This window comes from Streptomyces deccanensis (assembly GCF_022385335.1).
GTDB lineage: Bacteria > Actinomycetota > Actinomycetes > Streptomycetales > Streptomycetaceae > Streptomyces > Streptomyces deccanensis.
Genome location: NZ_CP092431.1, coordinates 911,519 through 969,189, shown reverse-complemented (window position 1 = coordinate 969,189; position 57,671 = coordinate 911,519). Strand labels below are relative to the sequence as shown.

General features: G+C 71.9%; 45 protein-coding genes, 2 pseudogenes and 2 CRISPR repeat arrays (2 of these 49 running past the window's edge). Of the genes and pseudogenes, 26 read left to right on the top strand and 21 right to left on the bottom strand.

The window, feature by feature from the left end; all coding sequences use genetic code 11:
- Together L3078_RS04530 and L3078_RS04525 are read right to left on the bottom strand one after the other, a co-directional pair.
- Positions 1–809 carry the 5' portion of a carbohydrate ABC transporter permease gene (locus tag L3078_RS04530; RefSeq protein WP_093788959.1) on the bottom strand. The gene continues 115 nt to the left of window position 1, outside the view, so only the first 809 of its 924 coding nucleotides appear in the window; it begins with the start codon at positions 807–809; the stop codon falls past the left edge of the window.
- On the bottom strand, positions 806–2,128 hold the full coding sequence (locus L3078_RS04525; RefSeq protein WP_239750927.1) for an extracellular solute-binding protein: 1,323 nt from the start codon (positions 2,126–2,128) through the stop codon (positions 806–808). The genes L3078_RS04530 and L3078_RS04525 overlap by 4 nt, the downstream gene beginning before the upstream one ends.
- Before the next feature lie 210 nt (positions 2,129–2,338).
- Between L3078_RS04525 and L3078_RS04520 the strand changes: the two genes are divergently transcribed.
- Both L3078_RS04520 and L3078_RS04515 read left to right on the top strand, forming a co-directional pair.
- A complete protein-coding gene (locus L3078_RS04520) occupies positions 2,339–4,360 on the top strand; it encodes a beta-galactosidase (protein WP_239750926.1) in 2,022 nt (673 codons plus the stop codon).
- 216 nt (positions 4,361–4,576) lie between these two features.
- On the top strand, positions 4,577–6,145 hold the full coding sequence (locus tag L3078_RS04515) for a glycoside hydrolase family 53 protein (protein ID WP_239750924.1): 1,569 nt from the start codon (positions 4,577–4,579) through the stop codon (positions 6,143–6,145).
- Between the two features lie 121 nt (positions 6,146–6,266).
- Here the strand turns inward: L3078_RS04515 and L3078_RS04510 are convergent, their stop codons facing one another.
- Positions 6,267–7,091 carry an ATP-grasp domain-containing protein gene (locus L3078_RS04510; RefSeq protein ID WP_239750920.1) on the bottom strand — a complete coding sequence of 275 codons (825 nt, stop codon included), beginning with the start codon at positions 7,089–7,091 and terminating at the stop codon, positions 6,267–6,269.
- A 125-nt stretch (positions 7,092–7,216) separates the two neighbouring features.
- Here L3078_RS04510 and L3078_RS44520 point away from each other — a divergent pair.
- The 11 genes and pseudogenes from L3078_RS44520 to L3078_RS04450 form a co-directional block, all read left to right on the top strand.
- Positions 7,217–8,164 (top strand): annotated as a pseudogene (locus tag L3078_RS44520) (SMP-30/gluconolactonase/LRE family protein); the annotation flags it as partial.
- A 238-nt stretch (positions 8,165–8,402) separates the two neighbouring features.
- A complete protein-coding gene (gene crcB, locus L3078_RS04495) occupies positions 8,403–8,897 on the top strand; it encodes a fluoride efflux transporter CrcB (protein ID WP_239750918.1) in 495 nt (164 codons plus the stop codon).
- The gene (crcB, locus tag L3078_RS04490) at positions 8,894–9,268 is read left to right on the top strand and encodes a fluoride efflux transporter CrcB (RefSeq protein ID WP_239750915.1); all 375 of its coding nucleotides are present in this window, start codon (positions 8,894–8,896) and stop codon (positions 9,266–9,268) included. The genes crcB (L3078_RS04495) and crcB (L3078_RS04490) overlap by 4 nt, the downstream gene beginning before the upstream one ends.
- A 73-nt stretch (positions 9,269–9,341) precedes the next feature.
- Positions 9,342–10,175, top strand: a complete 834-nt coding sequence (locus tag L3078_RS04485) for an undecaprenyl-diphosphate phosphatase (RefSeq protein WP_239750913.1) — start codon at positions 9,342–9,344, stop codon at positions 10,173–10,175.
- Between the two features lie 65 nt (positions 10,176–10,240).
- Positions 10,241–10,972: a FadR/GntR family transcriptional regulator gene (locus L3078_RS04480; protein ID WP_239750910.1), complete on the top strand. Its 732-nt coding sequence runs from the start codon at positions 10,241–10,243 to the stop codon at positions 10,970–10,972.
- A complete protein-coding gene (locus L3078_RS04475) occupies positions 10,969–12,414 on the top strand; it encodes an amino acid permease (RefSeq protein WP_239750908.1) in 1,446 nt (481 codons plus the stop codon). Before L3078_RS04480 ends, L3078_RS04475 begins: the two co-directional genes overlap by 4 nt.
- An 11-nt stretch (positions 12,415–12,425) precedes the next feature.
- Positions 12,426–13,469, top strand: coding sequence for an asparaginase (locus L3078_RS04470; protein ID WP_239760207.1), 1,044 nt, complete (start codon positions 12,426–12,428; stop codon positions 13,467–13,469).
- A 262-nt stretch (positions 13,470–13,731) separates the two neighbouring features.
- The gene (gene aspA / locus L3078_RS04465) at positions 13,732–15,144 is read left to right on the top strand and encodes an aspartate ammonia-lyase (RefSeq protein ID WP_239750905.1); all 1,413 of its coding nucleotides are present in this window, start codon (positions 13,732–13,734) and stop codon (positions 15,142–15,144) included.
- Positions 15,144–16,064, top strand: coding sequence for a glutaminase (locus L3078_RS04460; RefSeq protein ID WP_239750903.1), 921 nt, complete (start codon positions 15,144–15,146; stop codon positions 16,062–16,064). Before aspA ends, L3078_RS04460 begins: the two co-directional genes overlap by 1 nt.
- Positions 16,065–16,226: 162 nt before the next feature.
- Positions 16,227–17,615 (top strand): polyprenol phosphomannose-dependent alpha 1,6 mannosyltransferase MptB, encoded by a 1,389-nt coding sequence (mptB, locus tag L3078_RS04455; protein ID WP_239760206.1) that lies wholly within the window; start codon positions 16,227–16,229, stop codon positions 17,613–17,615.
- Positions 17,612–18,469 (top strand): annotated as a pseudogene (locus tag L3078_RS04450) (glycosyltransferase 87 family protein); the annotation flags it as partial. The gene mptB and the pseudogene L3078_RS04450, both read left to right, overlap by 4 nt.
- Positions 18,470–18,744: 275 nt before the next feature.
- Here L3078_RS04450 and L3078_RS04445 read toward each other — a convergent pair.
- Both L3078_RS04445 and rho read right to left on the bottom strand, forming a co-directional pair.
- Entirely contained in the window at positions 18,745–19,845 is a 1,101-nt protein-coding gene (locus L3078_RS04445; RefSeq protein ID WP_420864039.1) for a D-alanyl-D-alanine carboxypeptidase family protein, read from the bottom strand.
- Positions 19,846–20,069: 224 nt separating this feature from the next.
- A complete protein-coding gene (gene rho / locus L3078_RS04440) occupies positions 20,070–21,221 on the bottom strand; it encodes a transcription termination factor Rho (RefSeq protein ID WP_239750899.1) in 1,152 nt (383 codons plus the stop codon).
- Positions 21,222–21,567: 346 nt separating this feature from the next.
- Between rho and L3078_RS04435 the strand changes: the two genes are divergently transcribed.
- Complete coding sequence (locus L3078_RS04435) at positions 21,568–23,454, top strand: sulfatase-like hydrolase/transferase (RefSeq protein WP_239750895.1); 1,887 nt, start codon at positions 21,568–21,570, stop codon at positions 23,452–23,454.
- A 132-nt stretch (positions 23,455–23,586) separates the two neighbouring features.
- Here L3078_RS04435 and L3078_RS04430 read toward each other — a convergent pair whose 3' ends face one another.
- Entirely contained in the window at positions 23,587–25,173 is a 1,587-nt protein-coding gene (locus L3078_RS04430) for an alpha-amylase family glycosyl hydrolase (RefSeq protein ID WP_239750893.1), read from the bottom strand.
- 64 nt (positions 25,174–25,237) lie between these two features.
- Here L3078_RS04430 and L3078_RS04425 point away from each other — a divergent pair, with 64 nt between their 5' ends.
- Complete coding sequence (locus L3078_RS04425; protein WP_239750891.1) at positions 25,238–25,981, top strand: class I SAM-dependent methyltransferase; 744 nt, start codon at positions 25,238–25,240, stop codon at positions 25,979–25,981.
- Between the two features lie 21 nt (positions 25,982–26,002).
- Here L3078_RS04425 and L3078_RS04420 read toward each other — a convergent pair whose 3' ends face one another.
- The 9 genes from L3078_RS04420 to L3078_RS04380 form a co-directional block, all read right to left on the bottom strand.
- On the bottom strand, positions 26,003–26,809 hold the full coding sequence (locus L3078_RS04420) for an alpha/beta fold hydrolase (protein WP_239750888.1): 807 nt from the start codon (positions 26,807–26,809) through the stop codon (positions 26,003–26,005).
- 218 nt (positions 26,810–27,027) lie between these two features.
- Positions 27,028–28,188, bottom strand: coding sequence for a serine hydrolase domain-containing protein (locus L3078_RS04415; protein ID WP_239750886.1), 1,161 nt, complete (start codon positions 28,186–28,188; stop codon positions 27,028–27,030).
- Positions 28,077–28,730: a nuclear transport factor 2 family protein gene (locus L3078_RS44900; protein ID WP_420864038.1), complete on the bottom strand. Its 654-nt coding sequence runs from the start codon at positions 28,728–28,730 to the stop codon at positions 28,077–28,079. Before L3078_RS44900 ends, L3078_RS04415 begins: the two co-directional genes overlap by 112 nt.
- Positions 28,731–28,746: 16 nt before the next feature.
- Complete coding sequence (locus L3078_RS04405) at positions 28,747–29,715, bottom strand: acetylxylan esterase (protein WP_239750883.1); 969 nt, start codon at positions 29,713–29,715, stop codon at positions 28,747–28,749.
- 125 nt (positions 29,716–29,840) lie between these two features.
- The gene (locus L3078_RS04400; RefSeq protein WP_239750881.1) at positions 29,841–31,439 is read right to left on the bottom strand and encodes a solute symporter family protein; all 1,599 of its coding nucleotides are present in this window, start codon (positions 31,437–31,439) and stop codon (positions 29,841–29,843) included.
- Positions 31,433–31,834 (bottom strand): DUF485 domain-containing protein, encoded by a 402-nt coding sequence (locus L3078_RS04395; RefSeq protein WP_239750879.1) that lies wholly within the window; start codon positions 31,832–31,834, stop codon positions 31,433–31,435. The genes L3078_RS04400 and L3078_RS04395 overlap by 7 nt, the downstream gene beginning before the upstream one ends.
- Positions 31,835–31,999: 165 nt before the next feature.
- A complete protein-coding gene (locus L3078_RS04390) occupies positions 32,000–32,584 on the bottom strand; it encodes an Rv1733c family protein (RefSeq protein ID WP_239750877.1) in 585 nt (194 codons plus the stop codon).
- Positions 32,585–32,707: 123 nt separating this feature from the next.
- Positions 32,708–33,505 (bottom strand): ferredoxin reductase, encoded by a 798-nt coding sequence (locus L3078_RS04385; protein ID WP_420864160.1) that lies wholly within the window; start codon positions 33,503–33,505, stop codon positions 32,708–32,710.
- Positions 33,506–33,527: 22 nt separating this feature from the next.
- Positions 33,528–34,133 (bottom strand): sulfite oxidase-like oxidoreductase, encoded by a 606-nt coding sequence (locus L3078_RS04380; RefSeq protein WP_239750874.1) that lies wholly within the window; start codon positions 34,131–34,133, stop codon positions 33,528–33,530.
- Between the two features lie 222 nt (positions 34,134–34,355).
- Here L3078_RS04380 and L3078_RS04375 point away from each other — a divergent pair, with 222 nt between their 5' ends.
- From L3078_RS04375 to L3078_RS04360, 4 genes are all read left to right on the top strand, one after another.
- A complete protein-coding gene (locus L3078_RS04375) occupies positions 34,356–35,105 on the top strand; it encodes a GNAT family N-acetyltransferase (protein ID WP_239750872.1) in 750 nt (249 codons plus the stop codon).
- 304 nt (positions 35,106–35,409) lie between these two features.
- Positions 35,410–36,186: a putative protein N(5)-glutamine methyltransferase gene (locus tag L3078_RS04370; protein WP_239750870.1), complete on the top strand. Its 777-nt coding sequence runs from the start codon at positions 35,410–35,412 to the stop codon at positions 36,184–36,186.
- 119 nt (positions 36,187–36,305) lie between these two features.
- Entirely contained in the window at positions 36,306–38,327 is a 2,022-nt protein-coding gene (locus L3078_RS04365; RefSeq protein ID WP_239750868.1) for an NADPH-dependent 2,4-dienoyl-CoA reductase, read from the top strand.
- Between the two features lie 73 nt (positions 38,328–38,400).
- On the top strand, positions 38,401–38,994 hold the full coding sequence (locus L3078_RS04360; protein WP_239750866.1) for a PadR family transcriptional regulator: 594 nt from the start codon (positions 38,401–38,403) through the stop codon (positions 38,992–38,994).
- 61 nt (positions 38,995–39,055) lie between these two features.
- On the opposite strand, the gene L3078_RS04355 is transcribed toward L3078_RS04360, so the two are convergent.
- Both L3078_RS04355 and L3078_RS04350 read right to left on the bottom strand, forming a co-directional pair.
- The gene (locus L3078_RS04355; protein ID WP_239750864.1) at positions 39,056–39,592 is read right to left on the bottom strand and encodes a hypothetical protein; all 537 of its coding nucleotides are present in this window, start codon (positions 39,590–39,592) and stop codon (positions 39,056–39,058) included.
- A 162-nt stretch (positions 39,593–39,754) separates the two neighbouring features.
- The gene (locus L3078_RS04350; protein ID WP_239760204.1) at positions 39,755–40,702 is read right to left on the bottom strand and encodes a fibronectin type III domain-containing protein; all 948 of its coding nucleotides are present in this window, start codon (positions 40,700–40,702) and stop codon (positions 39,755–39,757) included.
- A gap of 441 nt (positions 40,703–41,143) precedes the next feature.
- Here L3078_RS04350 and L3078_RS04345 point away from each other — a divergent pair, with 441 nt between their 5' ends.
- Complete coding sequence (locus L3078_RS04345) at positions 41,144–41,872, top strand: glycoside hydrolase family 75 protein (RefSeq protein WP_239750861.1); 729 nt, start codon at positions 41,144–41,146, stop codon at positions 41,870–41,872.
- Positions 41,873–42,113: 241 nt separating this feature from the next.
- Here the strand turns inward: L3078_RS04345 and dhaM are convergent, their stop codons facing one another.
- The 4 genes from dhaM to L3078_RS04325 all read right to left on the bottom strand — a co-directional run bounded on the left by dhaM (position 42,114) and on the right by L3078_RS04325 (position 45,011).
- On the bottom strand, positions 42,114–42,524 hold the full coding sequence (gene dhaM / locus L3078_RS04340) for a dihydroxyacetone kinase phosphoryl donor subunit DhaM (protein ID WP_239750858.1): 411 nt from the start codon (positions 42,522–42,524) through the stop codon (positions 42,114–42,116).
- The gene (gene dhaL / locus L3078_RS04335; RefSeq protein WP_239750854.1) at positions 42,517–43,131 is read right to left on the bottom strand and encodes a dihydroxyacetone kinase subunit DhaL; all 615 of its coding nucleotides are present in this window, start codon (positions 43,129–43,131) and stop codon (positions 42,517–42,519) included. Before dhaL ends, dhaM begins: the two co-directional genes overlap by 8 nt.
- A gap of 89 nt (positions 43,132–43,220) precedes the next feature.
- Positions 43,221–44,213 (bottom strand): dihydroxyacetone kinase subunit DhaK, encoded by a 993-nt coding sequence (gene dhaK / locus L3078_RS04330; RefSeq protein WP_239750851.1) that lies wholly within the window; start codon positions 44,211–44,213, stop codon positions 43,221–43,223.
- A 438-nt stretch (positions 44,214–44,651) separates the two neighbouring features.
- Positions 44,652–45,011, bottom strand: coding sequence for a glycosyltransferase (locus L3078_RS04325; protein WP_338059561.1), 360 nt, complete (start codon positions 45,009–45,011; stop codon positions 44,652–44,654).
- A 260-nt stretch (positions 45,012–45,271) separates the two neighbouring features.
- A CRISPR array of direct repeats spans positions 45,272–47,493; the repeat unit is 29 nt; unit sequence CGAACCACCCCCGCGTCGGCGGGGACCAC.
- A gap of 72 nt (positions 47,494–47,565) precedes the next feature.
- Positions 47,566–49,792: direct repeats of the CRISPR family, unit length 29 nt; unit sequence CGAACCACCCCCGCGTCGGCGGGGACCAC.
- Positions 49,793–49,960: 168 nt separating this feature from the next.
- Here L3078_RS04325 and cas3 point away from each other — a divergent pair.
- The 6 genes from cas3 to cas6e form a co-directional block, all read left to right on the top strand.
- On the top strand, positions 49,961–52,816 hold the full coding sequence (gene cas3, locus L3078_RS04320) for a CRISPR-associated helicase Cas3' (RefSeq protein ID WP_239750849.1): 2,856 nt from the start codon (positions 49,961–49,963) through the stop codon (positions 52,814–52,816).
- Positions 52,817–53,055: 239 nt separating this feature from the next.
- Positions 53,056–54,639, top strand: coding sequence for a type I-E CRISPR-associated protein Cse1/CasA (gene casA, locus L3078_RS04315; protein WP_239750847.1), 1,584 nt, complete (start codon positions 53,056–53,058; stop codon positions 54,637–54,639).
- A gap of 38 nt (positions 54,640–54,677) precedes the next feature.
- Entirely contained in the window at positions 54,678–55,346 is a 669-nt protein-coding gene (casB, locus tag L3078_RS04310; RefSeq protein ID WP_239750845.1) for a type I-E CRISPR-associated protein Cse2/CasB, read from the top strand.
- A complete protein-coding gene (cas7e, locus tag L3078_RS04305) occupies positions 55,343–56,494 on the top strand; it encodes a type I-E CRISPR-associated protein Cas7/Cse4/CasC (protein WP_239750843.1) in 1,152 nt (383 codons plus the stop codon). Before casB ends, cas7e begins: the two co-directional genes overlap by 4 nt.
- Positions 56,491–57,264, top strand: coding sequence for a type I-E CRISPR-associated protein Cas5/CasD (gene cas5e / locus L3078_RS04300; RefSeq protein WP_239750841.1), 774 nt, complete (start codon positions 56,491–56,493; stop codon positions 57,262–57,264). Before cas7e ends, cas5e begins: the two co-directional genes overlap by 4 nt.
- On the top strand, positions 57,261–57,671 hold the 5' portion of the coding sequence (gene cas6e / locus L3078_RS04295; RefSeq protein WP_239750839.1) for a type I-E CRISPR-associated protein Cas6/Cse3/CasE. The gene runs 231 nt beyond the window's last position; only the first 411 of its 642 coding nucleotides appear in the window; its start codon is at positions 57,261–57,263; its stop codon lies beyond the right edge, outside the window. Before cas5e ends, cas6e begins: the two co-directional genes overlap by 4 nt.

The following is a 57,671-nucleotide window of genomic DNA, read 5'->3' as shown; positions in this document are numbered from 1 at the left end:
CCCTCGCCGAACGCGTCCCGGTGCACCTTCATCAGCGGACTCCACGTAGTGGAGACCGAGTTGGTGAGGGGCTTGAGGGTGGTGGGCTCGCTGAACACCTGGAGCGTGGCGATGATCGAGAAGAAGAAGGTCAGCACCAGCGACGGCGCCACCATCGGGATCTTGATCCGCAGCGCGATCTGGAGCGGCGTCGCGCCGTCCAGCTTGGCCGCCTCGTACACCTCGGCGGGGATCGACTGGAGCGAGGTGTAGATGACGATCATGTTGAAGCCGGTGCCACCCCACACCGCGATGTTCGACAGCGCCGCGTACAGACCGCCGCCGTCCAGCAGGTCCGGCTGCGGCAGCCCCAGCTTCTCCAGCACGAAGTAGAAGGGGCTGACGTCCGGGAGGTAGAGGAAGCCCCAGAGCAGGGCCGCCACGACGCCCGGGACGGCGTACGGCAGGAAGATCGCCAGCCGCGTGAACGGGGCCAGGCGCACCTTGTCGCTGTCCAGCATCAGGGCGAAGACCAGGGCCAGACCGAGCATGACCGGGACCACGATCGCGCCGTAGCCGAGGACGCGCAGGGCGCCGTCGATCAGCTCGGGGTCGGTCAGCGCGCCGGTGTAGTTCTCCAGGCCCGCCCACACCTCGCTGCGCGCGCCCGAGCCGAGGCCGAGGCCCTTGACCTGCACCTTGTGCAGGCTGAGCCAGACGGCGTAGCCGATCGGGAGCGCGAAGAAGAGAGCGAACAGGATCGTCGCGGGGAGGAGGAAGGCGTACGGGGCCCCCTTGACCCCGTACGACCTCCGGCGTGCGCTGGTCACTCCGCGACCTCGAAGCCCTGCTTCTTCATGTCGGCGACCGTGTCGTCCTGCATCGTCTTCAGGGCGGCGCCGAAGTCCGACTTGTTCTTCGCGGCGGCGCCGAACGCGTCCTTGAAGGTGGTGTACGCGACGTTCACGTTCGGGCCCCACGCGGAGGGCGCGGTCGTCTTCGCGACCTCGGAGGCCACGGTGTAGAAGTCGGCCTGGTTGGAGAAGAAGGCCGGCGGCTCGGCGAACGCGTCACTGGTCTGCGCGGTGGTGGCGGCGGGGTAGATGCCGCCCTCCTTCGCCAGCGCGGTCAGCGCCTCGGGGTCCGTGTTCAGCCAGGTGGCGAACTTCGCGGCGGCACCCTTGTTCTTGGAGTCCGTGGTGACGGCCGTCGAGGAGCCGCCCCAGCTGCCGGTGGTGTTCTCGGAGGCCGACCACTGCGGCAGCGGCGCCACCTTCCACTTGCCCTGGGTGTCGGGCGCGGCCGTGGTCAGCGTGCCCGGCGCCCACACGGCGCTGACCCAGGCGATCTGCTTGCCGGTGTTGAGCGCCTTGTTCCAGGCCGGCGTGTACATCGGCTGGTTGTCGATGGCGCCCTCCTTGACCAGGCCGCCCCAGAAGTCGGCGACCCGCTGCGTCGCGGTGTCGTCGATGCCGACCTTCCACTTCTGGCCCTCGGTGGTCCACCACCGGGCGCCCGCCTGCTGGGCGAGACCGGCGAAGAGACCGGAGTCGTTGGCGGAGAAGGTGGTGAGGTCGACGTCCGCGTCCGCCTTCTTCAGCTTGCGCGCGGTCTCGGCGAACTCGTCCCAGGTCTTGGGGACTTCGAGGTCGTACTTCTTGAAGAGGTCCTCGCGGTAGTAGAACATCATCGGCCCGATGTCCTGCGGTATCGCGTACACGGCGTCCGAGCCCAGCGTGGTCTGCTGCCAGACACCGTCCGCGAACTTGTCCTTCGCGTCGCCCGCCTCGCCCGCGATGTCGGCGACCGCGTCATTGCTGACCAGGGTCGGCAGCGCCTGGTACTCGGCCTGCACCAGGTCCGGGCCCTTGCCCGCCTTGTGCGCGGTGAGGATCTTGGTGACCAGGGTGTCGCCGGAGGCCTGCTTCTTCACCGTGACGGTGATCTGCTGCTCCTTGCCGGGACCCTTGTTCCACAGGTCCACGACCTTGTCCATGCCCGGCGTCCAGGTCCAGTACGTGAGCTTCGCCGGCCCCGACTGGGTCTCGCTCTCGTCGTCGGACCCGCCGCAGGCGGCGAGCGTGGTGGCGCCGAGCGTGACGGCGACGGCGGTGGCCACAAAGCGCCGGTGCTTCGTGATGTTGGGCATGGATCGTTCTCCCCTGACCTGGGTCCTCGCCTGCTGCGAAGACCATGCCATGCTGCTGTGAGCGTTCACAGCCAGTGCGTCTGTGAGCGTTCACAGTAGAGAAACATCCCGGACACTTGTCAATGGTTGTTGCTGTGCGGTTATGTTGGGCTCGCACCGCCGCCGCAGTGTGTGAACGTTCCCAAATGATCGACCAAACGGGAGAGATCCATGCCGGAGACCACCCCCACGGGCCTGACCAGGCTCGCCTTCGGTGGGGACTACAACCCCGAGCAGTGGCCGGAAACCGTCTGGCACGAGGACGTCCGGCTGATGCGCGAGGCCGGCGTCACGATGGTGAGTGTCGGCATCTTCTCCTGGGCCCTGCTGGAGACCTCACGAGGTGTCTACGACTTCGGATGGCTCGACCGCCTGCTCGACCTGCTCCACGAGAACGGCATCCGCGTCGACCTCGGCACCCCCACGGTCGTCCCGCCGGTCTGGTTCTACCGCGAGCACCCCGAGGCCCTGCCCGTCGCCGCCGACGGCACCCGCTACGAGTTCGGCTCGCGCGGCGCCATCTGCCACAGCAACACCGACTACCGGGCCGCCGCCGCGAACATCACCACGAAGCTCGCCGAGCGCTACGCCGACCACCCGGCGCTCGCCCTGTGGCACGTCCACAACGAGTACGGCGTCCCCGTCTCCGCCTGCTACTGCGACTCCTGCGCCGCGCACTTCCGCCGCTGGCTGGAGCGGACCTACGGCGACGTCGCGGCGCTCAACGAGGCCTGGGGCACCGCCTTCTGGGGCCAGCACTACACCGACTTCGCGCAGATCAACCCACCCCGCGTGACCCCCACGGTCGGCAACCCGGGCCAGGCACTCGACTACAAGCGGTTCGCCGACGAGACCATCCGCGAGAACTTCGTCGCCGAGCGGGACATCCTGCACCGCCTCGCCCCCGGCATCCCGGTCACCACCAACTTCATGACCGCGCTCAGCCAGTGCGACTCCATGGACTACTGGGCCTGGGGCCGCGAGGTCGACCTCGTCACCAACGACCACTACCTGATCACCGACGGCCGCCGCACCCACGTCAACCTCGCCATGGCCGCCGACCTCACCCGCTCGGTCGGCGCCGGCGCCCCCTGGCTGCTCCTGGAGCACTCCACCTCGGGCATCAACTGGCAGGCCCGCAACCCCGCCAAGGCCCCCGGCCAGATGGCCCGCAACTCCCTCGCCCACGTGGCGCGCGGCTCGGAGGGCGCCATGTTCTTCCAGTGGCGGCAGTCCCGGCGCGGCGCCGAGAAGTTCCACTCCGCGATGCTGCCGCAGGCCGGCACCGAGTCACGCGTGTGGCGCGAGGTCGTCGAACTGGGCGCGTCCCTGGACTCCCTCAGCCAGATCCGCGGCTCCCGGACCGTCGCCGACGTGGCCGTCCTCTGGGACTGGCACTCCTGGTGGGCGCAGAACCTCGCCTGGCGCCCCAGCGAGGACCACGAGGCCCGCGAACGCGCCGACGCCTTCTACGAGGCCCTCTACGACCGCCACCTCACCGTCGACTTCGCCCACCCGGAAGCCGACTTGTCGGCCTATCCCCTTGTCGTCGTCCCCGCGCTGTACCTGATGACCGAAGCCGCCGGGGACAACCTCAAGGCGTACGTCGAGAACGGCGGCACCCTCGTCGTCTCCTACTTCTCCGGCATCGTCGACGAGCACGACGCCGTCCACGAAGGCCCCTACCCCGGAGCCCTGCGGGACGTACTGGGCCTGACCGTCGAGGAGTTCTCACCGCTGCTTGGCGGGGAGAGCGTCCGCATCACCGGCCCCGACGGCTCCGAACTCACCGGTGACGTGTGGACCGAGTTCGTGGTGACGCGCGGCGCCGAGCCCGTGTGGACCTACGCCGACGGACTCGCCGCCGACCGGCCCGCCGTCACCCGGCACCGGCTCGGCGAGGGCTCCGCCTGGTACGTGTCGACCCGCCTCGACGCGCACGGCCTCGACGCCCTCCTCGGCTGGGCCGCCGACGACGCGGGCATCGCCCCCCGCGCCGACCTGCCGCGCGACGTCGAAGTGGTGCGCCGAGCGGGCGAGTCGGGCGACTTCCTCTTCGCGATCAACCACACCGCGGTCGACACGAAGGTGCCGCTGGACACGGCCGGCACGGAGTTGTTGACCGGCGAACGAGCGGCGGGCCACCTGGGCGTGCCCGCCGGTGCCGTCAGGGTCGTACGACTCGACACCTGACCAGCAACTGTGGGCGGCGACCGGTCACCGAGCCGTACGGGGTGACCGCCGCCGCTCCCCGCCCGGGGCTCTTCCTCGGCCCCGGGCCATCCCCGACCCCGACCGGATCTCTGGGGACATCCGGTCGGTCCGGCGGCGCCCCGCCCACGGCCTTCGGGCGGGGCGCCGCCACAGCACCGCACCACCCGGCTCCCCACCTTCGTCGAAGGGACGACGATGTTCCACGCGAGACGTGCCCTCAGGGCCCTGCTCATACCCCTGTTCGCGGGACTGGCGCTCACCACCGTGCCCGCCACCTCGGCCTCCGCCGCTTCCACGCTCACCAACGGCGGCTTCGAGTCCGACGGCACCGGGACCGCGACACCGGCCGGCTGGTCGACGTACTCGGCGGCCGGCCAGAACGCCGCCTCGTTCACCGAGTCCGGCGGCCACGGCGGCAGTCACCGCCTCACCCACTGGTCGTCCTCCGCGTACAAGGTGGAGACGTACCAGTACCTCTCCGGCCTCACCAACGGGAACTACAAGCTCACCGCGTGGGTGCGCTCCGGCGGCGGCCAGAACTCCGCCTACCTCGCGCTGAAGAACTGCGGCAGCGCCGAGCAGCGCACCGACATCCCGGTCTCCGCGAGCGGCTGGATCCGGATCGTCACGTCGATCGCGGTGACGAACAACCAGTGCACCATCAGCATCAACTCCGATGCCAATGCCGGTAATTGGATCAACGTCGACGACCTGACCTTCGCGTCCGGGACGACGGGTGTGCCCATCAAGGGCTCCGACGTGTCGTCGCTCGTCAAGAGCGAGGCCAAGGGCGGCGTCTACCGGAACAGCTCCGGCACCACGGGCGACGCCCTCGCCATCCTCAAGGGCGCCGGGCAGAACTACGCCCGCCTCAAGGTCTGGGTGAACCCGGCCGACGGCTACAACAACAAGACGCGGGTGCTCGCCGCCGCCAAGCGCGTCAAGGCGCAGGGCATGAAGCTGCTGGTCGACTTCCACTACTCGGACACCTGGGCCGACCCCGGCGCCCAGACCGTGCCGTCCGCGTGGACCGGCCACTCCTACAGCCAGCTGCGGACGGACGTCTACAACCACACCTACGACGTCCTCAACGCCCTCAAGTCCCAGGGCACCACCGCCGACATGGTCCAGGTCGGCAACGAGATCAACGGCGGCATGCTGTGGTCGGCGGGCTCCACCTCCAACTGGTCGCAGCTCGCCGGGCTGCTCAACTCCGGCTACGACGCGGTCAAGGCGGTCAACTCCTCCACCCAGGTGGCGCTGCACCTCGCCAAGGGCGGTGACCTGTCCGGCACCCGCTGGTGGTTCGACAACGCGGTCGCCAACAACGTGAAGTTCGACGTCATCGGCCTGTCGTACTACGGCTACTGGCACGGCACCCTCGCCGACTTCCAGACCACCCTGGACGACGCGGCCTCCCGCTACGCCAAGCCGGTGTTCGTCGCCGAGACGGCGTACCCGTTCCGGCTGGACAGCGAGGACGCGCACGAGAACATCATCGATCTGAGCAGCGAACTCGTCTCCGGTTACCCGGCCACCACCGCCGGTCAGACCCGGTGGATGAAGGACATCGCGAGCATCGTCGAAGCCGTCCCGAACGGCCGCGGTCTCGGGATCTTCTACTGGGAGTCGACGTGGACCGCGGTCTCGGGCAACGGCTGGGACCCGACGGACGCGGCGTCCGGCAACGGCTGGGAGAACCAGGCGCTGTTCGGCTACGACGACCGGCTGCTTCCGGCGGCGGCGTGGTTCCGCCACCGGTGAGCGCGGCGGACGGGTCCGTGGTGACAGCGCCGGCCGGTGAGGGCTGGTCGCGCAGTTCCCCGCGCCCCTGAAGGGCGCGTCGGAGGGGCCGTACGTTTCGACGTGCGGCCCCTTCGGCCGTTCACTCGCCGAGGAACGCGTGCAGTGAGGCGGCCATGGCCGCGACAAAGGTGTCCCGGACCGGGTCGGGGATCCGGTCCAGGGAGAGGTACGGGTTCAGGTCCTCCAGCTCGACCAGGAGGAGGTCGCCGTCCTGGGTGCGGCAGGCGTCGACGCGCTGGATGCCGTGGTCGAGGGTGTTCCAGTCGATGAAACGGCGGGCGAAGGCGAGGTCGGCCTCGGATGCCTCGTAGGGCTCCAGGACCCAGCGGCGCTCGGGATCGGGCGCGTACAGGGCGTACTGGAGGGTGTCGTCGACGTAGTAGAAGGACACCTCGTAGCGGAAGTCGACGCGCGGCTGGACGAGGATGTCGCCCCAGGTCAGACCCGCCAGCTCGGGGCCGGTCAGGAAGCGCAGGCCGACGGAGTCCGCGCCGGCCTTCGGCTTCACCGCGTACGAGGCGGACTCCGGCAGCCGCTCCAAGTCCTCCGGCCGGTCGGCGGTGGGGATGACCGGGTACCCGGCACCGGTGAGGTCCGGCAGGTACTGCTTGCCGACCATGTCGCCCCGGCCGGTCAGCGGGTTGTAGACCCGGGTACCGAGGGCGCGGGCCCGCTCGCGGAAGGCGTCGTACGCCTCCTGGTAGTGCAGGACGGCCCCGCTGTTGCGGACCACGACCGCGTCGAAGCCCTCCATCAGAGCCGCCGCGTCCAGCGGGTGGCACAGGGCGAGGTCGAACTCCGCGCGCAGCCGGGAGGTGAGGAAGATGTCCTCGTCGCAGTAACGCCGCCCCCGGGCCGGATAGGCCAGGTCGGTGACGTACAGCAGGCGGGGGCGGGTGGGCACGGCGGTCTCCCTGGTCGGCGGCGGTGGTCCGGGGCGGCCAACTTAACCCGAGGCCGTGTGGGGCGACCCGGCCCCCTGCCAGGATGGTCCGGCGCGGGCATCGGGCGGACCACCGGGAGGCGGACATGGCGGGCAGGGCGGTTTCACGGGGCGCGGGACTCCTGCCGGAGGCGTATGTCGGGATCGGCGGGCGCGGGCCCGAGGACGTCGTCGCCGACGAGCGCGGGCGGGTGCTGACCGGTGTCGAGGACGGCCGGGTCCTGCGGGTGGACGGGCTCGCGGAGCCGGGGCGGGCCCGGGTCGAGACGCTCGCCGACACCGGCGGAAGGCCCCTCGGTCTCGAACTCCTCCCGGACGGCGACCTGTTGGTGTGCGACGCCGAGCGGGGGCTGCTGCGGGTCGGCACCGGCGACGGCGCGGTGCGGGTGCTCGTGGACGAGGTGAACGGTGAGCGACTGCGGTTCTGCAGCAATGCCGTGGCGCTGTCCGACGGCACGGTGTACTTCACGGTCTCCAGCCGCCGGTACCCCCTCGATCAGTGGATCGGCGACATCGTCGAACACACCGGGACCGGGCGGCTGCTGCGCCTCGCGCCGGGGGAGGGGGCGCCCGAAGTCGTCCTGGAGGGGCTGCAGTTCGCCAACGGTCTCGCGCCCTCCGCCGACGAGTCGTTCCTCGTGGTCGCGGAGACCGGGCCCCGCCGGCTGACCCGCGTCCACCTCACGGGGGCGCGGGCCGGCACGAGCGAGCCCTTCGTCGGGGGCCTGCCGGGCACCTCCGACAACATGTGGCGCGACCCCGACAGCGGTCTGATGTGGGTGGCGCTGGCCGGCCCCCGCATCGGCGCCCTCGACCGGCTGCACCGCGCGGGTCCGGCCGTGCGGAGCGCCGCGAGCCGGGTTGCGGTGCGGGCCCCCTTCCGTCCGCTCGGCTTCGCCGGTGTGGTCGCGGTCGACGACCAGGGGAACGTCGTCCACACCCTTGTCGACCGCCACTCCCGATTCCGCATGGTCACCAGCGCCTGCGTGGCTGAGGGCCGGCTGATCCTGGGCAGCCTGTGGGATCGCGGTGTGCGAGCTGCCGGGGGAGGGGAAGCCGGGCTGACGCCGGCCCCCGGCCGGGCACACGAGGCCCGTGCGGTGCCCTCGGGGCTCGCGTTACGCTGTGGACCGGCCGCAGGACCCCTGGTCCCGCGGCGCGGCGGTGGGGCCCGCCGTACCCGAACCGCGGCATCGCTGCCGACAACGGTCCCTGCTTGCGACGGAGCGTGCCCGGCGGACACCGGGCCCCGGCGAGTAGGAGACATACAGCGTGCAAGCCCCCCAGATCGACGGGCCCGACGCCCCCGTACCCGATCCACCCCGCCCCGCCCCCTGGCACGGCCAGGCGCCGGTCGTCGCGGTCGTCGCCCTGGGGGGCGCGATCGGGGCCGTAACCCGCTACGCGGCCGCAGTCCTCTGGCCCACCGGCACGACCGGCTTCCCGTGGACCACGTTCTGCGTCAATGTCGTCGGCTGCTTCGTGATCGGTCTCCTCATGGTCGCGATCACGGAGAAGTGGACGGTCCACCGCCTCGTCCGCCCCTTCTTCGGCACCGGCGTCCTCGGCGGCTTCACCACCTTCTCGACGTACACCGTCGACATCCAGCGCCTGATCGAGGAGGGCCGGCCCGCCACCGCCCTGGCCTACCTCGCCGCGACCCTCCTCGCCGCCCTCACGGCGGTCCGGCTCGCGGCGACGACGGCCCGGCGCGTGCTCCCCGACGGGCCCACCGCAAGGCGTGAGAAAGGTAAGAGGTCGTCGTGAACTGGGTGCTCGTCATCCTCGGCGGAATGGTCGGCGCGCCCCTGCGCTATCTCACCGATCGCGCGGTGCAGTCCCGCCACGACACGGGCTTCCCGTGGGGCACCTTCGCCGTCAACGTCTCCGGCTCCCTCGTCCTCGGCCTGCTCACCGGTGCGGTGACGGCCGGCGCCGCCGGCTCCCACCTGCAACTCCTCCTCGGCACCGGCCTGTGCGGGGCGCTCACGACGTACTCGACGTTCTCGTACGAGACCCTGCGGCTGGCCGAGGGCGGCTCCCGCTTCCACGCCGCCGCCAACGTCGTCGCGAGCGTGACGGCGGGGCTGGGCGCGGTCTACGTGGGGCTCGCGGTGGCGCGCGCTCTCTGGTCCTGAGAGCGGCCCTTACCCGGCTGCGGTACCACTGCGTCCACCGCCCACGCAGACCTCGCAGACAGAACTGGACCCCATGAGCACCATCAGCGTCGGTCAGGCAGTCGTCCTCGGAGCGGTGGAGGGGGTGACGGAGTTCCTGCCGGTGTCCTCCACCGGCCATCTGAAGATCACCGAAGGGCTGATGGGGATCCAGGTGGACGACAGGGCCGTCGTCGGGTTCTCGGCGGTCATCCAGGTGGGCGCCATCGCCGCGGTGCTCGTGTACTTCCGGCACGACATCGCCCGCATCGGGTCCGCCTGGTTCCGGGGGCTGTTCGACGCGGGGGAGCGGCAGGAGCGCGACTACCGGTTCGCGTGGTGGGTGATCGCCGCGACAATCCCCATCGTCGTCGTGGGGCTGGCCGCGCGGTCGCTGATCGAGGGGCCCCTCGCCTCCCTGTGGGTGGTGGCCGGCTCGCTGGTCGTCGGCAGCGGTGTGATGTGGGTCGCCGAACAGGTGGGCCGGCGCAGGCGTGCCGAGGAGGACACCCGGTTCCGGGACGCGATGCTGGTCGGCGGTTCGCAGATCCTCGCTTTGCTGTTCCCCGGCTTCTCCCGCTCCGGCGCCACCATGTCCACCGCGCTGCTGCTCGACCTCGACCGGGTCGCCGCCACCCGGCTCTCCTTCTTCCTCGGCATTCCGGCCCTCACCGGCGCCGGGCTCTACGAGCTGAAGGACGCCCTCGGCGCGGGGGTCGGCGCGGCCCCGCTGATCGCCGGCACCGCCGTGTCGTTCGCGGTCGCGTACGCCTCCGTCGCCTGGCTGCTGAAGTTCGTGACCAGGCACTCGTTCAACGTGTTCATCTCCTATCGGATCGTGGTCGGGGTCCTGCTGTTCGGGCTGCTCGGCGCGGGTGGACTGAGCTGACCAGCTCAAAGATCAAATCGCGGACCCCTTGACAGCCCCCTCCCGTCACCCCCAGGATCACCCCCGTGAACCTGTCAGACAGCCAGACAGGTGGCTCGGCACCGCGGCGCGTCAGCGCCATGGAAGCGGTGCTCACCCACCTCCGCGACGCGATCGAGCGCGGCAAGTACGCCATCGGGGACAAACTCCCCTCGGAGGCGGAGCTCTGCCGACAGCTCGAAGTGAGCCGTCCGGTCCTGCGCGAGGCCCTGCGCGCCCTTCAGGTCATGGGGCTGACCCAGTCCCGTACCGGCAAGGGCACCTTCGTGATCGCGAACGCCGTCGAGGACCCCACCTTCGGCGACTACGTGGCGAGCGACCTGCTGGAAGTGCGCCGGCATGTGGAGATCCCGGTCGCCGGGTACGCGGCCGTCCGCCGCACCCCGGAGAACCTGGACCATCTGGCCCACCTGCTGGACCGGATGGAGCGGGAGACCGACACCACCGCCTGGGTCGCGATGGACACCCTCTTCCACCTGGCCGTGGCCGAGGCCGCCCAGAACCCGGTGTTCCGCCGGGTGATCGAGGAGATCCGGGACGCGCTGGCCCGCCAGTCGGCCTTCCTCAACGAGCTGGGCGGTCGGCGCGAGCAGTCCAACCGCGAGCACCGGGCCATCGTCGAGGCGCTGATCGACGGTTCCGCCAACGACGCGGTGGAGGCCATGTCCCACCACCTCGACCGCGTCGAGACCACCCTCACCGACATCGTGCGTTCCCCGCGCACGGACAGCTCCACGGAAGGCGGACCCGAGGCGTGAGCGAGCAGTCCCTCGAAAAAGACGTCGTGACCGGCGGGAACACCGCCCACGTCGACGCCGGTGACGCCGGCTACAGCAAGTCCCTGAAGTCCCGCCACGTCAACATGATCGCCATCGGCGGCGCGATCGGCACCGGGCTCTTCCTCGGCGCCGGCGGCCGTCTCGTCGACGCCGGCCCGTCCCTGTTCATCGCGTACGCGGTCTGCGGAGTCTTCGCCTTCCTCGTCGTCCGCGCCCTCGGCGAACTGGTCCTCTACCGGCCCTCGTCCGGCGCCTTCGTGTCCTACGCCCGCGAGTTCATGGGCGAGAAGGGCGCGTACACGGCCGGCTGGATGTACTTCCTGAACTGGGCCACCACCGGAATCGCCGACATCACCGCCGTCGCCGTCTACACCCACTACTGGGGCATGTTCTCCGACGTGCCGCAGTGGGTGATCGCCCTGGTCGCCCTCGCGGTCGTCCTGTCCGTGAACCTGATCTCCGTGAAGATGTTCGGTGAACTGGAGTTCTGGTTCGCGATCATCAAGGTCGGCGCGCTCGTCGTCTTCATGTGCATCGGCATCTGGCTGCTCGTCACCCAGCAGCCCGTGGACGGCCACACCCCCGGCCCGGCCCTGATCACCGACAACGGCGGCCTCTTCCCCAACGGCGTCCTGCCGATGCTGCTGATCATCCAGGGTGTCGTCTTCGCCTACGCCTCCGTCGAACTGGTCGGCGTCGCCGCCGGAGAGACCGAGAACCCCGAGAAGATCATGCCGAAGGCGATCAACTCGATCATGTGGCGGGTCGGCCTCTTCTACGTCGGCTCCGTGATCCTGCTGTCGATGCTGCTGCCCTGGTCCTCGTACAAGGCGGGCGAGAGCCCCTTCGTCACGGTGCTCTCCAACATCGGTGTCCCGGCCGCCGGCGGCATCATGAACCTGGTCGTGCTGACCGCGGCCATGTCCTCGCTCAACTCGGGCCTGTACTCCACCGGCCGCATCCTGCGCTCGATGGCCGTCGCCGGCTCCGCCCCGAAGTTCACCGGCGTGATGAGCCGCAGCCAGGTCCCCTACGGCGGCATCCTGCTCACCAGCGGCATCTGTGTGCTGGGTGTCGGCCTGAACTTCGTGGTCCCCGCCGAGGCGTTCGAGATCGTCCTCAACTTCGCCGCCATCGGCATCATCGCCACCTGGGGCATGATCATGATCTGCCACCTGCTGTTCTGGCAGAAGACCGAGCGCGGCGAGCTGACCCGCCCGAGCTACCAGCTTCCGGGCTCCCCCTGGACCGAACTGGTCACCCTGTTCTTCCTGGCCTCGGTGCTGGTCCTGATGTACCTGGACGGCGGGGTCGGCCGCACGACCGTGCTGTGCCTCCCCCTCATCGTGTTGGCGCTGGTCGCGGGCTGGTTCGGCGTACGACGCCGGGTCGGCCGGCAGCCGGCCGGAGTGAAGAAGTGAAGCAGGCAGTGATGTACGACCCCACGACCACCGGCGCCTCGGCGACCCCTGCGGCTCCGGTGGCCGCGGCCCCCGCGATCCGGGAACCGCTGCACGCCCCCGTCGCCCACCTCGTACGCGGAGGTGTCATCGAGGGCATCCACCACGGCTCCGTCGTGGTGCTGGGTGCCGACGGGGAGGTGGAACTCCAACTCGGCGACATCGAGGCGGCGTTCTACCCCCGGTCGGCGCTCAAGCCGGTCCAGGCCGTGGCCATGCTGCGCGCCGGACTCCCCCTGGACGGCGAACTGCTGTCCCTGGCCGCCGCCAGCCACTCCGGCGAGGAACGCCACCTCGCCGGAGCCCGGCGCATCCTGGAGCTGGCCGGCGCCACCGAGGCCGACCTGCGCAACGTCACCGACATGCCGTACGACCCGGCCGTCCGCGACGCGTGGATACGCGAGGGGAGGCAGCCCTCCCGTCTCGCGCAGAACTGCTCGGGCAAACACGCGGCCATGCTCTACACCTGCAAGCTCAACGGCTGGTCCCTGGACGACTACCTCGACCCGGCCCACCCCCTCCAGCAGGCCATCGCCGAGATCGTCGAGGACCTCACCGGGCAGGCCATCGCCCGCGTCACCGTCGACGGCTGCGGCGCACCCCTGTTCTCCGTCTCCCTGCACGGGCTCGCCCGCGCCCTCGCCCGGATCACCACCGCCGCCGAGGGCACCCCCGAGCGCACCGTCGCCGACGCCATGCGCGAACACGCCGAGATGGCCTCCGGCGCGGGGCGCGACGTCGCCGAGCTGATGCGGGCCGTGCCGGGGCTGCTCACCAAGGACGGTTTCGAGGGCGTCCAGGTCGCAGCCCTCCCCGACGGCCGCGCGGTCGCCGTGAAGATCGCCGACGGTGCGAACCGGGCGCGGGTGCCGGTGTGTGCGGCGGCGCTCGTGCGGGCCGGTGTCGAGCCTGCGGCTCTCGCCGGGTTCGCGGGGGAGGCGTTGCTCGGGGGCGGGCGGGAGGTCGGGCGGGTCCGTGCGGTGCGGGCGCTCGATCCGTTGCCGCGGTTGCCCTGACGGGGGGGCGGGGTGCGATGTCGGGTGCGGGCCCGGTGGGGGCTGGTCGCGCAGTTCCCCGCGCCCCTGAAAAGCCAGGGGCTGCGCCCCTGGCTTTTCACCCCCGCCCCGGGACGCCTTTCAAAGCCACGGGGCCCGGTCTTTCAGGGGCGCGGGGAACTGCGCGAGAAGCCCCACCGGACCCGCACCTGACGACGTACCCACCCACCCACCCACCGACCACCAACCCACCCGCACCACACCAAGAAGGGCCCGCCCCACCATGACCGCCGCAGCCACCCGCAGCGAACACGATCTGCTCGGAGACCGTGACGTCCCCGTCGACGCGTACTGGGGCGTTCACACCCTGCGCGCCACGGAGAACTTCCCGATCACGGGCACCCCGATCTCCGCCTACCCCCATCTGGTCGACGCCCTGGCCGCGGTCAAGGAGGCCGCCGCCCGCGCCAACGAGGAACTCGGCCTGCTCGCCCCGGAGAAGGCCGCCGCGATCATCGAGGCCTGCCGGGAGATCCGCGACGGCAAGCTGCACGACCAGTTCGTCGTCGACGTGATCCAGGGCGGCGCCGGCACCTCCACCAACATGAACGCCAACGAGGTCATCGCCAACCGGGCGCTGGAGCTGCTGGGTCACGCCAAGGGGCAGTACGCGCACCTGCACCCCAACGAGGACGTCAACCTCGGCCAGTCCACCAACGACGTCTACCCGACCGCCGTCAAGATCGCGACCGTGTTCGCGGTGCACGGACTGCTCACGGCGATGACCGTCCTCCAGGACTCCTTCGCCCGCAAGGCCGTCGAGTTCCGCCAGGTGCTCAAGATGGGCCGCACCCAGCTCCAGGACGCGGTCCCCATGACGCTCGGCCAGGAGTTCTCCGCGTTCGCGGTCATGGTCGACGAGGACCGCAGCCGGCTCGCCGAGGCCGTCGAGCTGATCCATGAGATCAACCTCGGCGCCACCGCCATCGGCACCGGCCTCAACGCGCCCGCCGGCTACGCCGAGTCGGCGCGCCGCCACCTCGCCGAGATCACCGGACTGCCGCTGGTCACCGCCGCCAACCTGGTCGAGGCCACCCAGGACTGCGGCGCGTTCGTGCAGATGTCGGGCGTCCTCAAGCGCATCGCCGTCAAGCTCTCCAAGAGCTGCAACGACCTGCGGCTGCTCTCCTCCGGGCCGCGCGCGGGCCTCAACGAGATCAACCTGCCGCCGGTGCAGGCCGGTTCGTCCATCATGCCGGGCAAGGTCAACCCGGTGATCCCCGAGGTCGTCAACCAGGTCGCCTTCGAGGTCATCGGCAACGACGTCACCATCACCATGGCGGCCGAGGCCGGACAGCTCCAGCTCAACGCCTTCGAACCGATCATCCTGCACTCCCTCTCGGAGTCCCTCACCCACCTCCGCGCGGCCTGCCTCACCCTCGCCGAGCGCTGCGTCGACGGCATCACCGCCAACGAGGACGAACTGCGCGCCGCCGTGGAGAACTCCATCGGCCTGGTCACCGCCCTCAACCCGCACATCGGCTACACCGCCGCCACCGACATCGCCAAGGAGGCCCTCGCCACCGGCCGGGGCGTGGCCGAACTCGTCCAGGAGAAGGGCCTGTTGCCCGCTGAACGGCTCCGGGAACTGCTGCGGCCCGAGGTCCTCGCTGGCAACGGCGCCCCGCCGGCCTGATGGAATCCACCGCCCTCCGGCCGATCCTGGAACGCATCGCCGAGGAGATCGAACGGACCCCGGGGAGGGGCCGGCCCGCCGACTACATCCCGGCACTCGCGGCCCGCGACCCGCGCAGCTTCGGCATGGCCGTCGCGGAGCCGGACGGCACGGTGTACGGCGTGGGGGACTGGCGCGAGCCGTTCTCCACGCAGTCCATCACCAAGGTCTTCACCCTCGCGCTCGACCTGGCGCGCGAGGGTGACGCCCTCTGGGAACACGTGGGCCGCGAGCCCTCCGGCAACCCCTTCAACTCCCTGGTGCAGCTGGAGTACGAGAACGGCATCCCGCGCAACCCGTTCATCAACGCGGGCGCCCTCGTCGTCACCGACCGCCTGCACACCCGGACCGGCGACGCGGCGGGCACGCTGCTGTCCTTCCTGCGGGAGGAGAGCGGCAACCCCGACCTCGACTTCGACGCGCAGATCGCCGCCTCCGAGTCCGCCCACGGCGACCGGAACGCGGCACTCGCCCACTTCATGGCGTCGTACGGCAACATCGACAACCCCGTACCGGCCCTCCTCGACCAGTACTTCCGCCAGTGCTCCCTCACCGCCTCCTGCGCCGACCTCGCCCTCGCCGCCACCTTCCTGGCCAGGCACGGTGTCCGCGCCGACGGCACCCGGCTGCTGACCCGCAGCCAGGCGAAGCAGATCAACGCGGTGATGCTCACCTGCGGCACGTACGACGCGGCCGGTGACTTCGCGTACCGCGTGGGCCTGCCCGGCAAGAGCGGGGTGGGCGGCGGCATCATCGCGGTGGTGCCCGGCCGCCTCGCGCTCTGCGTGTGGAGCCCGGGGCTGGACGAGCGGGGCAACTCGGTGGCCGGGGTGGCGGCCCTGGACCGGTTCACCACCCTGACGGGGCTGTCGATCTTCTGACCTCACGCGCACAGGACCCACCCCGCACAGGACCCACCGCCCCGGTACCGCGTCCGTCGGCCGGGGCGGCGGTCGGCTCATGGTCACGTCCCGGTACCCGCCCCGAAGGCGCGACGTCGCTTCCGCGCCACCCGGCGTTGACAGCCTGACCGAGTGTTGGCCATCGCTTTTCCCGTCGACCTGCGCCGCTGCCAGGCACTCGGCCTGGCCGGATCCGCCTTTCTCGCCCTGGGAGGTGAAACCGCCGGAGCCCTGCCCGTGCGGGAACTGCTCTCGCCGACCTCGGGACGCGGCGCGCTGGGCCTCGTCGGCGTGTACTTCGGTGTCGTCCTGCTGATAGCCGCCTGGGCGCTGCTGGGCAAGGTCATACGGGGCCCGGAACCACCGACTCCCCGCGCCCTGCTGGTCGTTCTCGCCGTCTGGGCGGCACCCCTGCTGCTCGCGCCCCCGCTGTTCAGCCGGGACGTCTACAGCTACCTCGCCCAGGGCGCCATGGTCGACGCGCACATGGACGTCTATCTGCACGGGCCCGCCCGGCTCGGCGGACCGCTCGCCGACGAGGTCGCCCCGATGTGGCGCCACACCGCGACCCCCTACGGCCCGGTCTTCCTCTCCCTGGCCTCCGGGCTGTCCGGCCTCACCGAGGGCCGGATACCGGCCGGACTCATCGGGATGCGACTGATCGCCCTGCTCGGCGTGGCGCTGATGGCCGTGGCGCTGCCCCGCCTCGCCCGGCACAGCGGAACCGACCCGGCCGTCGCCCTCTGGCTCGGCGCGCTCAACCCGCTCGTCCTCCTGCACCTGGTGGCCGGCGCCCACAACGACGCGATGATGCTGGGCCTGTTGGGCGTCGGGCTGGTACTCGCCCGGGGCCGCTGGTACCTCGTGGGCGTCGTCCTGGTGACCCTCGCCGCGCTGGTGAAGGCACCCGCCGCGCTCGGGCTGGTGGCCGTGGTCGTGATGCGCGGCCGTACGGCGTGGATCCGGACCGCGGCGGGCACCCTGGCCGTCGCCGCCACCACCACGGCCGCCGCCACCGCCCTGGCCGGCACGGGATACGGCTGGATCGCCGCGCTGCGCACCCCCGTGTCCCCGCAGAACTGGTCGCCCACCAGCGTCCTGGGCCGCGCCACCGGCACCCTGCTGCACGGTCTCGGCAGCGACCTGGCGCCCCTCGCGCTCCCGGCCTGGCGCGCCGCCGGACTGCTGCTGACCCTCGCCGTCGTCCTGCACATATGGTTCCGGCTGCGACCCGGCCCGGTGTACGCGCTCGGCCTCAGCCTGGCCGTCGTGGCCGCGCTGGGCCCGGCGATCCGCCCCTGGTACGCCCTGTGGGGCCTGTTCCTCATCGCCGCCGCCGCGCGGACCCTCTCCGTGCAGCGCCGGGTCGCGGCCGCCAGCGGGGTGCTCGCGCTCGCCGTCCTGCCGAGCGGGAACCCGGCGGACACCGAGCAGATCGTCCTCGCGGTGTGCGGGGGAGTGCTCGCGGTGGTCGTGCTGTGGCAGGCAGAACAGGCCTCCCGGGCGCCGGCGCTGGAGCGCACGGCATGAGCGAACCACGCCGCACTCTGCTCCGGCCACGCACCGACCGGGCCCGCGTCCTCCTCGTCCTCGGGGCGGCCGTCGCCGTCACCGTCTTCACCGCCACCGTCCCGCTGCTGCGTGACTTCTTCGACCTGCGCGTCTACCACGGCACGATCGACACCTGGGTCAACGGCGACGGCCGCGTCTACGACTACCTGGTGCCGGGCACGACCTACGGCTTCACCTATCCGCCGTTCGCGGCCGTCGTGATGTCACCGATGGCGCTGGTCGGCCTGGGCACCGCGATCGTGCTGTGCCTGGGGCTGAACCTGGCGGCGCTCGCGGCCGTCCTGTCCCTACTGGCCGGGCCGCGGTTGCGCCGCCACGGCTGGTTCGGTGTCTCCCTCGCCCTCTGCGCGCTCGCGTTGTTCGAACCGTTGCGGGACACGTTCAGCTTCGGACAGGTGAACCTCCTGCTGCTGGCCCTGGTCCTCGCCGACGCCTGGCTGCTGGCCACGGGCCGGGGCCGCTGGGCGGGGGTGGGCATCGGTCTGGCGGCCGCGGTCAAACTGACGCCCGCGATCTTCATCGGGCTGCTGCTGCTCGCCCGGCGGTGGCGGCCCGCCGGGCTCGCGACAGCCGTCGCCGTAGCCGCCACCGCGGCGGCGGCCTGGATCGCCCCGGCCGCCTCGCGCTTCTACTGGACCGAGGCACTGTGGGACACCAGCCGCGTCGGCCGCCTCGACTACGTCTCCAACCAGTCGGTGCAGGGCGTCCTGGCCCGGCTCGTGGCCCCGCACGAACCGAGCCGCGCCCTCTGGGCGGCGCTGGTGCTCGTGGTGCTGTGCGTGTGGGCGTGGCGGACCCGGGCGGCGGTGCGCGCCGACGACTGGATCGCCGCCTTCGCCCTCACCGGGCTGACCGGCTGTCTGGTCAGCCCCATCACCTGGGTGCACCATCTGGTCTGGCTGCTGCCGTCCTTCGCCGTCCTGCTGAGACACCGTCGGCTGTGGCCGCTCACGGCGACGCTGTACGTGGTGCTGTGCAGCAGCGTCGTCTGGCTGTGGTTCGACGACGCGTCCGGCATCGGCGGCTTCGTCGGCTCCAACACCTATGTGTGGATCACGCTCGGACTGCTGCTGGGGCTGCCGGTCGGTCAGTCCCGCGCGGACCGGCCGAACCTGAGCCGCAGGGCGAGGGCCATGGCCGCCGCGCCCAGGCCGGCCGCGCCCGCGATCGCGCCCACCACCGGCCACTCGGGAACGGTCACCTCGGCCGCCTCCGCGCGAACCGCCGGCAGGGACCCGGGGCCGGCCTGAGGCGCGGCCGCCGGGCGCGGTGGGACGAGCGAGCCCACGGCGTCGACCCGTCCGGCGGCCTCGAACCCCCAGTCGAGCAGGGAGCGCGCCTCCTCGTAGACGGCGAGGCCGCCGCCCGACTCGGGGCGCATCACCGTCACGACGAGGGTGCGCCCGCCCCGTTTCGCGGCGGCGATCAGCGTGTTGCCCGCGTTGGTGGTGTAGCCGTTCTTGACGCCGATCAGCCCCGGGTAGCGCGCGACGCCGGCGCCGGTGAGCAATCGGTTGGTGTTCTGGATGCCGTACGACCAGCCGCCCGCCGGGAACTTCGCGGAGGCGGTGGCGCAGTACCCGGCGAACTCCGCGTTGCGCAGCCCGGCCCGCCCGAACACCGCCAGGTCGTAGGCGGACGACACCTGTCCGGGCGCGTCGTAGCCGTCGGGGGAGACGACGTGCGTGTCGCGGGCGCCCAGGGCGCGGGCCTTGGCCCTCATCTGCTGGGCGGTGGCCTTCCAGCCGCCGTTGAGGTGCGCCAGGACGCGTACGGCGTCGTTGCCCGAGCTGAGGAAGACCCCCCGCCACAGGTCGGCGACGGTGTACGTGCGGTTCTCCTTGACGCCGACCAGGCTGCTCCCGGCGCCGATGCCGGCCAACTCCTCACCCTTCACGGTGTGTCTCAGGCCCGCCGGGAGGCCTGGCAGCACGGTGAGCGCGAACAGGGTCTTCAGCGTGCTCGCGGGCGGCAGCTTGCGGTGCGCGTCGTGCGCGGCGAGCACCGCTCCGCTGTCGGCGTCGGCCACCAGCCAGGACACCGCGGACACGTCCTGCGGCACCTCGGGCGCCCCGGCCCGGCGCCGCACCTGTGTCCCGTGCCCGTACAGGGACGGTGCCCCCTGCGCGGCCTTGGCGTCCCGCGTGCCCGTCGCGGACCGGGGGCCGGCGGTGTCCGGGTCGGTCACGACGGCCAGGGTCCCGAGCGCGCAGACGGCGGTGCAGCAGACGGCGAGACGGGCCGCACGGGTGGCCCGCCTCGCACCGGGACCGCGAGCAGCACGGGGAGCGCGAGCAGCACGGGCAGCGCGGGAGGAGAATCCGATGGTCATACCGCAAACGTAGGAAGGGGCGTGCCCCAGTCCGGGATGCCCGGGCCGAGCGCACGGATCGAGCACCCGGATGCCGCATGTCATGCCGCCGGCAGCGTGGGCCGCACCTGCCGCAGGAAGGCCGCGTTGTCCGGCGTGGCGCGCAGCCGCTCCAGCAGCGTCTCCAGGTTCGCCTGCCCCTCGTGCGACCGCAGGGCCCGCCGCAGACCGCGCAGGGCCGTCAACTCGTCGGCTGTCAGGAGCAGTTCCTCGCGGCGGGTGCCGGACGGGGTGATGTCCACGGCCGGGAAGACCCGCCGGTCGGCGAGGGCGCGGTCCAGGCGGAGTTCCATGTTGCCGGTGCCCTTGAGCTCCTCGAAGAAGAGGCCGTCGGCGCGGGAGCCGGTGTCCACCAGGGCGGTGGCCAGGATGGTGAGGGAACCGGCCTCCTCGGTCAGCCGGGCGGCCCCGAAGAGCCGCTTGGGGCCGTGCAGGGCGGCGGCGTCGACCCCGCCGCTGAGGGTGCGGCCACCGGACGCGGCCGCGTTGTTGTGGGCCCGGCACAGCCGGGTCAGGGAGTCCAGGAGGATCACCACGTCCTCACCCTGCTCGACGAGCCGCTTGGCGCGCTCCACGACGAGTTCGGCGAGCGCGATGTGTTCCTTGGGGGACCGGTCGAACGTCGAGGCGTACACCTCGCCCCGCACGGAGCGCCGCATGTCGGTCACCTCCTCGGGCCGTTCGTCGAGAAGGACCACCATCAGGCGGGCCTCGGGGTGGTTGGCGGCGATCGCGGCGGCCACCTGCTGGAGCAGGACGGTCTTGCCGGTCTTGGGCGGCGCCACGATCAGTCCGCGCTGCCCCTTGCCGACGGGGGCGACGAGGTCGACCAGACGGCCCGTCAGGCCGCTCGCCGGGTGTTCGAGCCGCAGCCGCTCGCGGGGGTGCAGCGGGGTGAGTTCGCGGAAGTGCGGGCGTCCGCGCAGCTCTTGGGGTGTACGGCCGTTGATCCGCTCGACCTCGGTGAGGGAGCGCCGGCCGTCGTGCACGCCCTCGACGGTGTCGCCCTTGCGCAGGCCGTACCGGCGGATGAGCGCGGCGGGGACCTGGGGGTCGGCGGGGGTGGGCAGGCAGCCCTCGACGCGCAGCCGGCCCTGTCCGCCCTGTCCGCCCTGCGCGGTCTCCAGGACGCCGGTGACCCGGGCCGGGGGCTGTCGATCTGTGGTGGTGCGTTCGAGTGTGGTGGTGGTCATGAGTGGGGGTCCTTTCGAGGACGTCGGAGAAACGCGAGAAGGGGGAGGGGAGGGCACACGTCCATGGGGCGGCCCGGTGGGACGCGGACGGTGCGGGAAAGCTGACGGCCGGTCGGTACCCGACGGGCGGTTCAGCGGAAGAGACCTCGGAGATCGAGGATGAGAGAGCGGCACCGGCGCCCGAGAAGGGGCGATACACACGTGCCACAACCAATGTACCACCATCGGTGGGCGGTCGTTGGGGGGTTCCTTACCGATGGCTTACCCGTGGTCGTTGAACTGATCTCGCGAGCCCCCCGTACAGATGGGCGCACCGCCAGCGGTCTTCGCACGGAAGGAACGTCGCGTGTCGCTCTTCACGCGCTCCAGCACATCACCCGACGCGGACACATCATCCGATGCGGAAACATCACCCGACGCCGACACGACGTCCGACGCGGACCCAGCGTCCGGCGCGGACGAGACGGCCGGGAAGGACGAAGCGAGCGAGCCGTCGACGGAGGCCGCACCGGCTGGGCCCGCCGCCCCCGTCCGTCGATGGCGGCGGTACCGGACGGCCTTCCAGGCGAAGTACCCGGTCGCCGCGCGGAGCCTGTCGTGGGGCGTCACGGCGCTCGCCGCCGCCCTGGTCTACTTCGCCCTGCTCATGCCGGGCCAGCCCGAGTACTTCGTGGTCCGGCAGTTCCTGCGGCTGCCCGTGGAGCCGATCCTCGCCGCCGCCCTGATGCTGGTGCTGCCCCGACGGCCGAGGCTGGTCGCCGCGGTCGTCATCGGCGTCGGTCTGGCCGCGCTGGTGGTCGTGAAGGCCCTCGACATCGGCTTCAACCAGTTTTTGGGCCGCGGCTTCAACGTCGTCCTCGACTGGGGTCTGCTGGACGACGCCGAGTCGTACGTCCAGGACACGCTCGGCCCGACGGGCGCGACGGCCGCCGTGGTTGGGCTCGTGGTCCTGGTGCTGCTGCTGTTCGTCGTCATGGCACTGGCGGTCGTACGGCTCGTCGGCCTCCTGGTCCGCCACCGGGACCGGGCGGCCCGGGGCACCATCGTCGCCGGCACCGTGTGGATCACCTGTGCCGCGCTCGGCCTGACGCCCCTGGAGAACACCGCGTTCGCCTCCCGGAACACCATCGGTTTCGTGCAGGACCGCTGGGGCCGTGTCCAGGAGACGCTGCGGGACGAGGCCGCGTTCGCCAAGGAGGCCAAGAAGGACAAGTTCGCCGACGTGCCCGCCGATCAGCTGCTGACCGGGCTGCGCGGCAAGGACGTCATGATCGCCTTCATCGAGAGCTACGGCCGCGCCGCCCTGGAGGACCCGGCCATCGAGCCCGGCGTGGACGCCGCGCTCGACCAGGAGGGCGAGGCGCTGACCAAGGCCGGGTTCGCGGCGAAGAGCGGCTGGCTGACCTCGGCGACGTACGGCGGCAGCAGCTGGCTCGGCCACTCCACGTTCCTGACCGGCCTGTGGATCGACAACCAGAGCCGTTACCGCACGGTCACCGCCGGCGAACGCCTCACCCTGCCCGGTGCCTTCGCCAAGACGGACGCCTGGCGCACGGTCGGGGTCGTGCCCGGCGTCCAGTACAACTGGCCGGAGGGCGACTTCTACGGCTTCGACAAGGTCTACGACTCCCGCGATGTCGGCTACCAGGGGCCGAAGTTCAGCTGGTCGACGATGCCCGACCAGTACGCTCTCAGCGCGTTCGAGCGTCTGGAGGCCGCCAGGAAGGGCGACAAGCCGCTGATGTCGGAGATCATCCTGACCTCCAGCCACCAGCCGTGGGCGCCACTGCCGGAGATGGTCGACTGGGACGAGGTCGGCGACGGTTCGGTCTACAAGGACATCGAGAAGGCGGGCAAGGACCCGGCGGACGTGTTCACCGACCCCGTCAAGGTCAAGGAGGAGTACGGCAGGTCCGTCCAGTACTCGGTGCACAGCCTGCTGCAGTACGTGGAGAAGTACGGCGACGAGAACACCGTGCTGGTCTTCCTCGGCGACCACCAGCCCATGGCGAGCGTCAGCGGCAACGGCGCCAGTCACGACGTCCCCGTCACGATCGTCGCCCACGACCCGAAGGTCCTCGACCGGATCGACGACTGGGGCTGGTCCGACGGACTGCGGCCCGGTGACGACGCCCCGGTCTGGCGCATGGACTCCTTCCGCGACCGGTTCCTCACCGCGTACGGCGAGGAACCGAAGGCGGCCGGCTGGTCGCGCAGTTCCCCGCGCCCCTGAAAGGGCCGTGGGCCCTGACGGGCCACGGCCCTTTCAGGGCGAAAAGCAGGGGCGCAGCCCCGCTTTTTCAGCGGCGCGGGGAACTGCGCGAGAAGCCCCACCGGACCCGCACCCAGGCTCCACCCCCGACGACTACCCGTCCAGCCGGAAGATCCCGTATCCGAAGCCCCGCGCGGTGACCGTGCCGTCCAGGATCTCCACGCCCTGCCCCTCCACTTGGTACCCGACGGCACGTTCGTATGGCCAACTCGCCTCGCTCCGCTGGGGGTTGACCACCACCAGATACCGTCCGCCCCGGACGTACACGAACGGATATCCCGCGTGCAGCACCTCCACCGAGCCGGCGGAGCCCAGTTCGGGTGTCCGGCGGCGCAGGGCGATCAGGCGGTGGACGAGGTGGAGGAGCGAGGTGTCGTCGGCGCGCTGGGCGGCGACGGTCGGGCGGTCGGGGGAGGGGTCCACGGGCAGGTAGAGGCGGTCGGCGGGGGCGGTGGAGAACCCCGCGTTCGGGGTGTCGTCCCACTGCATGGGGGTGCGGGAGCCCGCGCGGTTGTAGTCGGGGCCGAGGACGCTGCCCTCCTTGTCGGGCAGGCCCGGGAGGTAGCGCATGCCGATCTCGTCGCCGTAGTAGATCGCCGGCAGCGTCGGCCAGGTCAGCTGGAAGGTGAAGGCGGCGGGGAGCTGATCGGGCGTGCGGGGGCCGCAGTTGAGGCGGGAGAAGTCGTGGTTGGCGGTGGGCAGGGAGACGAAGCCCGTACCGTCGACGGCCGCGGTCGCCCGTTGCCAGGCCTCGACGAACGGGTGTGGTGAGCCCGCGCCGCTCGCGTCGAAGAAGCAGTCGAGGGGGTCCCAGTCCGCGTGGACGGTGCCCCCGCCGTTGTTCCACAGCGAGCGCAGGGCGAGGCCGTCGGTGGGGCCGCCGAAGTGGAGGAAGAAGTCGGCGTGGAATCCGGCCGGGATCGACACCTCCGGCTCGCCCCACTCGGCGAGCAGCACGGCGTCCGGGTGCGCGGTGTCCAGCCAGTGCCGCAGCTCCGTCCAGACCCGGGCGGTCTCGGTCCGGTCCGGGTCGTCCTTGACGAGCGACGCGGCCATGTCGACGCGGAAGCCGGACAGGCCGAGGCTCAGCCAGTGGTCCATGATCGTGCGGAGCGCGAGGCGGTTGGCGCGTGGCCCGTCGGCGTCGACCGGCAGCCGCCACGGCTCGGCCGGATGGTCGCGTGCGTAACCGAAGTTGAGGGCGGGCTGGGAGTCGAAGAAGTTCGGCAGGTACGCGCCCGGCCGGGTGCCGGGGGAGGCGACGAAGCCGTCGGGCCGGCCCTCGGCCGTCCAGATGTAGCGGTGGTCGTCCGGGTCGTTCGCGGACGCCCGGAACCACGGGTGGTCGACCGAGGTGTGGCCGGCGACGAGATCCAGCAGGATCCGGATGCCCCGGCGGCCCGCCTGGTCGACCAGCCGCGCCAGGTCGTCGTTGGAGCCGTAGCGCGGGGCGACGTGCAGATAGTCCGCGACGTCGTACCCGGCGTCGCGGAACGGTGAGACGAAGCAGGGGTTCAGCCAGACGGTGTCGACACCCAGCCACGACAGATGGTCGAGACGGTCGGTGATCCCGGGGAGATCCCCGATGCCGTCCCCGTCGGAGTCGGCGAAGGACTGCGGATAGATCTGGTAGAAGACGGCGTCGGCCAGCCAGGACGGGGCAGGACGGAACGAAGTCATGTCCCGGACCATAGGGGAGAGTCCGTGCCGGGCGCTGCCCCGAGTCAGGCCCTAAGCTGAGGTGATGTTCACCCCGCAAGGCCCCAGCCTCCGCGAACTCGCCGTTCAGGCGCTCTCCTCCGTCGAACACGGCTACGACCTGCTCGCGCCCAAGTTCGACCAGACCCCGTTCCGTACACCGGACTCCGTCCTGGAGGCGGTCGAGGCGGCCCTGTCGTCGATGGGTCCGTTCGAGGACGGCCTCGACCTGTGCTGCGGCACCGGGGCCGGGATGGAGGTGCTGCGCGAGGTCTGCCGGAAGAGCGTCACCGGGGTGGACATCAGCGCCGGGATGCTGGCGGTGGGCAGGGAGCAGGTGGGTGCCGGGCGCGCTTCCGCCGGCGAAGGCCCCCTCCTGTCCTGGGTGCGCGGCGACGCCCTCGCCCTGCCCTTCACCTCGGCCTTCGACCTGGTCGTCAGCCTCGGCGCGTTCGGGCACTTCCTGCCGGAGGAGCTGCCGCGTCTGTTCTCCGAGGTCCACTCCGTCCTGAGGCCGGGCGGACGCTTCGCGTTCCCGCTGCCGGCGCCCGCCCCGGCCCGCTCCCCCTGGTACTGGGCGGCCCTGGGCTTCGACGCGGCGATGCGGGTGCGCAACGCGGTCTGGCGGCCGCCGTTCGTCATGTACTACCGGCCGTTCCAACTCGGTGTCGTACGGCCCGAGTTGGAACGCGCCGGATTCGCGGTGCAGCTGTTCGCGCTGCCCGAGTTCGGCTGGCGGCCCGACGGCAGCCCCCGCTGTCGCCTGGTGGTGGCCACCCGCGAGGGCTGACCGGGATCGGCCGGCCGAGCCTCAACGAGTGGACTTGGCCGCCGACTTGATCAGCGCGGCCACCTTGTCCGGGTGGGACATCATCACCACGTGCGAGGAGTTGACCTCGACGGTGTGCGAGCCCGCCCGCTTCGCCTGGAAGCGCTCCAGCGCGGGGGAGATCGTCTTGTCCCCGGTGGCGACCATGAACCACGAGGGGATCGTGCGCCACGCCGCGACCTGCGCCGTGGACTCGAACGCCGAGAGGCTGACCGGGCGTTGGGACACCGCCAGCACCGACGTCTGCGAACGCGGCAGGTCGCCGGCGAACACGTCGTGGAACTTGTCGGGCTTGATCGCCACGTCGGTGTGTCCGGCCCCGTCCGGCAGGCCCTCCAGTGCCGGAAGCAGTTCGGAACCGGGGAAGCGGTTCGAGAGTTCGCCGAGCACCTCACCCTTGTCGGGCATGAAGGCCGCCACGTACACCAGCGCCTTCACCTCGGGTACGGACGCGGCCGCCTCGGTGACGACGGCACCGCCGTAGGAGTGCCCGACGACGATCTTCGGGCCGTCGATCGTGCCGAGCAGGGAGGAGAGGTACGCGGCGTCCGACTGCAGGCCCCGGAGCGGGTTGGCCGGGGCGACGACCGGATAGCCGGCCTTCTTCAGCCGTGAGACGACGCCGGACCAGCCGGAGGCGTCCGCGAAGGCGCCGTGCACCAGGACGACGGTGGGTTTCGGTGTCGTCCGGTCGGCCGCGGGGGCGGCGGCCGACGGGACGACCGTGGTGGTGAGCACGCCGATCGTGACGGCGATGCCCAGCACCAGAGGACGGTGACGTCTGCGCATGTGTGTGTCAGCTCCTGACGAAGTCGAGAATTCGGCGTCGAAGGACCGCTGTTCGCTTCAGGGAGACAGCGACGGGAGACAGCGAGGGACCACAGTTCGCTCGGGGTCGATGCTGGCACCGGACGAGGTGCGGGAATCGACTGAGCGTGCACTGACGCGGGACTCTCCGTGCAGGGGGAGCCCACCCCCGACACACGTGGGGCGGGCCGCCCCATGGGTCACAGCGCGCTGTAGAGCGCGTCGACGAGCGCCATCTTGCGCGGGTCGTCGGCGATGTGCGGACCCATACGGTTCATGACGTAGCCGAGGGAGACACCGGCCTCCGGGTCGGCGAGACCGCAGGAGCCGCCGTAGCCGTCGTGGCCGAAGGCCCTCGGGTTCGGCCCGTACGACCCGTGCGGGCCGCTCAGCCACAGCCCGAGCCCGATCTCCGTGTCCCGGCCGAATCCGGCGCCGAGCACCAGGTCACGGCAGGCTCCCTGTCCCTCACGGACCCGCTCGGCCGCCGCCGCGGACAGCACCTCGCGGCCGCCCCAGCTGCCGTGCAGCGCGAGGATCCCGTACAGCGCGGCCACCGCCCGCGCGGTGCCGTGGCCGTTCGCGGCCGGTACCTCGGCGGCCCGCCACTCGGGGGTGTTGGCCTCCGCGGCGCCGACCACCGGGTTGGCGAGGGCGGCCAGCGCGGCGGGCGTCAACTGGGCGAAGACCGCCGCCTGTTCACTGGTCGTCGCGGCCGGCGGATGCACCAGCTCGGCCACCCGTGACGTCTGCGCCTCGGGCAGCCCGATGGTGAAGTCGACGCCGAGCGGGCCCGTCACCTCCCGCGCCAGGAACGCGCCCGGCAGCAGACCCGACACCCGCCGGACCACCTCGCCGACGAGGAAGCCGAACGTCATGGCGTGGTACCCCGACCGGGTGCCCGGCTCCCACCACGGCTCCTGCGCGGCGAGCCGTTCGACGGTCTTCTCCCAGTCCAGGAGCTCCTCGAACGAGAGCGGCTCACGCGGACCCGCGAGCCCCGCCCGGTGCGAGAGCAGATGCCGGACGAGGACGCCCTCCTTGCCGGCCGCCGCGAACTCCGGCCAGTACGTGGCCACCGGGGCGTCCAGGTCGAGCAGGCCCCGGTCGGCCAGGAGGTGCGCGCACAGCGCGGTCGGGCCCTTGGTCGTCGACCAGACGTTGACCACGGTGTCCCGCTCCCAGGGGCGGGTCCGCGCCGCGTCGGCCCAGCCGCCCCACAGGTCCACCACGGTCTCCCCGCGCAGCGTCACCGTGACCGCGGCTCCGAGTTCTTCGCGCTCGGCGAAGTTCTCCTCGAACGCGGCGCGCACGGCCTCGAACCGTGCCTCGCAGTGACCCCGCACCTGAGACTGAGACATGAGCCCTCCGTCGTCCACGGCCGTGCGCCGGGACGAGGGTCGCCCGGCCACGCCGAACATACCGACTGGTCGGACAAGAGGGAAGGAGTCCGCCGGAACCGCGCCCACCGCTCCGGCTGCTCCTGCCGACGCGGGTCCGGGAGGAGGAACGTCGGCCGGGCCGGGTGTGCGTGCTCCGGGACCAGATGCCAGTAGTCCCGGGTCTCCACCGCCAGACCGGCCGCGTCGAACCGTACGAAGACACAGCCCGCGAGGGTCTGCGGGTCCCCGTCGACCTCGGACATCACACGGAACTCGGCGACGGCCAGACCGGCCTGACCGATCATCGGCTCCGAGAAGAGCACCTCGGTCACCCGCTCACCGGTGAAGGACCAGCGCAGATACTCGGCGAGCTGGTCCAGGCCCCGGTGCGGCTCGCGGAACGGGGCCGAGCGGTGCACACAGTCCGGCGCGTACAACTCCAGGATCGCGTCGACGTCATGGGCGGGCCATGCCCGCTGCCACACCCGCACGAAGCGGCGCGCCGCCTCGGTCGTGTCCATCCGCTCGGCCCCTCCCTCAAAGCTGGGCCGCCAGCCAGCGCAGCTTGACCGCCTCCTGGAACGGGCCGCCGCCCTCGTGGTCGTTGAAGTCGTAGACCTCGATCCGCTTGTTGGCCTCGGCCCAGGCGTTGAAGGCCGCGAAGACCGTGGACGGCGGGCAGGTCTGGTCCTCCAGGGCCGCCGAGAACAGCGCGGCGGCCCGGCCGCGCGCGGCGAAGTGCACGGCGTCGAAGTACGCGAGGGTGCGCCCGACCTGCTCGGTGCGCCCGCGGTGGGTCTTGAGGTACTTGCCGATCTCGCGGTACGGATCCCGGTCCGTGATCGTCGTGGAGCGCGGGAAGTCGCACAGGAAGGGCACGTCGGGCGCGACCGCGACCAGGTCGGGGACGAGTCCGCCGACCGCGATCGAGATTCCGCCGCCCTGGCTGGAACCGACGACGGCGGTGCGGGCGGCGTCGGTCCGCGGATGTGCGCGGGCGGCCTCCACCGCGCGCACGGCGTCGGTGTAGACGCGGCGGTAGTAGTAGTTCTCGGGGGCGTCGATGCCCCGGGTCATGAAGCCGGGGAATGCGGGGGCGCCGGCCACCGGGTCGGGGGTGTCGCCGCCTCCGCCCCAGGCGCTGCCCTGGCCCCGGGTGTCCATGACGAAGTGGGCGTAGCCGGCCGAGGCCCACAGGAGGTGGGTGTGGGCCAGACCGCGACCGCCGCCGTAGCCGATGAACTCCACGACGGTGGGCAGCGGTTCGGTCGCGCCGGCCGGGAGGACCAGCCAGCCCTTGACCGGGTGGCCGCCGAAGCCGGAGTAGGTGACGTCGTACACCTCGACCGTGCTCAGCTGGGTCTCGACCGGCTCGAAACGGGCGTCCAGGTCGTGCTCGCGTGCCTCCTGGAGCGTCTTCGCCCAGAAGGCGTCGAAGTCCTCGGGCTCCGTTGAAGCGCTTCGATAACCACGGAGCTCGTCCAACGGCAGGTCGAACAGGGCCATTTGAAGGACCACCTTGTGAGTTCAGAGGTGCGGATGATCACACCGTACGTGGGGCGTCGCGGCCCGCCAAGGGGCTTTTCCCGGTCCGCGACGCCCCGCGGATCAGCCGCGGCCGGTGCCGGGCCTCACTCCTTACCGGCCCCGACGAGGGCCCGGACCTCGAAGTCCTCGTACGCGCCCGCGTCCTCCCGGGGGCCGAGACGGGAGCCGAGCCAACCCAGCAGGAAGCCCGCGGGGATCGACACGATGCCCGGGTTCTGCAGCGGGAACCACGCGAAGTCGGCGTGCGGGTAGACCGAGCCCGGGGTGGAGGAGACCACCGGCGAGAACAGCACGAGCACCACGGAGGTGGCCAGACCGCCGTACAGGCTGAGCAGGGCGCCGCGCGCGGTGAACCCCCGCCAGAACAGGCTGTAGACGATGGTCGGCAGGATGGCGGACGCGGCGATCGCGAACGCCAGGAACGCGAGGGTGGCGGTGTTGGTGCCCCAGGCGAGGAGGGCGAACATCATGCTCAGCACACCCAGGATCACCGCGGCGACCCGGGCCACGCCCAGCTCCTGGGTCTCCTTGGCCCTGCCCTTGCGGATCACCTCGCCGTACAGGTCGTGGGCGACGGAGGAGGCGGCGGCGAGCATGAGGCCGGCGGCGACCGCGAGCAGGGTGACGAAGGCCAGGGCCGAGACGATCGCGGTGAGCACCTCGCCGCCCAGTTCGTGGGCGAGGAGCAGGACGGCGGCGTCGCCCTTGTGGTCGATGCCGGCGATGGTCTCCCGGCCGACGACGGCCGTGGCGCCGAGACCCAGCACGCCCGCCATCAGGCACACGAACCCGACCAGGCCCACCGCCCACACCACCGAGGCGCGCAGCACCCTGGTCCGGCGCGGCGCGAAGAGCCGCATCATGACGTGGGGGAGCGCGGCGAGCCCGAGCACGATCGCCAGTTGCAGACTGAAGAAGTCGATCTTGCTGATGGGGCCCGCCCCGTAGCGCAGACCGGGCTGCAGGTACGCGTCGCCCAGCCCGCTGCCCGCCGTGGCGGAGGCCAGCAGTCCGTCGATGTTCCAGTCGAATCGGTTCAACACGAGGACCGCGACCACCGTGACCCCGGCGACGAGCATCACGGCCTTGACCACCTGGATGAACGTCGCGCCGGGCATGCCGCCGATGGCCGCGTAGATCGTGACGATGGTGCCGATGATGATCACGATCATGGTGCGGGTGGTGGGGCCGGGTTCGCCGACGAACTGGGTCATCAGCGCGATGCTGCCGACCAGTTGGGCGACCAGGTACAGGGTGCACACGGAGAGCGTGCAGATGGCGAGCGCCAGCCGGACCTGCCGCTGGCGCAGCGGGAGCCGTCGGGCCAGGGCGTCCCCGAGGGTGAACTTCCCGGAGTTGCGCAGGGGTTCGGCGATCAGCAGCAGCACCATCATCCAGGCGACGACGGTGCCGCCCAGGTAGAGCAGACCGTCGTACCCGGTGAGGGCGACCAGACCGGTGCTGCCGAGCAGCGTCGCGGCCGAGAGGTAGTCACCGCACATGGCGAGGCCGTTGCGCAGCGGCGACATGTCCCGGTTGCCGAGGTAGAACTCGCCGATCTCGTCCCGCTGGGGTGCCGTCAGCAGGGCGGTGAACAGGGTGATCACGACGACGGACAGGAACAGCACGAACGTCAGCCGCAGGCTGAACGCGTCGGCCACACTCGCGGAGAAGGTCACCATGCGCCGAACCGCCGTCCGGCCGGAACCCGACGCTGCTCGGCCTCGTGCTCCTCCAGCTCGGCACGGAGCCGCCGGGCCACCGGGTCGATCTTCTCGCGCATGTGCCGGACATAGAGGAACGCGGTCACACCCATGACGGCGAACTGCGCCAGACCGAGGGTCAGCCCGAGCGTGAGATGTCCGATCAACCGCTGATTCATTACCCCTGGCGCGAAACTCGACAGGAGGACGTACGACAGGAATCCTCCGACGGACAACGCGGTCGCCGTTATGCCGAATCGGCGATATGCCGCGCTTATTGAACGAAATTCAGGATGGGCGTGGAGCGGATGTCGGCCTGTCCGTGCGGGGGGAGACGGGACGGAACTGGCGTACCGCGCCGCATGGTTGGACACAATGCACCTTCTTCGCTGCCTTATGCCTGTGGGGGAGGAAGCGGAGTATGGCAGCAACGCAATTGAAGTATCAACTGCGTCGAGGAAGTGGATATTGTGGATGTTTCGCGGGTGGCCGGAATGCGCTGCGCGTGGCTATGAGCTGAGAATTGTTCGCGTTTCCCGTCAGGCCCAACGGTGTCCCCAATCGGGCCCCGTCCGCGCCCACTCCCGCTCCCATTCGGCGAGCCGGTGCCGAATGGCGATCCGGCGGACGACCACGTGTCCCAGCAGCACGAAGGCGACGACGCCGCCCGTGGCGCAGGTCCCCATGGCCAGCGCGTGCTGCCAGACGGCGGTGTCGGTCGGCGGTGGCTGGACACTGCGCCCGGCCCCGTCCAGCCATACATCGGCGCGATCGCCGCGCTCGGTGCCCGCCGGCACCCGGGCCTCACCGGTACGGGAGCCGCCGTCGGGTTCGGTCCAGCGCGCCCCCACCCAGTACATGGGCTGCCTGTCGCCGTGCGCGGAGGGCACGGAGGCCGGCGCCTTCTCCAGGACCACGGCGCTGACCCGGTCCAGCGCGGCGCGCTCGGCCACGGCGTGCGCCCGCGCGTCCCCGTGGGCCCACCGGCCCACCGCGACCCCGGCGGCCGGCGCGCCCAGCACGAGCAGCAGCACGACGCACAGCACCGTCCACGCCTCGACGACGTCCGAGCGTCGCCGCAGCGGATTGGCGCGCCAGCGCCATCCGAAGACCTGGCCTCGCATCACGCCCTCCCTCACCGGCACGGCCCTCGGTACGAGAACCCCGGTTAGGACTGGTCCGCACTTCCGGTCTACCCGAAAGAGGCCGTGATGGCATGGTTTGCGCCAGAAATCGTGGAGCGAAGGTCAGCCGAACCGCTCGATGCGGACGCGGTCCACCGGCTGTCCCGCCGCCACCAGCAGCCGCGAGGCGTGCTCGGCGAACGCGTTGGAACCGCACACGTACGCCTCCCACCCGCCCGGCGGCCGCTCGGCCAGCACCGGCGCCACGTGCGCCGCCGACAGCCGCCCCACCGGCGCGCCCTCGGGCGCCCGCCGGGTGAACACGGCCGTGGTCTCCGCGCCGTACTCCGCCGCGTAGATCAGCTCCTCCGGCCCGCGCGCGGACACCAGCAGCCGCAGGGGGACGTCGAGCGCCCGCAGGCGGTGGTGGCGGAGCATCGACATCAGGGGTACGACGCCGGAACCGGCGCCGATCAGCAGCGCGGGACGGTCCCCGGGCCAGGCGAAGAAACCGCTGAGCGGCCCGCGCACCTCCACCTCGTCGCCCGGCCGGGCCTCGGTGTGGAACCAGCCGGACACCTCGCCGCCCTCGACGTGGTCCAGGGTCAGCTCGATGTGCCCCGCGTCGTCCGCCGGGGACGCCAGCGAGTAGTGCCGCTGCGCGGTGTAGCCGTCCCCGGCGGTCAGCCGCAGCATCAGATGCTGTCCGGGCAGATGTCCCGCCCACCCGGGCACCGCGAACCGGAACGTCGACACGCGGGGTGTCTCCCGCCGGATCTCGGTCAGCGTGGCCGTCCGCCACCGCGCCGCCGCCCGGTTGCTCACGGCGATACGGCCGGGCACGGCGAACCGGGTGGGCGGCGTGAAGGGCGTGTGCGACGCGTCAGCTGCCTGTGGAGCGTCGGCCGTCTGTGGCGCGATGGCCGCGTGCGGGGCTGTCGTCTCAGTCACCGGAGTACCGCTGCTCCTCCCACGGGTTGCCCCGCGCGTGGTAGCCGTTCTGTTCCCAGAAGCCGGGCTCGTCGTGGTCGAGCAGGCGCAGGCCCGCGATCCACTTGGCGCTCTTCCAGAAGTACAGGTGCGGCACCAGCAGCCGCGCCGGACCGCCGTGCTCGGCGGGCAGCGGCCGGCCGTCGTACTCCCAGGCGATCCAGGCCCGCCCACCGGTGAGGTCGGCGAGCGGAAGGTTCGTGGTGTAGCCGCTGTGCGAGTACGCGACCACGTGCGTGGCCGACGCGTCGGGCCGGACCACGTCCCAGAACGCGTCCAGCGAGACGCCCCCGAAGCGCACCCCGAACTTCGACCAGCTCGTCACACAGTGGATGTCGCCCTCGTACACCGACGCGGGCAGCGCGTGCGCCTCGTCCCAGTCCCAGGAGCGGGGCTCCGCCACCAGTCCGTCGATCCGGAACGTCCAGTCGGCGGGCGTCAGGTCGGGCGTGACCTCCGCCGACAGGACGGGCCAGTCGTCGCCGGCGTCGTACTGGCCGGGCGGCAGTCCTGGGTGGTGGACGCGGGGGCGTCCGGTGAAGCCTCGGGTGACGTTCATGGGGGTCCAACGTGACGGCGGTGATCGGTCGGTCGTACCACCGTACGTGCCGGTGGAGGGTGCCTCGGCCCCGGGGGCGGATGGCGATCATTGCGGCCGCGTGAACTCTCCGGAGCCCCGGGAATAGGGCCGCGGCGATCTTCCTTGCCGCCAGTGGACGAGCCGGACGGGCAGAACGGGCCGGACGACGGCTGAGGGGAGCGGAGCGGAGTGGGAGAGCGCATGACCGAGTACGCGACGGGCGGCGGCAAGGGCACGGACACCGTGCCGCACGTCCTCGACAACCCCGCGCTGGCCTCCCTCACCGGGCCGCACGCCCACCTCGCCGAGCGGCGCGGCCGGGTGCTGCGCTATCCGCTGGACGTCTCGCCGTGGCTGGGCCTGCCCGACGAGCCGGACGCCGACGACTGGGCCGATCTCGCGGCGCTGGCGGGCCCCGGCGCCGAGGTCCCGGTCCCGGCCTACAGCGGGGGTTTCCCGGCCGGCTGGGAGGTGACGTTCGACCTGGCGGGCGTCCAGCTCGTCGACGACGGGATCGCCGCCGCGCCGGACGACGAGGCGGTACGGCTGGGCCCGGCCGACGTGCCCGAGATGCTCGACCTCGTGGCACGCACCCAGCCCGGCCCCTTCCTGCCCCGCACCATCGAACTCGGCACCTACCTCGGCATCCGCCGGGACGGCGCGCTGGTCGCCATGGCCGGTGAGCGGCTGCGTCCACCGGGCTGGACCGAGATCAGCGCGGTCTGCACCGCCCCGGCCTTCCGGGGCGAGGGCCTCGCCACCCGCCTCGTCCTCGCCGTCGCCCACGGCATCCGGGAGCGCGGCGAGACCCCCTTCCTCCACACCGCCGCCACCAACACGACCGCCATCCGCCTCTACGAGTCCCTCGGCTTCCGCCTCCGCCGCACCACCCGCTTCATGGCGGCCCGCGTACCGGCGACCGCGACGGGGGAGGAGCGGGTGGGCGTGTGAGGGGGCCCGGAGCCCCTGAAGGGGCGCGGGGAACCGCGCGAGAAGCCCCACCGGCCCGCGGGCGATGTGCTCGCGAGCAGGGCCGAAGGCGCGGCCCCGAAGGGTCGCCGTGGAGCCGTTCGGAGTCTTGAGAACCGGTCGTGACCATGGGGTAGGGTTGCCGGGCCAGTCAGCACGTGGACCGAGGAGGTGAGACCCATTACCGCTGTGTCAGGTCGGGTGCTCTCACCTCAACGCGGCGCGACGCGCCGCCGATAGGTCACCGCGGAGCGCCCTTCGGCCCACCGAAAGGCTCCTCGGCGTCATGCCAGTTCTCTCCCTCACCTCCGTCGTCACGGCACTGCGCGCCGCCGGTTGCGTCTTCGCCGAGGACGAGGCGGAGTTGATCCTCTCGACCGCCCGCACCCCCGACGAGGCCGCCGCCATGGTCGACCGGCGTGTCGCGGGCCTCCCCCTCGAACTCGTCCTCGGCTGGGCGGAGTTCGCCGGCCTGCGCATCACCGTGGAACCCGGCGTGTTCGTCCCCCGCCGCCGCACCGAGTACCTCGTCGAACAGGCCCTCGCCGCCGCCCCCGGCGCCCGCGTCGTGGTCGACCTCTGCTGCGGCTCCGGCGCGGTGGGCGCCGCCCTGGCCGCGTCGCTCGACGGCGTCGAACTGCACGCCGCCGACATCGACCCCGCGGCGGTCCGCTGCGCCCGCGGCAACCTCGCGCCCCACGGCGGCCACGCCCACCGGGGGGACCTCTTCGCCGCCCTCCCGGAGGGCTTGCGAGGCCGGGTCGACATCCTCGCGGCGAACGTCCCGTACGTCCCCACCGGCGAGGTCCCGCTCCTGCCGAGCGAGGCCCGCGACCACGAACCCCTGGTCGCCCTGGACGGCGGTGCGGACGGCCTCGACGTCCTGCGCAGGGTCGCCGCCGAGGCCCCCGCCTGGCTCGCCCCCGGCGGCTGCCTCCTCGTCGAGACGAGTCGACGCCAGGCACCGCGCGCCCTCGCCACCTTCCGCCGCTCCGGCCTCACCGCCCGCACGGCCGTCTCGGAGGAGAGACACGCCCACGTGGTGATAGGCACCCTGCCCTGAGCCGTGACAGGGCCCCGTCCCCTTGATGTGGCCTTGCCCTCACCCATTGTGCAACTAGTTGCACAATCGCAGTGGCGTCGTCTACAACCATGGGGACGACGCCACGCACGGAGGGCCCCATGAGCCGTTACCCGCACCTGCTGAGCCCGCTCGACCTGGGCTTCACCACACTCCCGAACCGCGTCCTCATGGGCTCCATGCACGTGGGCCTGGAGGAGGCCGAGCGCGGTTTCGAGCGCATGGCGGAGTTCTACGCGGCCCGGGCACGCGGGGGAGTGGGCCTCATCGTCACCGGCGGCATCGCACCCAACGAGGCGGGACGGCCGTACGAGGGCGGCGCCAAGCTGACCACCGACGCCGAGGCCGACAAGCACCGCGAGATCACCGACGCCGTGCACCGCGAGGGCGGCCGGATCGCGATGCAGATCCTGCACTTCGGCCGGTACGCCTACCACCGCGACCTCGTCGCGCCGAGCGCTCTCCAGGCCCCCATCAGCCCGTTCGTCCCGCACGCGCTCACCGACGCCGAGGTCGAGCAGACCGTCGACGACTACGCGAACGCGGCCCGCCTCGCCCGCCGGGCCGGATACGACGGCGTCGAGATCATGGGCTCCGAGGGCTACCTGATCAACGAGTTCATCGCCGCCGGGACCAACCACCGCGACGACCGCTGGGGCGGCTCGTACGAGAACCGCACGCGCTTCCCCGTCGAGATCGTGCGCCGGGTGCGCGAGGCGGTCGGCGAGGACTTCATCGTCGTCTACCGGCTCTCCATGCTCGACCTCGTGCCCGGCGGCTCCACCCTCGACGAGGTGGTCACGCTGGCGAAGGCCGTCGAGGCGGCCGGGGCGACCATCATCAACACCGGCATCGGCTGGCACGAGGCCCGGATCCCCACCATCGCGACCTCCGTGCCGCGCGGCGCGTACACCTGGGTGACGAAGAAGCTGATGGGCGCGGTCTCCGTCCCGCTCGTCACCACCAACCGCATCAACACCCCGGAGCTGGCCGAGGAGTTGCTCGCCGACGGCCACGCCGACATGGTGTCGATGGCCCGCCCGATGCTCGCCGACCCGGACTTCGTCAACAAGGCGCGCGAGGGCCGCTCCGACGCCATCAACACCTGCATCGGCTGCAACCAGGCCTGCCTGGACCACACCTTCAGCGGCAAGATCACCTCCTGCCTGGTCAATCCGCGCGCCTGCCACGAGACGGAACTCGTGCTCTCCCCGACCCGGCGGCGCAAGCGCGTCGCGGTCGTCGGCGCGGGCCCTGCCGGGCTCGCCTGTGCCGTGAGCGCGGCCGAACGCGGCCACGAGGTCACGCTGTTCGACGCGGCGAGCGAGATCGGCGGCCAGCTGAACGTCGCCCGCAAGGTCCCCGGCAAGCAGGAGTTCGACGAGACGCTGCGCTACTTCCGCACGCAACTCGACGCGCACGGCGTCGACGTGCGCCTGAACACCCGGGTCACGGCCGACGACCTCACGGCGACGGCGTACGACGAGATCGTGGTCGCCACCGGTGTCACCCCCCGCACTCCCGAACTCCCCGGCGTCGACCACCCCAAGGTCCTCGGCTACCTGGACGTGCTGCGGGACGGCGCCCCCGTCGGCGACCGCGTCGCGATCCTCGGCGCCGGCGGCATCGGCTTCGACGTCGCCGAGTTCCTGACCGACGGCGGCGAGAAGACGAGCGAGGACCCGGCCGCGTACTTCCGGCAGTGGGGCGTCGACATGGACTACCGCGCCCCCGGCGGCCTCGCCGCCCCCGAGCGGCCCGTCCCGCCGCGCTCGGTCCACCTCCTGCAGCGCAAGACCACCAAGGTCGGCGCCGGACTGGGCAAGACCACCGGCTGGATCCACCGCACCGAACTCAAGCACCGGGGCGTCACCATGGTCCCCGGCGTCCAGTACGACCTGATCGACGACGCCGGGCTGCATGTCACCGTCGACGGCGTCCGCCAGCTGCTGGAGGTCGACACCGTCGTCCTCTGCACCGGTCAGGACCCGCGCCGTGACCTCTACGACGACCTCGTCGCCGCCGGGCGCTCCGCGCACCTCGTCGGGGGCGCCGACGTGGCGGCCGAACTGGACGCCAAGCGGGCGATCAAGCAGGGCACGGAGGTCGCGGCGGCGCTGTAGGAGGCGTCGCGGGAATCCGTCCGAGGGGGTGCGTGCGGCCGTCGCGCACCCCCGGCCTTCCTAGGATGAGCCCATGTCACTCCCGCACGCGATCCTCACCGCCCTGCTCGAGAAGCCCTCGTCGGGCCTGGAGCTGACCCGGCGGTTCGACAGGTCGATCGGCTACTTCTGGTCGGCGACGCACCAGCAGATCTATCGCGAGCTCGGGAAACTGGAGGGCGAGGGCTACATCCGGGCCCTGCCCTCCGAACGGCCCGCCCGGGGCCAGAAGAAGAGCTACGAGGTACTGCCGGCCGGCCGCGAGGAACTGGCCCGCTGGACCTCCGCACCCCAGGACCCCAAGCCGTGGCGCGACGCGCTCTTCGTCCGGCTGCGAGCCGCAGCCGTGGTCGGCACGGCGGGTCTCGAGGACGAACTGCGGCGCCATCTCGCGCTGCACCGGCGGAAGTTGGCGGAGTACCAGAAGATCGAGCAGCGGGACTTCGGGCCGGGCCGCGACACCGCCCAGGACCGGCTCCAGCATCTGATCCTGCGGGCGGGGATCGACCTGCAGACCTTCTGGACCCAGTGGCTGACGGGCGCCCTGGAGGAGTTCGAGACGCTGCCGGGGGACACCGGCGGCGGCGCGGACGGGAGCGCCGAGCAGGAGAGCGCCGGCGCGGAGTAGGCGGCCGTACGCGTCACGGGCTGCCGCTCATCCGGGCATCGCGACGAGCGCCCACCGGAGGTCAGAGGCGGTGCGGCTTGGCACGGCGGCGCAGGTACCAGACGGCCGCTCCGGTGCCCAGGGCCACCAGCGCTCCGCCGCCCACGAGGGTGACGGTGCCGTACTCCCGGGTCGCGCCGCCGACGCCGCCCATGACGCCGCGTGCGGGCGAGGCCGTCGTCGAGATGGTGGGCGTGGCCGCCGTGACGATGACGGACTGGGTGCCCGCCGTGGTCCCGTCCTTGCACACCACGATCACGGTGTAGGTACCCGGGCCCACGTTCGCCCAGGAGGCGGACTGGGCGGTGCTGGTGCCGGTGAGCGTCACCTGACGCCCCTGGGAGAAGTTCGCCTGCCCGCCGGAGAGCAGCGAGGCGGTGCCGAACGTGCCGTTGGCGCTGTCGGGGCAATCGCTCGTGGTCACGCTCACCGAGGAGCCCGTGGTGCTCACCGAGATCCCCGTCGGGACCGCCGCGGCAGGCTGCGCGGTCAGGGCGATCGGCAGCGCGGCGGCGGCCACCGTCAGGCCGGAGCGGAGGAGTAGCTGAGACGTACGCATGGTCTGCCCTCCAGCGGCACGGTGACGGCACATCCCTTGCGCCGCCGAGGATCGGGGGAACCGTGCTGCTCAGGGGTGAGCCAACGTGCCCCGCGCCGCGCCCGCATGCGGACGACACCCGGGCAGGTGACGCGTACCGCCGTGCGGGGGACACCGTGGCTCTCACCCGTCGGTGGTGACCGTCCGCTCCGCCGAGAACCCGCCCCACGTCCCGTCCGGCAGCTTCGCCCGGATCCGCACGCGGTACGTCACCCCGGTCTCCCGGCCCACGTGGAAGCGGTACGTGGCCCGGCCCCGGGGCGGGGTCCCGCCCCAGACGAGGGTGGTCGCCGTCCGCCCGTCGAGCTGGATCTCGTACTCCGTGACCACCCCGTCGACGGGCGGCGGCAGCCAGGACAGCTCCACGGAGTACGCCTGGTCGTCCCGGCGCGCAGTCGCGCGCAATCCGGTGGGCGCGGTGGCCCGCCCGTCGTCCGCGCCCGGAGCGGTGGTGAGCCGTACCGGCGCGCTCACGGGCGAGAGGTTGTCCGCCGCGTCGCGTGACCGCACGGTGAAGGAGTAGCGGGTGCCGGGCCGCAACCCCGTGACCACGGCCGCCGTCTGCTCCCCGCCCACACCGTGGATCTTCGAGCCGCCCTGCAGGATGTCGTACGACACCACGTCCCGGTCGTCCGTCGACGGCTCCCAGGACAGCTGCACCGCCCTGCTCCCGAGCACCTTCCCTTCGAGGCGCCCGGGCCGGCTCGGGGCCCGTCGGTCCGCCGTCCCGGCGGCGGGTGTCGTGACCCGGACCTCCGCACTCGGCGGCCCGAGGTCCCCGGAGGCGCCGCGGGCCCGCACGGTGAACACGTACGTGGTGGAGGGCCGGAGCCGGGTGACGTCCACCATGTGCTCGTCGCCCGGCACGTCCTTCACCATGTCACGGCCCCGGTACACCTCGTACCCGGCGATCTCCGTGTCCCCGGGCGCCCGGTTCCACATGACGTGCACGCTGGTGGCGCTGCCCGCGTCGGCGGTCACGCCGGGTGGTGCGGGCGGCGGGCGACTGCCGGGGCGCTCCTCGGTCGCGCAGCCGGCGGTGAGGAGCAGCGAGCAGCAGAGGGCCGGCATCAGGACGAGTGCCGGTCCGGGAACGCGTCGCACGATCCTGCCTCCTCGATCGTCGAGCCATGCGGGATCGGTCTGTGGATTGGTCTGTACCTATCTCCATGTATGGCATGACTGACGCGGTCACATCAAGGGGTGGGTCGGGGAAGGACGCGGTTCACGGCACGCCGGGCGGCTACGTATGCTGGTGCTCCGACACGGCGTGAACTCGCCTCTGTGCCAGGCCAGTTCATGCCGTACGGCGCGGGCCGCTGTCGTCGCCGATCCCGCGCCGACGAGAGCGGCCGAGCGGCCGGGGCCGAGTCCGGCCCGGGCCCTCGGCCGCACACCCGCGCCAGGAGCGTGGCGTGGTCCGTCCGGCCCCCTCCCGGTGGCCGTCCTCTCCGACCCGCACCACCTTTGGGTGAGTGTCCGTCATGTCCCCCCAGGAGAGGGTCCCTCATCGTGCGTGTCCGCTCGTTGACGCTGGCCGCCGTCGGCGCCGCCCTGCTGGCCCCCGTCGCCCTGCCCGCCCTGGCCCATCAGCAGCACCCGGCGCGGTACGAGGGCGGTGTGACCGCCGCCGAGCTGCTGGCCAGGGCGCGCGGCTGTGTCCGGGTCTCCGAGGGGCTCTACAGCAGCGACGCGGGGAAGCCCGCCGTGATCCCGGTCTGCGGGGTCGACGGCGCGGTGCACTGGAAGGCCGACATGGACATCGACTGCGACGGCCGGCCGAGTCCGCGCTGCAACCGTGAGACCGATCCGTGGTTCCAGCCCGCCACGTCCTTCCTGCAGTCCGACGGACGCCACCTCCGCTCCGAGAGCCTGCCGTTCGTCGTCGTCCCCGCGCCGAGCCGCGTCTGGGACTACCGGGTCCACGGCATCAAGGGCGGTTCCGTCGCCGCCGTCGTCCACGGGGACCGGGTCGAGTACGCCGTCGTGGGCGACACCGGTCCGCAGAACATCATCGGCGAGGCCTCCTACGCCACCGCCGAGGCGCTCGGCATCCGCCCCGACCCGCGCACCGGCGGCACCGCGTCCGGGGTCACCTACATCGTCTTCGAGGACTCCGAGGTGACCCCGATCGAGGACCACGAAGCGGCGGTCGAACTGGGCGAGGAGCTGGCCCGGAAGTGGGTGGAGGGTTCGGTGCCGCGCCGAGCGGCGACGATGCGCGGCGGAACGACGAACTGACACCACCGCTCCTCCCCGCACGCGCCCACCATCCCCTGGTGCGGTCGGCCCGCCCCCCGGGGCCTGCCGTCAGATGGGGCGGCGGCGCGTCGGATGGGGCGGCGCGTCGGATGGAGTGGCGCGTCGGATGGGGCAGGGCGTCGGATGGGGCGGCGCGTCGGATGGGGCAGGGCGTCGGATGCGGCAGCGTCCGAAAGCGCGGCGGCCCCGGAGATGTCGTCTCCCCGGGGCGGTCGTGGGGTCACTCCTTCCGGTACGAGTACGCCTCCGACGCCGCGGCCGCCACCGCCGTGAGGTCCGCGCCCGTCGAGGCCGTGACGACCGCCGCGACGGCGCCCTCCACGAACGGGGCGTCCACCAGCCGCGTGTCGGCCGGGAGTTCGTCGCCCTCGGCGAGGAGCGCCTTCACGGTGAGCACCGCGCTGCCGAGGTCGGTCAGGACCGCGACCCCGGCGCCCCGGTCGACGGAGGCGGCCGCCGCCGAGATCAGTTCGGCGCTGGTGCCCAGGCCGCCGTCCTCGGTGCCGCCGGCCGGGGCGACGGGAACGGAGGCGCCCGCCCCGGCGAGCCCCCGCGCCAGCTCGGCCACCGAGTCGGCGACGGCGGCGCTGTGCGACACCAGCACGATGCCCACCCGCTTCTCCTCAGACATCGGCGGCCTCCGGGTCGGCGGTGGCGGCGAGGGCGGCGATCAGCAGCGCTGCGGAGGTGGCACCGGGATCCTGGTGGCCGATGCTCCGCTCGCCCAGATAGCTGGCCCTGCCCTTGCGGGCCTGCAACGGTGTGGTCGCCGAGGCCCCCTCCTCGGCCGCGACCCGCGCCGCGGCGAAGGACTCGGCGAGCGCGTCGACCGCCGGGACCAGCGCGTCGATCATGGTCTTGTCCCCCGGGGCAGCCCCGCCCAGCGTCATGACCGCGTCGACCCCGGCGCGCAGCGCGTCCCCGAGCTGGGCCTCGCTCACCTCGGCGGCGTCGCCGAGCGCCTTGCCGGTCCGGCGCAGCAGGGTGCCGTACAACGGGCCGGACGCGCCGCCGACGGTCGAGATCAGCTGCCGTCCGGCGAGCACGAGGACGGCGCCGGGCGTGTCCGGCGCCTCCTTCTCCAGCACGGCCGTCACGGCGGCGAACCCGCGGCGCAGATTGCTGCCGTGGTCGGCGTCCCCGATCGGTGAGTCGAGCGCCGTGAGCCGCTCGGCCTCGCGCTCCACCGAGGCCGCGGTGGCCGTCATCCAGCGACGGAAGAAATCGGCGTCGAGCACGGAATCTCCTTGCGTGGTGAGTGAATCGACTGATGGTGAGGGGGCGCTGCCACGCGACCCGGCCGTGCGGGGCCGCCGGTTGGGCCCGCTCACACACCCCAGCGCAGCCCCGGCGTCCGCACCGGCGCGTCGTACAGCCGCAGCAGCTCCTCGTCGACCTGGCACAGCGTCACCGACGCGCCGGCCATGTCGAGCGAGGTGACGTAGTTGCCGACGAGGGTGCGGGCCACGGCGACCCCGCGCTCGGTGAGCACCCGCTGCACCTCCGCGTTGAAGCCGTACAGCTCCAGCAGGGGCGTGGCGCCCATGCCGTTGACGAGCAGCAGCACCGGGTTGCGGGGGCTCATGTCGTCCAGGATGGCGTTCACCGAGAAGTCGGCGATCTCCCGCGAGGTCATCATGGCGCGCCGCTCACGACCCGGCTCACCATGGATGCCGACGCCCAACTCCAGCTCCCCGGCGGGGAGATCGAAGGTGGGGCTGCCCTTGGCAGGGGTGGTGCAGGCGCTCAGCGCCACCCCGAAGCTGCGGGAGTGCTCATTGACCTGCCGGGCCAGTGCCTCGACCTGCTCCAGCGGCTGCCCCTCCTCGGCGGCGGCCCCCGCGATCTTCTCCACGAACAGCGTCGCGCCCGTGCCGCGCCGCCCGGCGGTGTAGAGGCTGTCGGTGACGGCGACGTCGTCGTCGACGAGCACCTTGGCGATCTGGATGCCCTCGTCCTCGGCGAGCTCGGCGGCCATGTCGAAGTTCAGCACGTCACCGGTGTAGTTCTTCACGATGAACAGCACCCCGGCGCCGCTGTCCACGGCTGCCGCCGCCCGCACCATCTGGTCCGGCACGGGCGACGTGAACACCTCCCCGGGACAGGCCGCCGACAGCATCCCGGGCCCCACGAACCCGCCGTGCAACGGCTCGTGCCCCGATCCGCCCCCGGAGACCAGCCCGACCTTCCCGGCCACCGGCGCGTCCCGCCGCACCACCACCCGGTTCTCCACGTCCACGGTCAGCTCGGGATGCGCGGCAGCCATGCCCCGCAACGCGTCGGCGACCACGCTCTCGGCCACGTTGATCAGCATCTTCATGGGTACCTCCAAGGGAGCTTAGCAGGTGCGCCTCCGACCTGCGTTTTTGCTGGTCAGAGGTTGTTTCTTCGGTTGTTGATCTTGGCGGTCCGTAGCGGTCCGAGGCGGGCTCTGGCGGTACTGACGCTGACTTGCTGCTGACTTTGGTGACGGCGTGTCAGGCTATCCCGGGTCGGCCATCAGGTGGAGGTCGGGAACCTGCCGAGGGCAGTATCTGCCTTGCTGGAGCGAAGGTCACGTGCAACGTCATGCTCAGGGGCAGCGGCCGTGGTTCGAGCGTTGATCGACGCGTCGGTGAAGAGCTGGGCGTGGTGTACGGGAAGGGACGGTGCCTGTTGCGCCGCCGAGCGGCACCGTGCATCGCGGCCTCATCGATCGGAATTTGACGCGGCGCCAGGCGATCCAGCCGCTAAAGTCAGCCCCTCGTGTCGTCGTCCGCTATCCCTGGTGCCTGGATGCGAACGGAGCGGGCAAAGGGCTGTCGGAAAAAGTTCGCTGCGACAGTTTCAATGGGTGAACGTGCAGGGTGCACTTGCTGTGTATGCGTGGTGCGTCGACAGCGTGGCCTCGATGCCCTTCAGTCGTCACCTTGGCCTGGGGGATATGCCCCCAAGCCTGCATGGCTTTGATCTCCCCGGATTCTGGCTTGGTCAGCCGTCGGTTAGAGACGATGGCGCCTGTATAGGCGAAGTCGGCGTCGCCGTGCTCCAGCGCCTCGCAGCCCGCCGCGAGATGGCCCGGCAGGAACAGGTCGTCATCGTCGAGGAAGGCAATGTAGTCCCCGGCGGCGTGCTCCAGCCCGGCATAGCGCGCGCTCGCCGGGCCGGTACGCCGGTCGAGGTCGATGAAGGTGACCGGGAGTCTGCCGTGTCAGCCGTCGACGACGGGGCCATGCTTTGCCCTCCGTTGTTGACGACGATCACTTCCAGGCGGCCCTGCGGTTCCTGCTCGGCGACACTCTGCAGAGCGCCGTCCAGTAACTCCGGCCGGTTGTAGGTCGGGATGACGACGCTGACCAGTGGGCTACCGCCACTTGAGGGGGGCTAGGGCCCGATCGGCGAACCACCCCCGCGTCGGCGGGGACCACTCGCCCCAGACCCTGAACGCATGACCGAGCGGCGAACTACCCTCGCGTCGGCGGGGACCACGGGGGTGGGACAGGCATGGACACCCTGCCCAACGAACCACCCCCGCGTCGGCGGGACCACACGAACGTGCCGCTGGGCCACTCGGCCTCCGGCGAACCACCCCCGCGTCGGCGGGGACCATCCACGGTGCGAGGACTCCATCTTGGCCTTGAACGAACCACCCCCGCGTCGGCGGGGACCGCGGCAGGCCGGCAGAGCCGAGGGTCTCGATCAGCGAACCACCCCCGCGTCGGCGGGGACCACGACCTTGGCCCCCAGCTCTTCGCGACCATGGTCGAACCACCCCCGCGTCGGCGGGGACCACGGCATGGACTGGCGCCAGATGCGCCCGGACGACGAACCACCCCCACGTCGGCGGGGACCACCCAACGATCCACCCCCACGAGAGCGGGCCGAGCGAACCGCCCCCGCATCGGCGGGGACCACGAGGATGGTCAGTCGTGTCCGGAGGGCTACAGCGAACCACCCCCGCGTCGGCGGGGACCACTCGGGCGTGGGCGCGAACCAGGCTGACAAGATCGAACCACCCCTGCGTCGGCGGGGACCACATCGTGCGCGCCCGCCCAGCGATCTCCTCCGCCGAACCACCCCCGCGTCGGCGGGGACCACGACATGGCGTTCGTGCTGGCCTTCTCCTGCGCCGAACCACCCCCGCGTCGGCGGGGACCACCCTGACCCTCCCCCTGACCGCCGGGGCGCGGCCGAACCACCCCCGCGTCGGCGGGGACCACTACGGCGGCCCCCGCATCGACGTCTTCGAGGGCGAACCACCCCCGCGTCGGCGGGGACCACAGCCGCTTGAACGCGGCCGCAGCCACGTCGGCCGAACCACCCCCGCGTCGGCGGGGACCACGATTCGGTCCCGGCCGTCGTCGTCGCGTACGTCGAACCACCCCCGCGTCGGCGGGGACCACGGCGGAGCCTGCCCGGCACCCTCGGCGGCCTGCGAACCACCCCCGCGTCGGCGGGGACCACGCCCAGGATTCGGGTTGTCCCGGGCGGGGTGTCGAACCACCCCCGCGTCGGCGGGGACCACCGACGCATCTCCGCACCTGCGTCGCCCACGCGCGAACCCCCCGCGTCGGCGGGGACCACCAGACGATCATGGAGGAACTCGAGCGCCGCGGCGAACCACCCCCGCGTCGGCGGGGACCACCTGCGCAACGGCTTCGTCGGACGGGCGGCCGGCGAACCACCCCCGCGTCGGCGGGGACCACGCGATCTGCTCCAGGCCGGGCAGGATCGGGACCGAACCAGCCCCGCGTCGGCAGGGACCACCGGGGCCGCTTCCTGGTCGTACACCTCTGGCACGAACCACCCCCGCGCCGGCGGGGACCACAGTCGACATTTTCTCGCCCGTCTGTCTACAGACGAACCACCCCCGCGTCGGCGGGGACCACCTCGGCCTCCGGGTTGTTCTTGTCGGCGAGCGCCGAACCACCCCCGCGTCGGCGGGGACCACGCCGGCAGTACCCGAACGATGGAGACCGGGATCGAACCACCCCCGCGTCGGCGGGGACCACCGGGGCATCTCCTCTCGAGCGTCGACGACGACCGAACCACCCCCGCGTCGGCGGGGACCGCAGGGCGGTGGCGCGGACGACCTCGCCGCCGAGCGAACCACCCCCGCGTCGGCGGGGACCACCAGCGTGGCTTGCGAGTGTGCGGCGTCTCCCACGAACCACCCCCGCGTCGGCGGGGACCACCCCGCCCCGGCCCCGGAGAAGCCCACACAGCGCGAACCACCCCCGCGTCGGCGGGGACCACGTGACGATGACCTCGCCGTCCAGGCCCTGCGCCGAACCACCCCCGCGTCGGCGGGGACCACGGGGGAGGCTCCAGTCAGGCCGGGGTCGGCGGCGAACCACCCCCGCGTCGGCGGGGACCACGGGGGAGGCTCCAGTCAGGCCGGGGTCGGCGGCGAACCACCCCCGCGTCGGCGGGTACCACGCCGTGCTGCGGCCCGCGCCGCTGCCTGATCCCGAACCACCCCCGCGTCGGCGGGGACCACCGCCTTGTGCAGGCGCACCGGCGCCGCAACGGCGAACCACCCCCGCGTCGGCGGGGACCACCCACCCTCAAGGGCCTGATCGTGCCATTCGCCGAACCACCCCCGCGTCGGCGGGGACCACGCCAGGGACGGGTCGACGAGACCGGCCATCGTCGAACCACCCCCGCGTCGGCGGGGACCACTCGTGCGCCCAGCGAACCACCCCCGCGTCGGCGGGGACCACCTCCGCAGCATGGCGATCAGCACGCCCACGGGCGAACCACCCCCGCGTCGGCGGGGACCACGGCGACCGCACGGTGGAGATGGACCCGGTCACCGAACCACCCCCGCGTCGGCGGGGACCACGATGCGTCTACCGGCCGGGCGAAGGACATCTACGAACCACCCCCGCGTCGGCGGGGACCACCACCAGAACGGCGCGCCCGTCCACACCGCGTTCGAACCACCCCCGCGTCGGCGGGGACCACAGTTGGCACCTCGGCCGCATGGCCGCCCTCGACGAACCACCCCCGCGTCGGCGGGGACCACGGGCGTCAGATCGACGAGCTGAACCCGCCGGCCGAACCACCCCCGCGTCGGCGGGGACCACCCTTGCGGTGGCACAGTGCGTCAACATCCCGGCGAACCACCCCCGCGTCGGCGGGGACCACGGAGGAACGACCAGCGTCCGGTAAGACTCGTACGAACCACCCCCGCGTCGGCGGGGACCACAACACCACGGCGGTCACGGCCAACAGCCGCATCGAACCACCCCCGCGTCGGCGGGGACCACTCCTCGCCAGCCTCGCCGACTCCGCGCAGAAACGAACCACCCCCGCGTCGGCGGGGACCACACACCGCCTCAGGCCGGACTTACCGCCAGCGCCGAACCACCCCCGCGTCGGCGGGGACCACACTCCCAGGTCGATGTTGATTCCGTGGACACGCGAACCACCCCCGCGTCGGCGGGGACCACTCCAACAGGTCGCGGCCGTACGTACCCGCGCTCGAACCACCCCCGCGTCGGCGGGGACCACAGCGCCGTGCTGCCATTCGCGCTGTTGCGGCGCGAACCACCCCCGCGTCGGCGGGGACCACCACAGCGTCCGCCGTCCCTGGTAGCGCCGGACCGAACCACCCCCGCGTCGGCGGGGACCACGCTGACGATCTTCGCCTTCAGCGTGGCGACGACGAACCACCCCCGCGTCGGCGGGGACCACTCGGTCAGCGGTCAGCCGCGGCCCTGGGCGACCGAACCACCCCCGCGTCGGCGGGGACCACCAGGACAGATGCAGACGATTGACCCCCGCCGACGAACCACCCCCGCGTCGGCGGGGACCACCTGATCATGCCGGACCTGGGCAAGGTCATCTACGAACCACCCCCGCGTCGGCGGGGACCACTCCGGGGACCCAGACCTTGTCACCGGGCCGGATCGAACCACCCCCGCGTCGGCGGGGACCACACCCGGACACGGTGGCGGCGGTGGTGGAGAGGCGAACCACCCCCGCGTCGGCGGGGACCACCCGGTGACACCCTTGGTGACCGAGTCGACCAGCGAACCACCCCCGCGTCGGCGGGGACCACGTCCACGTCGGCAACCCCGTCCTCAGCTTGGACGAACCACCCCCGCGTCGGCGGGGACCACGACACAGATCGACGGCCGGATGATTGCGCCGTCGAACCACCCCCGCGTCGGCGAGGACCACGGCCGGGCCTTGGCGGCCGGCCGGGCGGATGCCGAACCACCCCCGCGTCGGCGGGGACCACGGGGCTCCCGTTGAGGAAGGCGAGGATGTCGGCGAACCACCCCCGCGTCGGCGGGGACCACGTCAGCAGGATGACGACCGCGGAGCCCCGCAGCGAACCACCCCCGCGTCGGCGGGGACCACGGTGGTGTGCGCGGGCCGGGCTGGCGGTCGGACGAACCACCCCCGCGTCGGCGGGGACCACACCTGGCCAGAGTCGCGCGCGTACTCCAGCATCGAACCACCCCCGCGTCGGCGGGGACCACGCCACCTTCGGCGGTCTCCTGCGACTGCTCATCGAACCACCCCCGCGTCGGCGGGGACCACGCCGTAGAACCGCGCGTTCCCGTCCGTGTTGGCGAACCACCCCCGCGTCGGCGGGGACCACCCGTGGGGTGAACGGGAAGACGCCGTCGGTGGCGAACCACCCCCGCGTCGGCGGGGACCACGAGACGAAGCTGTCCGACTGCTGGCTCACCGTCGAACCACCCCCGCGTCGGCGGGGACCACGCCGACGACAGCTCGAAGGCGGCAATGCTGGCCGAACCACCCCCGCGTCGGCGGGGACCACGCGGAGGGAGATGCCATGGTGCTACCTCACTTCGAACCACCCCCGCGTCGGCGGGGACCACCTGCGCCCATCGGTCGTCGGCGAGAACCCCGTCGAACCACCCCCGCGTCGGCGGGGACCACACTTCCTGACCTGGTCTTTAGAGGTGGCTTTGCCATCCCTTTAAGTAAGGGTGGGTGGTTGGTAGGGGGTGCATAGGTGGACTGTATCGGGCTGTGGCCTGGGATTGTCAGTGGTGTGTGGTTGGGTCTGCGGGCCTAGGTGTGGTCGGTTCCGGGGGAGGGGTCGTGATGGGTGGCCAGTTTGGCGTGGTGGATGAGTCGGTGTGGGGGAAGTCGCGGGGGCTGGATCGGGAGTTGGGGCCGTATCCGCTGGTGCGGCATCTGCTGGATGCGGCGGCGGTGGCGTTGTTCTTGTGGGATCGCTATCTGTCGGAGGGGCAGCGGCGTTGTATCGCGGCGGGGTTGGGGATGCCGGGTGATCCGGGGCGTGCCCGGTCGTGGACCGCGATGTGCGCGGGGCTTCATGACGTGGGCAAGCTCTCGGGTTTCCAGCTGTGTGACCGCCGTGCCGGCGCGAGACTGAGCGAGGCTCTGTCCAGGGACCGGGGGCGTATCGGGGTGGAGCGGATGCCGCACGAGGTTGCTGGGATGCAGGCGGCTTCCGTGGTCCTGGCCGTCTTGGGGTGCCGGGACGGCGACAGCTCGGTGAACGGGGCGATGCGGCGGGTCGCGGAGATCATCGGCGGGCATCACGGCCGGTTCCACGAGTTGCAGGAATTTCACCCGGCGAACATGGACCTGTTGGGAGGTCCGGTTTGGGCCGCCCAGAGGGTTGCCCATGCTGGTGCGGTGTTCGACGCGTTGGGACGGCCGTTGCCGCCCCAGGAGGTGGAGGCGCCGGCGGCGGTCCTGGTGACCGGTGTGGTGATCCTGGCGGACTGGCTGGTGAGCCAGGAGACGTACGTGCGGGCCCGGCACGAGGCGCCGAAGTCTACTCTGGCGGCGCATTTCGAGCGATCGTGTGCGGATGCCGAGGGTCTGGTGCGTGAGGCGGGCCTGTTGCCGGTGGAGCTGGAGCGGAAGGACTTCGCCGAGGCGTACGGCATCGCGGGGGAGCCCAATCCGCTGCAGCGGTCGGTCGCGGAGGAGCTCCCCGCAGCGGTGAGCGTGCAGGACACCTCGGCCGGGGCCGGGCGGCGGGGCGGGATCATGCTGGTGACCGCGGCTCCGGGGGACGGCAAGAGCGAGACCGCTCTGGAGGCGGAGCGGGTGCTGTCCGGCCGGTTGGGCACGCGGGGGTTTGTGTTCCTGCTGCCGACGATGGCGACCAGTGACCAGATGTACGGGCGGGTGGCGGGTGTGGTGGCCCGGCAGGCTGGGCCGGAAGCCGGGCTCACGCTGACGCACAGCATGGCCTGGTTGAACAGCGCGTACGCGGACGACGACGCGCCGGGCGGGCTGCGGGTGCTGACGTGTGAGGGGGACGAGGGCGGCACGGCCGGGGCGGCGCGGCGGGAGGCGGACATGAGGCCGCGGCGCTGGCTGCGTGGTGCGAAGCGGGCGCTGCTGGCCCAGTTCGCGGTGGGCACGGTAGACCAGGCGCTGCTGGGGGTGCTGCCGGTGCGGCACAACGCGCTGAGGCTGCTGGCGCTGTCGGGCAAGACGTTCATCGTGGACGAGGCGCACGCCTACGACCCGTACATGCAGGTGCTGTTGGGGCGGCTGCTGAACTGGCTGGGCGCGTACGGGGTGCCGGTGGTGCTGCTGTCGGCGACGCTGCCCGCGTCGGTGAGCGACCAGCTGATCAAGGAATATCTGCGGGGGACGGGACACAACCGGTCGGAGCTGACGGGGCGTTCATTTCGGGCTCCGTACCCGGGTTGGCTGTATGTGGACGGGGCCGACGGTGTGTGCACTCGGATGTCGCGGGAGCGGCGGGAGGAGCAGGAGGCCGAGCGGCCCATGGAACTGCGGGTCCGTATGGAGCCGGTGGTCCATGGTGAGTCCGGGGGTCTGGGGCGGCTGGCGGTGATCCGGCGGCTGTTGGAGCCGGTGACCGGGGGTGAGGGCGGTTGCACGCTGGTGGTGTGTAACACCGTCGCCGAGGCCCAGCAGACCTATCTGAGTTTGGCCGACCTGCTGCCGGCGCGGGGCGAGGACGCGGTGCAGCTGCTGCACGCCCGGTTCCCCGGCGATGACCGCGAACTACGCACGCAGGCGGTCACGGCCGGACTGGGACGGTCCGGACCGCGCCCGGTGCGGCGGATCGTGGTGGCCACGCAGGTCGTCGAGCAGTCCCTCGACCTGGACGCGGACATCGTCATCAGCGACCTGGCTCCGCTGGCGCTGTTGCTGCAGCGGGCAGGCCGCTGCTGGCGGCACGAGACCTGGTGGGCGAAACACGGGTGTCCCCAGGGGCGGAAACGGCCCGCCTGGGCGAGCCAGCCGCAGCTGGTCGTGCTGGACCCGCTGGCCGCGGGCCGTGGTGTGCCGGCCCAGTGGGGCGAGGTGTACGCGGAATTCCTCCTGCGCGAGACCTCCGAGGTTCTGAACCGGCGCGGGGAGCAGCCGCTGGCTATCCCTCAGGATGTGCAGGAACTGGTCGAGGAGGTGCACGGTCACAGCGCGAACCGGTTCGTCTGGAGCGATCCGGCGAAGTCGGCGGCCTACACCGCCTACCGGGGCAAGGAACTGGCTGAACGCAGCGTCGGACGTGTGCTCGTCATCCCGCGGGCGCGCAATGTGCCGGGTTTGCACCGTCTGCATCACCTGGACGGGGCGGAGGAGGAATGGGAGGCGGCGACCCGGCTCGGCGCCGACGCCGTACGCCTGCTGTGTGCGTACGCCCACGCCGACGGCACCACCACTCTGGACCCGGACGGCACGAAGCCGCTGCCGGGTATGGCCGGAAAGCTGATGCCTGCGGACGTCAGGGCGGTGATGGCGCGGACCATCCCGGTCAACGCCGAGTGGTTCAAGGGCGAGTTCGAGCCCCACAAAGTCCCGGAAGAGTGGGCGGAGCACCCGCTGCTCGGCGATCTCGTCATGCTGCGCCAGCCCATTACCGACGGCCAGGTGCATCCGGTGCCGGTGGGCGGCAAGGCCCTTCGCCTCGATCCGGACTTGGGACTGGTCCGGCAGTAACTGTTCGAACCTGTCGCCCCGGCGAACCCTCAGCCACCGGGGGAGGAGCCAGCACGAGGAGAGCCAGCAACTCGCCATAAGCACACGGAAGTTCGGGTGTTTTCGAGTGTGCGCCGAGCGTTGTCAGTGCTGCCTGTTTCACTGTGTCCAACCGCTTCACGTCCCCTGTGGACGTGAAGCACGGGGCCTTTGGCATGCCCTGGTGAGGCGGGGGTGGACACCACGTGAGGGAGGGGAGCATGGCGGACGGTTTCGACTTGCGGGACGAGCCGTGGATTGCGGTGCGGTGGGCGGATGGGGGGTCCGCGTGGTGCGGGCTGCGGGAGTTGTTCCAACGGGCGCACGAGATCGTGGATCTGGAGCTGCCGGTTCCGCCGGCGGCGTCCGGGCTGTTGCGGATTCTCGCGGCGATGACCGCGCGGATCGCCCGCGACGACGAGGGTGTGCGTCTGGACGACGGGGACGTGGCGGAGGAGATCGTCTCGTGGCTGGGGGTACGTGACCGGGTCCTGGCCGGGGGCCGGTTCGACCCTGGGGCGGTGGATGCGTATCTCGACGAGGAGGTGCCTGCGGGGCGGTTCGATCTGTTCGATCCGCAACGGCCGTTCCTGCAGGATCCGCGTCTGGCGGCGGAGTGTGTGGATGCCAAGGGGCTGCCGAATCCCTCGGGGGTGAACAAGCTGGTCTTCGGGCGGCCCACAGGGGTCAACGGGGCGGTGCTGTTCGGTCACTTCACGGACGGGGAGCCGGTGGCGGTCCCGGCGGCCGAAGCCGTGTGGCATCTGATCGCGCAGTTGTACTACGGGCCGTCGGGGCAGTGCACGCCCCGCCGTATCACCACCGTCAAGCCCGGAAACGGGGACGCCGGGCCGCTGCGCAAGGCGGTCTCGTATCACGTGTGGGCTCCGGATCTGTTCACAACTTTGGTGCTGTCGGTGCCGCTGCCGGGCGAAGGACTGGAAGCGGAGGCGCGCGACGAATGCCCGTGGGAGGCTGGCGAGTTGCCCGACCCCCTCGGCCCGCCGCAGGAGCTGACCTGGCCGGGGCGGCGGCTGACCGGCCACTTCCGGCACGCGGTGCTGCTGAAGCCGTCGGCGGACCGCAGCGGTGTCTGCGACGCCTACATCACCTGGTCGACCCACGGACCCCGGCACGCCGACCGGGATCCGTACACCGTCCTCGACCGTGACAAGGACGGGCAGCTGCGGGTGCGGGAGGCGGACGGGGCGCGGGCGCTGTGGCGGGACCTGGACGCCCTGCTGCTGATGGACAGCGGCGACCGCTCGCTTCGGCCCGCCGCTCTCGGTGACCTGCCGTCGCACCTTCGGTCCCGTCTGTCGGTGCGTGCCTACGGCTTCCATCAGGACGGGCAGCAGAAGGACACGACGTGGTTCGAGGCGACCACGCCTCCGGTTCTGCAGTGGCAGGAGGAGGCCGATCCGCGCATGGCGCGCCATCTGGCCCGCTGCCACCGGGCGGCCGAGGACGTCGGCGAACGCCTGGACTACGCCGCCCGTCTGGCGTGGAAGCTCGCCACCGACACCAGTGCCGTGTCGGAGACCAAGGTCAAGCTCGACCGGAAGAAGCCCGGCCCGTGGGCCATGGCGGCCCGGGGACGCTACTGGCCAGCGGCCGAGCGCGAGTTCTGGAAGATGACCGATGCCGAACGGTGCGACAGCCCGCCGCTGCCGCCGCTGGTGAACGCGGCGCTGACCGCGCTCGACGAGGCCATCGGCACGGCAGGCCGTGCCGACATCCGGGTCGCGCGGGCCCGCACCCGCGCCCGCTCGACGCTGCGCGCCCTCCTGCGGCCCGCCGCCTGACCACCCACCCCACCCTTCTTCCTTTCGAGGACCATGCCGTGACCACCCCACCCCCAGCCGCGGCGTCACCGCCGCTGGCCGCACAGCGGCCCTCCGACGCGTTCGTCGCCTACGTGCTGGACCTGTGCGCGAACAAGCAGGCCCAGTCGGCGCTGCGCAGCGGACTGGGCCGGCCCGCCGAACGCTGCAACCGCCTCCACCGTTACCTTGTACGACGGCTGCCGGAGCGCATGCACCCCGACGCCCGGCGCGCCCACTACGCCGTGGCCGCTCTGATCGCCGCCCGCCCGCGCTCGGCCCGGGCCCTTGACGCCGAACGCGCGGAAGCCGAGGGCGCCGTGTCGCACTGGTACGCGCGGGCAAACCTGGGCGCGAGCCTGGCCCACGCGGTCAACGCCCAGATCATCAAGCCCGGTTCGGCCGAGGGCGACCTGCATCTGTACAGCCGTCAGAGCAGTGAGGCGCTGAACGTGCGGCTGCCCGCGATGACCCGTCATCTGCTGTCCGGCGGCATCGCGGTGGACTGGGCGGTGCTCTTGGAGGACCTCACCTGGTGGGACCGCGACCGCGACCGTGTCGCGACCCGCTGGCTGGAGAGCTACTTCCGCACCCTGCACGCCGAGACCGCCGACGACGCTGCCGTCGGCAGCCATACCGACGCTTCTTCGACCGATCTCGCCGAACTGCCTGAGGAGAATTTCGCATGACCGCCCTGTACCTGGACCTGAGTGCCCTGCAGTCGGTTCCGGCCGCCAACCTCAACCGTGACGACCTCGGCTCGCCGAAGACCGTCCGGTACGGCAACGCCCCCCGGATCCGGGTCTCCAGCCAGTCGTGGAAGCGGGTGATCCGACACGGAGTCGAGCGGGACCTGGGGGAGAAGGCCGCCCGCACCCGGCTGGTGCCCGTGAAGGTCCGTCAGGGACTTGAGCGGGCGGGGTGGCCGACGGAGCTGGCCGAGTTCGCCGGCGGCCAGGTCGCCGCCAGTGCGGGCAAGAAGGGCATCGGCACCGAGCAGCAGGGGCACACCTCGGTGCTGCTGTTCCTGCCGGAGAGCGGTCTGGAGGAACTCGTCGCGGTCTGCGCCGAGCACCGCGACGCCCTGGAGGCGGGGCAGGGCAAGAAGAAGCCGGGGCAGATCCTGCCGGTCGAGCGTATCGAGGAGATCCTCAAGCGGCGAACGGCATCTATCAGCCTGCTCGGGCGGATGCTCGCCGAACTGCCCGGCGCCAACGTCGACGGCGCCGCCCAGGTCGCCCACGCCTTCACCACCCACGCCGCCGAGCCGCAGCGCGACTACTTCACCGCCGTCGACGACTGGCTCGGCGAAGCCGACACCGGCAGCGGCCACCTGGACACCAGCGAGTTCAGCGCCGGCGTCTTCTACCGCTACGCCACCGTCAACATCACCGACCTGCTCACCAACCTGGGCGGCGACGGCAAGGCGGCCCGCACCGTGCTGGGCTCCTTCGCCGAGCACTTCCTGCTCTCACTGCCGCAGGCGAAGAAGAACAGCACCGCCCCCCACACCGTCCCCGACCTCGCCCATTTCGCCGTGCGTGCCCAGCGCCCCCTCTCCCTGGCAGCCGCGTTCGAGACCCCGGTCAAGGACAGTGACGGCGGCTTCGCCCGCGCCTCCCGCAAGGCCCTGGCCGCCTACGCTGGCCAGCTCAACCGGCTCACCGGCGACCGTCACCGCCCCTTCCACGGCCACGCCGCCATCGAGGACCCCCCGAACCTTCCCGCCGAGCAGACCATCGACCTCACCCCGCTTGGCGCCGTCCACGACTCCTTCTACGATCTGATCGACGCCGCGCTGGAGGCGGCGCTGCCCACCACCGGGGCCGACGCATGAGCGGCTTGCTGCTGCGGCTGGCCGCACCCCTGCAGTCCTGGGGGGAGCGCTCGGCGTTCACTCCGGACCGGGACACCGCCCCCTTCCCCACCCGCTCCGCCCTGACCGGTATGTTCGCCGCAGCCGAAGGCATCCCCCGCCACGACACGAGCGCCCTGGACCGCTACCGGGCACTGGAGTTCACCGTCCGCATCGACCGGCCCGGCACCCGCATGATCGACTACCACACCGTCGGCGGCGGCCAGCCCAAGGAGAAGACCGCCGCCACCAGCGGCGGCAGCAACAAAGGCGCCGCCGTCGTCACCCGCCGCCACTACCTCGCCGACGCCGTCTTCGTCATCGCCGTCACCGGCCCCCACGACACCACCACCCACATCGCCCACGCCCTGCACCAGCCGCACTGGTCCCCCTACCTCGGCCGCCGCTCCTGCGTCCCCGACGAACCGCTCCTGCTGCGCACCCACGCAGCCGACCCCGTCAACGACCTCCTGCACCACGTACCCCTCAGCTGGGACACCAGCCGCCCCGCACCTCGCGACGGCACCGTCCCCGTCACCTTCCTGTGGGAACACCCACCCCAGACAGCGGACGCCACGGCGGACATCGTCACCGTGCAGGACATGCCCCGCAGCTTCGCCCCAGACGGGCGCGGCCACGACCGCCGCCGCATCCACCGCACCGTGCAGCAACTGCCCGCCCAGCTGGCGGCCCACCCCCACGCCCTGCACCAGAAACTGATCGACTACGCGTTGGAAGAGGTCCCCGCATGAGCGCGGCACTCGCCCGGATCCGCCTCAACCCCCGCAGCCGCGCCGTCCAGCGCGACCTGCACGACGCCGCCCAGATGCACCGCACCCTGATGCGCCTGGTCCCCGACGACCTCGGCACAAGCCCCCGCCAAGCAGCCGGACTCCTGTACCGCCTGGACGAGACCGACACCACCAGCACCCTCCTCGTCCAGGCCACCGCCCTGGACCCCGCCCGCCTGCCCGACGACTACGGCCACACCGAACTCAAGGACCTCACCCCGATGTTCGCCGCCCTCACCCAAGGACGGCCCGTCCGCTACCGCATCACAGTCAACCCCGTCAAAACCGAACGCCTGCCCCTGGACCGCAAAGGCCAGCGCGGCCAGCGCATCCCCCTCACCGGCCAGGAAGCCGACCAGTGGTGGACC

What these genes read in the sequence shown, in the direction of transcription:
- dhaK (WP_239750851.1), bottom strand. Translation starts at nt 44,213, where the DNA reads ATGAAGATGCTGATCAACGTGGCCGAGAGCGTGGTCGCCGACGCGTTG.
- L3078_RS04350 (WP_239760204.1), bottom strand. Translation starts at nt 40,702, where the DNA reads ATGCCGGCCCTCTGCTGCTCGCTGCTCCTCACCGCCGGCTGCGCGACC.
- L3078_RS44900 (WP_420864038.1), bottom strand. Translation starts at nt 28,730, where the DNA reads ATGGACACGACCGAGGCGGCGCGCCGCTTCGTGCGGGTGTGGCAGCGG.
- dhaM (WP_239750858.1), bottom strand. Translation starts at nt 42,524, where the DNA reads ATGTCTGAGGAGAAGCGGGTGGGCATCGTGCTGGTGTCGCACAGCGCC.
- L3078_RS04380 (WP_239750874.1), bottom strand. Translation starts at nt 34,133, where the DNA reads ATGAACGTCACCCGAGGCTTCACCGGACGCCCCCGCGTCCACCACCCA.
- L3078_RS04405 (WP_239750883.1), bottom strand. Translation starts at nt 29,715, where the DNA reads ATGGCCCTGTTCGACCTGCCGTTGGACGAGCTCCGTGGTTATCGAAGC.
- L3078_RS04430 (WP_239750893.1), bottom strand. Translation starts at nt 25,173, where the DNA reads ATGACTTCGTTCCGTCCTGCCCCGTCCTGGCTGGCCGACGCCGTCTTC.
- L3078_RS04425 (WP_239750891.1), top strand. Translation starts at nt 25,238, where the DNA reads ATGTTCACCCCGCAAGGCCCCAGCCTCCGCGAACTCGCCGTTCAGGCG.
- L3078_RS04370 (WP_239750870.1), top strand. Translation starts at nt 35,410, where the DNA reads ATGCCAGTTCTCTCCCTCACCTCCGTCGTCACGGCACTGCGCGCCGCC.
- L3078_RS04365 (WP_239750868.1), top strand. Translation starts at nt 36,306, where the DNA reads ATGAGCCGTTACCCGCACCTGCTGAGCCCGCTCGACCTGGGCTTCACC.
- cas7e (WP_239750843.1), top strand. Translation starts at nt 55,343, where the DNA reads ATGACCGCCCTGTACCTGGACCTGAGTGCCCTGCAGTCGGTTCCGGCC.
- rho (WP_239750899.1), bottom strand. Translation starts at nt 21,221, where the DNA reads ATGACCACCACCACACTCGAACGCACCACCACAGATCGACAGCCCCCG.
- L3078_RS04515 (WP_239750924.1), top strand. Translation starts at nt 4,577, where the DNA reads ATGTTCCACGCGAGACGTGCCCTCAGGGCCCTGCTCATACCCCTGTTC.
- L3078_RS04355 (WP_239750864.1), bottom strand. Translation starts at nt 39,592, where the DNA reads ATGCGTACGTCTCAGCTACTCCTCCGCTCCGGCCTGACGGTGGCCGCC.
- aspA (WP_239750905.1), top strand. Translation starts at nt 13,732, where the DNA reads ATGACCGCCGCAGCCACCCGCAGCGAACACGATCTGCTCGGAGACCGT.
- L3078_RS04360 (WP_239750866.1), top strand. Translation starts at nt 38,401, where the DNA reads ATGTCACTCCCGCACGCGATCCTCACCGCCCTGCTCGAGAAGCCCTCG.
- L3078_RS04400 (WP_239750881.1), bottom strand. Translation starts at nt 31,439, where the DNA reads ATGGTGACCTTCTCCGCGAGTGTGGCCGACGCGTTCAGCCTGCGGCTG.
- L3078_RS04460 (WP_239750903.1), top strand. Translation starts at nt 15,144, where the DNA reads ATGGAATCCACCGCCCTCCGGCCGATCCTGGAACGCATCGCCGAGGAG.
- L3078_RS04470 (WP_239760207.1), top strand. Translation starts at nt 12,426, where the DNA reads ATGTACGACCCCACGACCACCGGCGCCTCGGCGACCCCTGCGGCTCCG.
- cas5e (WP_239750841.1), top strand. Translation starts at nt 56,491, where the DNA reads ATGAGCGGCTTGCTGCTGCGGCTGGCCGCACCCCTGCAGTCCTGGGGG.
- casA (WP_239750847.1), top strand. Translation starts at nt 53,056, where the DNA reads ATGGCGGACGGTTTCGACTTGCGGGACGAGCCGTGGATTGCGGTGCGG.
- L3078_RS04415 (WP_239750886.1), bottom strand. Translation starts at nt 28,188, where the DNA reads ATGTCTCAGTCTCAGGTGCGGGGTCACTGCGAGGCACGGTTCGAGGCC.
- L3078_RS04485 (WP_239750913.1), top strand. Translation starts at nt 9,342, where the DNA reads ATGAGCACCATCAGCGTCGGTCAGGCAGTCGTCCTCGGAGCGGTGGAG.
- L3078_RS04390 (WP_239750877.1), bottom strand. Translation starts at nt 32,584, where the DNA reads ATGCGAGGCCAGGTCTTCGGATGGCGCTGGCGCGCCAATCCGCTGCGG.
- L3078_RS04525 (WP_239750927.1), bottom strand. Translation starts at nt 2,128, where the DNA reads ATGCCCAACATCACGAAGCACCGGCGCTTTGTGGCCACCGCCGTCGCC.
- L3078_RS04520 (WP_239750926.1), top strand. Translation starts at nt 2,339, where the DNA reads ATGCCGGAGACCACCCCCACGGGCCTGACCAGGCTCGCCTTCGGTGGG.
- cas3 (WP_239750849.1), top strand. Translation starts at nt 49,961, where the DNA reads ATGGGTGGCCAGTTTGGCGTGGTGGATGAGTCGGTGTGGGGGAAGTCG.
- L3078_RS04375 (WP_239750872.1), top strand. Translation starts at nt 34,356, where the DNA reads ATGACCGAGTACGCGACGGGCGGCGGCAAGGGCACGGACACCGTGCCG.
- L3078_RS04420 (WP_239750888.1), bottom strand. Translation starts at nt 26,809, where the DNA reads ATGCGCAGACGTCACCGTCCTCTGGTGCTGGGCATCGCCGTCACGATC.